The sequence below is a fragment of the Pseudomonas sp. G.S.17 genome (assembly GCF_038096165.1).
In the GTDB taxonomy this organism is placed as follows: domain Bacteria; phylum Pseudomonadota; class Gammaproteobacteria; order Pseudomonadales; family Pseudomonadaceae; genus Aquipseudomonas.
Genome location: NZ_CP151076.1, coordinates 5,134,997 through 5,189,674, shown reverse-complemented (window position 1 = coordinate 5,189,674; position 54,678 = coordinate 5,134,997). Strand labels below are relative to the sequence as shown.

60 protein-coding genes, 1 other RNA gene and 1 pseudogene (2 of these 62 only partly in view) are annotated in these 54,678 nt (G+C 58.4%); 42 read left to right on the top strand and 20 right to left on the bottom strand.

Translation table 11 applies throughout. The features are described 5' to 3' along the window. On the top strand, positions 1-652 hold the final stretch of the coding sequence (gene tldD, locus AABC73_RS24085; RefSeq protein ID WP_341521258.1) for a metalloprotease TldD. 788 nt of this gene lie to the left of the window's left edge; the window shows 652 of its 1,440 coding nt (coding positions 789-1,440); the start codon falls outside the window, past its left edge; its stop codon occupies positions 650-652. 48 nt (positions 653-700) lie between these two features. On the opposite strand, the gene yjgA is transcribed toward tldD, so the two are convergent. Continuing rightward, entirely contained in the window at positions 701-1,222 is a 522-nt protein-coding gene (yjgA, locus tag AABC73_RS24080; protein WP_020292902.1) for a ribosome biogenesis factor YjgA, read from the bottom strand. A 107-nt stretch (positions 1,223-1,329) separates the two neighbouring features. Between yjgA and pmbA the strand changes: the two genes are divergently transcribed. The 8 genes from pmbA to AABC73_RS24040 all read left to right on the top strand — a co-directional run bounded on the left by pmbA (position 1,330) and on the right by AABC73_RS24040 (position 7,752). Continuing rightward, positions 1,330-2,676, top strand: coding sequence for a metalloprotease PmbA (pmbA, locus tag AABC73_RS24075; RefSeq protein ID WP_341521257.1), 1,347 nt, complete (start codon positions 1,330-1,332; stop codon positions 2,674-2,676). Between the two features lie 286 nt (positions 2,677-2,962). Next, complete coding sequence (locus AABC73_RS24070) at positions 2,963-3,361, top strand: FagA protein (protein ID WP_341521256.1); 399 nt, start codon at positions 2,963-2,965, stop codon at positions 3,359-3,361. After that, a complete protein-coding gene (locus AABC73_RS24065) occupies positions 3,354-4,730 on the top strand; it encodes a class II fumarate hydratase (RefSeq protein ID WP_341521255.1) in 1,377 nt (458 codons plus the stop codon). The genes AABC73_RS24070 and AABC73_RS24065 overlap by 8 nt, the downstream gene beginning before the upstream one ends. 32 nt (positions 4,731-4,762) lie before the next feature. Next, positions 4,763-5,224 carry a hypothetical protein gene (locus AABC73_RS24060; protein ID WP_341521254.1) on the top strand — a complete coding sequence of 154 codons (462 nt, stop codon included), beginning with the start codon at positions 4,763-4,765 and terminating at the stop codon, positions 5,222-5,224. A 1-nt stretch (position 5,225) separates the two neighbouring features. Then, positions 5,226-5,837 (top strand): superoxide dismutase, encoded by a 612-nt coding sequence (locus AABC73_RS24055; protein ID WP_341521253.1) that lies wholly within the window; start codon positions 5,226-5,228, stop codon positions 5,835-5,837. A 27-nt stretch (positions 5,838-5,864) separates the two neighbouring features. Continuing rightward, positions 5,865-6,749, top strand: coding sequence for a ZIP family metal transporter (locus tag AABC73_RS24050; protein ID WP_341521252.1), 885 nt, complete (start codon positions 5,865-5,867; stop codon positions 6,747-6,749). A gap of 96 nt (positions 6,750-6,845) precedes the next feature. Continuing rightward, positions 6,846-7,184 (top strand): zinc ribbon domain-containing protein YjdM, encoded by a 339-nt coding sequence (locus tag AABC73_RS24045; protein ID WP_341521251.1) that lies wholly within the window; start codon positions 6,846-6,848, stop codon positions 7,182-7,184. A 163-nt stretch (positions 7,185-7,347) separates the two neighbouring features. Beyond that, positions 7,348-7,752 carry a type II toxin-antitoxin system RelE/ParE family toxin gene (locus AABC73_RS24040; protein ID WP_341521250.1) on the top strand — a complete coding sequence of 135 codons (405 nt, stop codon included), beginning with the start codon at positions 7,348-7,350 and terminating at the stop codon, positions 7,750-7,752. Here the strand turns inward: AABC73_RS24040 and AABC73_RS24035 are convergent. The 11 genes from AABC73_RS24035 to AABC73_RS23985 all read right to left on the bottom strand — a co-directional run bounded on the left by AABC73_RS24035 (position 7,749) and on the right by AABC73_RS23985 (position 15,261). Then, positions 7,749-8,066: an XRE family transcriptional regulator gene (locus AABC73_RS24035; RefSeq protein ID WP_020292911.1), complete on the bottom strand. Its 318-nt coding sequence runs from the start codon at positions 8,064-8,066 to the stop codon at positions 7,749-7,751. The genes AABC73_RS24040 and AABC73_RS24035 overlap by 4 nt on opposite strands. A 97-nt stretch (positions 8,067-8,163) precedes the next feature. Then, a complete protein-coding gene (locus tag AABC73_RS24030) occupies positions 8,164-8,436 on the bottom strand; it encodes an HPr family phosphocarrier protein (RefSeq protein ID WP_331150858.1) in 273 nt (90 codons plus the stop codon). 16 nt (positions 8,437-8,452) lie between these two features. Then, positions 8,453-9,310: an RNase adapter RapZ gene (gene rapZ, locus AABC73_RS24025; RefSeq protein ID WP_020292915.1), complete on the bottom strand. Its 858-nt coding sequence runs from the start codon at positions 9,308-9,310 to the stop codon at positions 8,453-8,455. Between the two features lie 2 nt (positions 9,311-9,312). Further along, a complete protein-coding gene (gene ptsN, locus AABC73_RS24020) occupies positions 9,313-9,777 on the bottom strand; it encodes a PTS IIA-like nitrogen regulatory protein PtsN (protein ID WP_065832887.1) in 465 nt (154 codons plus the stop codon). Between the two features lie 12 nt (positions 9,778-9,789). Beyond that, the gene (gene raiA, locus AABC73_RS24015; RefSeq protein ID WP_065832888.1) at positions 9,790-10,098 is read right to left on the bottom strand and encodes a ribosome-associated translation inhibitor RaiA; all 309 of its coding nucleotides are present in this window, start codon (positions 10,096-10,098) and stop codon (positions 9,790-9,792) included. A gap of 133 nt (positions 10,099-10,231) precedes the next feature. Further along, the gene (locus AABC73_RS24010; RefSeq protein ID WP_341521249.1) at positions 10,232-11,725 is read right to left on the bottom strand and encodes an RNA polymerase factor sigma-54; all 1,494 of its coding nucleotides are present in this window, start codon (positions 11,723-11,725) and stop codon (positions 10,232-10,234) included. 185 nt (positions 11,726-11,910) lie between these two features. After that, positions 11,911-12,636, bottom strand: coding sequence for an LPS export ABC transporter ATP-binding protein (gene lptB / locus AABC73_RS24005; protein WP_341521248.1), 726 nt, complete (start codon positions 12,634-12,636; stop codon positions 11,911-11,913). After that, positions 12,637-13,179 (bottom strand): lipopolysaccharide transport periplasmic protein LptA, encoded by a 543-nt coding sequence (gene lptA, locus AABC73_RS24000; RefSeq protein WP_341521247.1) that lies wholly within the window; start codon positions 13,177-13,179, stop codon positions 12,637-12,639. Beyond that, a complete protein-coding gene (lptC, locus tag AABC73_RS23995) occupies positions 13,166-13,738 on the bottom strand; it encodes an LPS export ABC transporter periplasmic protein LptC (protein WP_341521246.1) in 573 nt (190 codons plus the stop codon). The genes lptA and lptC overlap by 14 nt, the downstream gene beginning before the upstream one ends. A gap of 9 nt (positions 13,739-13,747) precedes the next feature. Beyond that, positions 13,748-14,272 carry a 3-deoxy-manno-octulosonate-8-phosphatase KdsC gene (gene kdsC, locus AABC73_RS23990; protein ID WP_341521245.1) on the bottom strand — a complete coding sequence of 175 codons (525 nt, stop codon included), beginning with the start codon at positions 14,270-14,272 and terminating at the stop codon, positions 13,748-13,750. Positions 14,273-14,286: 14 nt separating this feature from the next. Next, positions 14,287-15,261 carry a KpsF/GutQ family sugar-phosphate isomerase gene (locus AABC73_RS23985; RefSeq protein ID WP_341521244.1) on the bottom strand — a complete coding sequence of 325 codons (975 nt, stop codon included), beginning with the start codon at positions 15,259-15,261 and terminating at the stop codon, positions 14,287-14,289. Between the two features lie 291 nt (positions 15,262-15,552). On the opposite strand from AABC73_RS23985, the gene AABC73_RS23980 reads away from it, so the two are divergent. From AABC73_RS23980 to hisC, 10 genes are all read left to right on the top strand, one after another. After that, positions 15,553-16,362 (top strand): ATP-binding cassette domain-containing protein, encoded by an 810-nt coding sequence (locus tag AABC73_RS23980; RefSeq protein ID WP_341521243.1) that lies wholly within the window; start codon positions 15,553-15,555, stop codon positions 16,360-16,362. Continuing rightward, entirely contained in the window at positions 16,362-17,159 is a 798-nt protein-coding gene (mlaE, locus tag AABC73_RS23975; protein WP_331148769.1) for a lipid asymmetry maintenance ABC transporter permease subunit MlaE, read from the top strand. Before AABC73_RS23980 ends, mlaE begins: the two co-directional genes overlap by 1 nt. Then, positions 17,159-17,626, top strand: coding sequence for an outer membrane lipid asymmetry maintenance protein MlaD (gene mlaD, locus AABC73_RS23970; RefSeq protein WP_341521242.1), 468 nt, complete (start codon positions 17,159-17,161; stop codon positions 17,624-17,626). The genes mlaE and mlaD overlap by 1 nt, the downstream gene beginning before the upstream one ends. An 11-nt stretch (positions 17,627-17,637) precedes the next feature. Continuing rightward, a complete protein-coding gene (locus AABC73_RS23965) occupies positions 17,638-18,291 on the top strand; it encodes an ABC transporter substrate-binding protein (protein ID WP_331149738.1) in 654 nt (217 codons plus the stop codon). Beyond that, positions 18,288-18,593, top strand: a complete 306-nt coding sequence (locus AABC73_RS23960) for an STAS domain-containing protein (protein ID WP_341521241.1) — start codon at positions 18,288-18,290, stop codon at positions 18,591-18,593. The genes AABC73_RS23965 and AABC73_RS23960 overlap by 4 nt, the downstream gene beginning before the upstream one ends. A gap of 115 nt (positions 18,594-18,708) precedes the next feature. After that, a complete protein-coding gene (locus AABC73_RS23955) occupies positions 18,709-18,948 on the top strand; it encodes a BolA family protein (RefSeq protein WP_065832898.1) in 240 nt (79 codons plus the stop codon). Positions 18,949-18,970: 22 nt separating this feature from the next. After that, on the top strand, positions 18,971-20,236 hold the full coding sequence (gene murA, locus AABC73_RS23950; RefSeq protein WP_341521240.1) for a UDP-N-acetylglucosamine 1-carboxyvinyltransferase: 1,266 nt from the start codon (positions 18,971-18,973) through the stop codon (positions 20,234-20,236). Between the two features lie 179 nt (positions 20,237-20,415). Next, the gene (hisG, locus tag AABC73_RS23945) at positions 20,416-21,051 is read left to right on the top strand and encodes an ATP phosphoribosyltransferase (RefSeq protein ID WP_020292931.1); all 636 of its coding nucleotides are present in this window, start codon (positions 20,416-20,418) and stop codon (positions 21,049-21,051) included. Positions 21,052-21,176: 125 nt separating this feature from the next. After that, positions 21,177-22,508: a histidinol dehydrogenase gene (gene hisD, locus AABC73_RS23940; protein WP_341521239.1), complete on the top strand. Its 1,332-nt coding sequence runs from the start codon at positions 21,177-21,179 to the stop codon at positions 22,506-22,508. A gap of 1 nt (position 22,509) precedes the next feature. Next, entirely contained in the window at positions 22,510-23,562 is a 1,053-nt protein-coding gene (gene hisC / locus AABC73_RS23935; protein ID WP_341521238.1) for a histidinol-phosphate transaminase, read from the top strand. 109 nt (positions 23,563-23,671) lie between these two features. Here the strand turns inward: hisC and algW are convergent, their stop codons facing one another. Next, positions 23,672-24,829: a Do family serine endopeptidase AlgW gene (algW, locus tag AABC73_RS23930; RefSeq protein WP_341521237.1), complete on the bottom strand. Its 1,158-nt coding sequence runs from the start codon at positions 24,827-24,829 to the stop codon at positions 23,672-23,674. 170 nt (positions 24,830-24,999) lie between these two features. Here algW and AABC73_RS23925 point away from each other — a divergent pair, with 170 nt between their 5' ends. The 3 genes from AABC73_RS23925 (at position 25,000) to cysN (ending at position 28,741) form a co-directional block, all read left to right on the top strand. Beyond that, positions 25,000-25,758: a Nif3-like dinuclear metal center hexameric protein gene (locus AABC73_RS23925; protein WP_341521236.1), complete on the top strand. Its 759-nt coding sequence runs from the start codon at positions 25,000-25,002 to the stop codon at positions 25,756-25,758. A 154-nt stretch (positions 25,759-25,912) separates the two neighbouring features. After that, positions 25,913-26,830 carry a sulfate adenylyltransferase subunit CysD gene (cysD, locus tag AABC73_RS23920; RefSeq protein WP_331149745.1) on the top strand — a complete coding sequence of 306 codons (918 nt, stop codon included), beginning with the start codon at positions 25,913-25,915 and terminating at the stop codon, positions 26,828-26,830. Positions 26,831-26,842: 12 nt separating this feature from the next. Further along, positions 26,843-28,741: a sulfate adenylyltransferase subunit CysN gene (gene cysN, locus AABC73_RS23915; RefSeq protein WP_341521235.1), complete on the top strand. Its 1,899-nt coding sequence runs from the start codon at positions 26,843-26,845 to the stop codon at positions 28,739-28,741. Between the two features lie 249 nt (positions 28,742-28,990). Here the strand turns inward: cysN and AABC73_RS23910 are convergent, their stop codons facing one another. Further along, a complete protein-coding gene (locus tag AABC73_RS23910) occupies positions 28,991-29,428 on the bottom strand; it encodes a DUF1043 family protein (RefSeq protein WP_341521234.1) in 438 nt (145 codons plus the stop codon). 145 nt (positions 29,429-29,573) lie between these two features. On the opposite strand from AABC73_RS23910, the gene AABC73_RS23905 reads away from it, so the two are divergent. The 3 genes from AABC73_RS23905 (at position 29,574) to zapE (ending at position 32,733) form a co-directional block, all read left to right on the top strand. Continuing rightward, positions 29,574-30,203: an alpha/beta fold hydrolase gene (locus AABC73_RS23905; RefSeq protein ID WP_341521233.1), complete on the top strand. Its 630-nt coding sequence runs from the start codon at positions 29,574-29,576 to the stop codon at positions 30,201-30,203. 24 nt (positions 30,204-30,227) lie between these two features. Next, positions 30,228-31,577: a tryptophan--tRNA ligase gene (locus AABC73_RS23900; protein WP_341521232.1), complete on the top strand. Its 1,350-nt coding sequence runs from the start codon at positions 30,228-30,230 to the stop codon at positions 31,575-31,577. 61 nt (positions 31,578-31,638) lie between these two features. Then, positions 31,639-32,733, top strand: a complete 1,095-nt coding sequence (gene zapE, locus AABC73_RS23895) for a cell division protein ZapE (RefSeq protein ID WP_341521231.1) — start codon at positions 31,639-31,641, stop codon at positions 32,731-32,733. 25 nt (positions 32,734-32,758) lie between these two features. Here the strand turns inward: zapE and AABC73_RS23890 are convergent, their stop codons facing one another. Then, positions 32,759-33,679 carry a GlxA family transcriptional regulator gene (locus AABC73_RS23890; RefSeq protein ID WP_341524320.1) on the bottom strand — a complete coding sequence of 307 codons (921 nt, stop codon included), beginning with the start codon at positions 33,677-33,679 and terminating at the stop codon, positions 32,759-32,761. Positions 33,680-33,896: 217 nt separating this feature from the next. On the opposite strand from AABC73_RS23890, the gene AABC73_RS23885 reads away from it, so the two are divergent. After that, entirely contained in the window at positions 33,897-35,033 is a 1,137-nt protein-coding gene (locus AABC73_RS23885; RefSeq protein WP_341521230.1) for an acyl-CoA dehydrogenase family protein, read from the top strand. A gap of 123 nt (positions 35,034-35,156) precedes the next feature. Here the strand turns inward: AABC73_RS23885 and AABC73_RS23880 are convergent, their stop codons facing one another. Then, complete coding sequence (locus AABC73_RS23880; protein ID WP_341521229.1) at positions 35,157-36,194, bottom strand: NADP(H)-dependent aldo-keto reductase; 1,038 nt, start codon at positions 36,192-36,194, stop codon at positions 35,157-35,159. A 246-nt stretch (positions 36,195-36,440) separates the two neighbouring features. Here AABC73_RS23880 and rplM point away from each other — a divergent pair, with 246 nt between their 5' ends. From rplM to AABC73_RS23840, 8 genes and pseudogenes are all read left to right on the top strand, one after another. Further along, the gene (rplM, locus tag AABC73_RS23875) at positions 36,441-36,869 is read left to right on the top strand and encodes a 50S ribosomal protein L13 (RefSeq protein ID WP_020292945.1); all 429 of its coding nucleotides are present in this window, start codon (positions 36,441-36,443) and stop codon (positions 36,867-36,869) included. 14 nt (positions 36,870-36,883) lie between these two features. Next, complete coding sequence (rpsI, locus tag AABC73_RS23870; RefSeq protein WP_020292946.1) at positions 36,884-37,276, top strand: 30S ribosomal protein S9; 393 nt, start codon at positions 36,884-36,886, stop codon at positions 37,274-37,276. Positions 37,277-37,764: 488 nt separating this feature from the next. Further along, a pseudogene (gene ltrA, locus AABC73_RS23865) lies at positions 37,765-39,187 on the top strand (group II intron reverse transcriptase/maturase). A 281-nt stretch (positions 39,188-39,468) separates the two neighbouring features. After that, a complete protein-coding gene (gene petA / locus AABC73_RS23860; RefSeq protein ID WP_341521228.1) occupies positions 39,469-40,062 on the top strand; it encodes a ubiquinol-cytochrome c reductase iron-sulfur subunit in 594 nt (197 codons plus the stop codon). Then, positions 40,062-41,273: a cytochrome bc complex cytochrome b subunit gene (locus AABC73_RS23855; RefSeq protein ID WP_341521227.1), complete on the top strand. Its 1,212-nt coding sequence runs from the start codon at positions 40,062-40,064 to the stop codon at positions 41,271-41,273. The genes petA and AABC73_RS23855 overlap by 1 nt, the downstream gene beginning before the upstream one ends. After that, positions 41,273-42,055 carry a cytochrome c1 gene (locus tag AABC73_RS23850; RefSeq protein WP_341521226.1) on the top strand — a complete coding sequence of 261 codons (783 nt, stop codon included), beginning with the start codon at positions 41,273-41,275 and terminating at the stop codon, positions 42,053-42,055. Before AABC73_RS23855 ends, AABC73_RS23850 begins: the two co-directional genes overlap by 1 nt. Positions 42,056-42,286: 231 nt before the next feature. Continuing rightward, complete coding sequence (locus AABC73_RS23845) at positions 42,287-42,904, top strand: glutathione S-transferase N-terminal domain-containing protein (RefSeq protein WP_331149998.1); 618 nt, start codon at positions 42,287-42,289, stop codon at positions 42,902-42,904. Positions 42,905-42,921: 17 nt separating this feature from the next. After that, complete coding sequence (locus AABC73_RS23840; protein WP_331149993.1) at positions 42,922-43,335, top strand: ClpXP protease specificity-enhancing factor; 414 nt, start codon at positions 42,922-42,924, stop codon at positions 43,333-43,335. A gap of 140 nt (positions 43,336-43,475) precedes the next feature. Here the strand turns inward: AABC73_RS23840 and AABC73_RS23835 are convergent, their stop codons facing one another. From AABC73_RS23835 to AABC73_RS23820, 4 genes are all read right to left on the bottom strand, one after another. Next, positions 43,476-44,054, bottom strand: a complete 579-nt coding sequence (locus AABC73_RS23835; protein WP_341521225.1) for a BON domain-containing protein — start codon at positions 44,052-44,054, stop codon at positions 43,476-43,478. Next, positions 44,051-44,644 carry a phosphoheptose isomerase gene (locus AABC73_RS23830; RefSeq protein ID WP_020292953.1) on the bottom strand — a complete coding sequence of 198 codons (594 nt, stop codon included), beginning with the start codon at positions 44,642-44,644 and terminating at the stop codon, positions 44,051-44,053. The genes AABC73_RS23835 and AABC73_RS23830 overlap by 4 nt, the downstream gene beginning before the upstream one ends. Positions 44,645-44,804: 160 nt before the next feature. Continuing rightward, positions 44,805-45,176 carry a YraN family protein gene (locus AABC73_RS23825; protein WP_341521224.1) on the bottom strand — a complete coding sequence of 124 codons (372 nt, stop codon included), beginning with the start codon at positions 45,174-45,176 and terminating at the stop codon, positions 44,805-44,807. Then, positions 45,176-46,990 (bottom strand): penicillin-binding protein activator, encoded by a 1,815-nt coding sequence (locus AABC73_RS23820; RefSeq protein WP_341521223.1) that lies wholly within the window; start codon positions 46,988-46,990, stop codon positions 45,176-45,178. The genes AABC73_RS23825 and AABC73_RS23820 overlap by 1 nt, the downstream gene beginning before the upstream one ends. 284 nt (positions 46,991-47,274) lie before the next feature. Here AABC73_RS23820 and rsmI point away from each other — a divergent pair, with 284 nt between their 5' ends. The 8 genes from rsmI to murF all read left to right on the top strand — a co-directional run. Beyond that, entirely contained in the window at positions 47,275-48,147 is an 873-nt protein-coding gene (gene rsmI, locus AABC73_RS23815) for a 16S rRNA (cytidine(1402)-2'-O)-methyltransferase (protein ID WP_020292956.1), read from the top strand. Positions 48,148-48,243: 96 nt separating this feature from the next. Next, positions 48,244-48,601: RNase P RNA component class A (gene rnpB / locus AABC73_RS23810), an RNA gene on the top strand. 307 nt (positions 48,602-48,908) lie between these two features. Beyond that, positions 48,909-49,364: a division/cell wall cluster transcriptional repressor MraZ gene (gene mraZ, locus AABC73_RS23805; protein ID WP_020292957.1), complete on the top strand. Its 456-nt coding sequence runs from the start codon at positions 48,909-48,911 to the stop codon at positions 49,362-49,364. A gap of 2 nt (positions 49,365-49,366) precedes the next feature. Continuing rightward, complete coding sequence (gene rsmH / locus AABC73_RS23800) at positions 49,367-50,308, top strand: 16S rRNA (cytosine(1402)-N(4))-methyltransferase RsmH (RefSeq protein ID WP_331149139.1); 942 nt, start codon at positions 49,367-49,369, stop codon at positions 50,306-50,308. Further along, complete coding sequence (ftsL, locus tag AABC73_RS23795) at positions 50,305-50,598, top strand: cell division protein FtsL (RefSeq protein WP_065832923.1); 294 nt, start codon at positions 50,305-50,307, stop codon at positions 50,596-50,598. The genes rsmH and ftsL overlap by 4 nt, the downstream gene beginning before the upstream one ends. After that, entirely contained in the window at positions 50,598-52,331 is a 1,734-nt protein-coding gene (locus AABC73_RS23790) for a penicillin-binding protein 2 (RefSeq protein WP_341524319.1), read from the top strand. The genes ftsL and AABC73_RS23790 overlap by 1 nt, the downstream gene beginning before the upstream one ends. Continuing rightward, positions 52,331-53,794: a UDP-N-acetylmuramoyl-L-alanyl-D-glutamate--2,6-diaminopimelate ligase gene (locus AABC73_RS23785; protein ID WP_341521222.1), complete on the top strand. Its 1,464-nt coding sequence runs from the start codon at positions 52,331-52,333 to the stop codon at positions 53,792-53,794. Before AABC73_RS23790 ends, AABC73_RS23785 begins: the two co-directional genes overlap by 1 nt. Beyond that, on the top strand, positions 53,787-54,678 hold the 5' portion of the coding sequence (gene murF, locus AABC73_RS23780) for a UDP-N-acetylmuramoyl-tripeptide--D-alanyl-D-alanine ligase (protein WP_341521221.1). 479 nt of this gene lie beyond the right edge of the window; only the first 892 of its 1,371 coding nucleotides appear in the window; its start codon is at positions 53,787-53,789; its stop codon lies beyond the right edge, outside the window. Before AABC73_RS23785 ends, murF begins: the two co-directional genes overlap by 8 nt.

The window sequence follows — 54,678 nt, the reverse complement described above, 5'->3', positions numbered from 1 at the left end:
CCATGGTCTGGAAGGCGATTTCAACCGCAAGGGCAGTTCCGCGTACAGCGGGCGCATGGGTGAAATGGTCGCGTCCAAGCTGTGCACCATCGTTGATGACGGCACGCTGGCCGGTCGTCGTGGTTCGCTGAGCATCGATGACGAAGGTACGCCGACCGAATGCACCACGCTGATCGAAAACGGCGTCCTCAAGGGCTACATGCAAGACAAGCTCAATGCGCGGCTGATGGGCGTGGCGCGGACCGGTAACGGTCGCCGCGAATCCTATGCCCATCTGCCGATGCCACGCATGACCAACACCTACATGCTGGCCGGGCAGAGCGATCCGCAGGAAATCATTGCTTCGGTGAAGCGCGGGATTTATTGCGCCAACCTCGGCGGCGGCCAGGTCGACATCACCAGCGGCAAGTTCGTGTTCTCCACCAGCGAAGCGTATTTGATCGAAGACGGCAAGATCACTGCCCCGGTCAAAGGCGCGACCTTGATTGGTAACGGCCCGGAGGCGATGAGCAAGGTGTCGATGGTGGGTAATGACTTGTCGCTGGACAGCGGCGTCGGCACCTGCGGCAAAGATGGCCAGTCGGTTCCGGTAGGCGTGGGTCAGCCGACCCTGAAGATCGATGCGATCACGGTGGGCGGCACGGGCGGTTAAGGGTGAAGCCGGGGCGGATCGTCAAACAGTCCGCCCCGCGACTTGAAGCTAGCGCAAGCCGCGCAGCGTCTCATCCAGTTCACGAATGTACTTGAAGATTTTACGGCTGGAGGCCGGTGGCTTGTTTTGCGCAAGCTCGTGTTGAGCCTGGCGAATCAAGGAACGCAGTTGTTGGCGATCCGCATCCGGATATTCGCTGACAAACTTCTCCAGCACGGCGTCATCGCCCGCGATCAAGCGATCACGCCAGCGTTCCAGACCATGAAAACGTTCGTTGTATTGGCGAGTGGAGGCATCGAGTTGATCAAGCAACACCAGAATGGCGTCCTGATCCTGATCGCGCATCAGCTTGCCGATGAACATGATGTGCCGTTTTCGCGCAATGTTGGCCGTGTGCTTGGGCGCATCGGCCAGGGCCTTGCGCAAGGCGTCGGTCAACGGCAGCTTGGCCAGCAAGTCAGGCTTGAGCGTCGTCAGGCGTTCGCCGAGATCAACCAGAGCATGCAGCTCGCGTTTGACCTGAGTTTTGCTTTTCTCCCCGTCGAGGGAGTCGTCGTAAGAATCAACCATGGGGGCAGTCCGCAAATAAACGCCGCCATGATAACCAGTCGGGGGCCGCTTGTCCGGCCCGGTCGGTACTCGGCCTGTGCCGAAAGCAGAATTTGATGGAGAAAGTCATGAGTGCATCACAAAGCGTTGGCCCACAGGCCTTGCCCGCACTGCAGGAACAAGTGGAACAAATCATTGCCGAAGCCAAGCGTCAGGGCGCCAGCGCCTGCGAAGTAGCGGTATCGCTGGAGCAGGGCCTGTCGACCTCGGTTCGCCAGCGGGAAGTCGAAACAGTCGAGTTCAATCGCGACCAGGGTTTCGGCATTACCTTGTACGTCGGCCAGCGCAAAGGCTCGGCCAGCACCTCGGCCAGCGGCGCGGACGCCATTCGCGAAACCGTCGCGGCGGCGCTGGCGATTGCCAAGCACACCTCTGAAGATGAAAGCTCGGGCCTGGCTGATGCTGCGTTGATGGCCAAGGAGCAGATGGATTTCGATCTGTATCACGCCTGGGACATCACCCCGGAGCAGGCCATCGAAAAAGCCCTGCTGTGTGAAGCGGCTGCGTTCGATGCCGACAGCCGGATCAGAAATGCCGATGGCACCACGCTCAGCACGCATCAGGGCTGCCGTGTCTACGGCAACAGCCATGGGTTCATCGGTGGTTACGCGTCGACCCGGCACAGCCTGAGCTGCGTGATGATCGCTGAAGGCGAAGGCCAGATGCAGCGTGATTACTGGTACGACGTGAGCCGCCAGGGCGAACTGCTCGCCGACGCCCAAAGCATCGGCCGCAAAGCCGCAGAGCGTGCAGCAAGCCGTCTGGGCGCGCGGCCGGTGCCGACCTGTGAAGTGCCGGTGCTGTTTTCCGCAGAATTGGCCGGTGGTCTGTTCGGCAGTTTCCTCGCGGCAATTTCCGGCGGCAACCTGTACCGCAAGTCTTCCTTCCTCGAAGGCGCCATGGGCCAGCGGTTGTTCCCGGAATGGATGACCATCGATGAGCGTCCGCACTTGATGCGCGCCATGGGCAGTTCGGCCTTTGACGGGGACGGTCTGGCGACGTACGCCAAGCCTTTCGTCGAAGGCGGCGAGCTGGTTTCCTACATCCTCAGCACCTATTCGGGCCGTAAGCTGAACCTGCCAAGCACCGCCAACGCTGGCGGCGTGCACAACCTGTTCGTCACCCACGGCAGCGAAGATCAGGCAGCGCTGGTGCGTCGCATGGGGCGCGGCCTGCTGGTCACTGAGCTGATGGGCAGCGGCTTGAACATGGTTACTGGTGACTATTCTCGTGGCGCGGCGGGTTTCTGGGTCGAGAACGGCGAAATCCAGTTCCCGGTCCAGGAAGTCACGATTGCCGGCAACATGCGCGACATGTTCAAACAGATCGTCGCGGTCGGTAACGACCTGGAGCTGCGCAGCAACATCCGCACCGGTTCGGTATTGATCGAAAAAATGACGGTTGCGGGTAGCTGACCACGATTAGTTCGCACTGTAGGAGCCAACTTTGTTGGCGAGGCAATGTTTGTCTCGTCAACAAGTTGGCTCACATCAAACACACCTAACCATTTGAATTTAAACGCTATTCGTTGGAGCGAGGATTGCCCGCGAAGAACGATAACGCGGTAGGTGTGGCCTACCGAGGCGCCTGATTCGCGGGCAAGCCTCGCTCTAACAGATCTCTATCCACTCCCCCTCAGGGTTGTTTTGATTCTCAATATCATTTAATAATGAATATCATTACGTAAATGAGATGAGTTTCATGCGTCCTGCCTTGCACGCGTTGCCGCCGCACCTGGAAAACTGGCGCGCCTTGAGCCTGAGAGTTCGTTGCGCCCTCGATCCCGACGAGCCGCGATTGATCGACCATTACCTGGCCGAAGGCCGCTATCTGGCGCGTTTCACGGCCACGCCTCGCGCAATGATCGCTGAAACCTCCTTGCGCACCTTGCTGGATACCGCCCGCGACACGGTTCTGCCCTGGCATTGGCGCTGCTTGTGCGTCGATCAGGCCTGGCGCCCGCTGCGCGACCTGCAGGCGCTCGCCAGGTCTTGCGCAGAACAGCAACGCGTCCACGCGCTGGCCCGGCAACTGGCGACCTGCGTACTGCAACCCTCGATTTCTCTTACTGAACTGGTGCAAGGATATTCCGATGAGTAATACCCGTATCGAACGCGACAGCATGGGCGAATTGCAGGTGCCGGCCGAGGCTCTGTATGGCGCGCAGACTCAGCGTGCGGTGAATAACTTCCCCATCAGCAATCTGCGCATGCCGGCTCAATTCGTCCGGGCCTTGTTGCTCGCCAAAGCGGCTGCGGCCCAGGCCAATCTCGAGCTGGAGCAGATTTCCGAAGCGCAGAGCTCGGCCATCGTCACTGCCTGCAAGGATCTGCTGGCGTCGGATTACATGGCGCACTTCCCGGTGGATGTGTTCCAGACCGGATCCGGCACCAGCACCAACATGAACGCCAACGAAGTCATCGCGACCCTGGCGAGCCGTGTTCTGGGTGAAACGGTCAACCCGAACGATCACGTGAATTGCGGGCAAAGCAGCAATGACATCATCCCCACCACGATTCATGTCAGCGCGGCGCTGGCGCTGCACGAGCAATTGCTGCCAGCGCTGAGCCATCTGGTCGACGTGATCGAGCGCAAGGCTGTCGAGGTTCATCCGTTCATCAAGACCGGCCGCACGCACCTGATGGACGCCATGCCAGTGCGCATGAGCCAGGTATTGAACGGCTGGGCGCAGCAGATCCGCGCCAATATCGAACACCTGCAAGCTTTGCTGCCAAGCCTGCAAGCCCTGGCGCAAGGCGGCACGGCGGTGGGCACGGGGATCAACGCGCATCCTGAGTTCGCCAAACGTTTCAGCACGCACCTGAGTCGTCTGAGCAACGTTGAGTTTGTGCCGGGCAAGGATTTGTTCGCGCTGATCGGCTCGCAAGACACCGCCGTCGCGGTATCCGGCCAGCTCAAAGGCACGGCGGTGTCGCTGATGAAAATCGCCAATGACCTGCGCTGGATGAATTCCGGACCACTGGCGGGTTTGGGTGAAATCGAGCTGGAGGCCTTGCAGCCGGGTTCGTCGATCATGCCTGGCAAGGTCAATCCGGTAATCCCGGAAGCCACCGCCATGGTTGCCGCGCAAGTCATCGGCAACGACGCAGCCATCACCGTCGCTGGCCAGTCGGGAAATTTCGAACTGAACGTGATGTTGCCGATCATTGCCCAGAACCTGCTGAGCAGCATCGAGTTGCTGGCCAACTCCAGCCGTCTGCTGGCCGACAAAGCCATCGCCACCTTCAAGGTCAACGAAGCCAAGCTCAAGGAAGCGCTGTCGCGCAATCCGATCCTGGTGACCGCCTTGAATCCGATCATCGGCTACCAAAAGGCCGCCGAGATCGCCAAGACCGCCTACAAGCAGGGGCGGCCGATCATTGATGTCGCGCTTGAACATACCGACTTGCAGCGTAACCAGCTGGAAACGCTGCTCGATCCGGAAAAACTGACCGCTGGCGGGATCTGACGCTTGCCAGCCACCGCTTGAGGAGTCGCGCCATGGAGCACTGGAAACGCACTATCGAACATGCCAATCGCTGTTTCAATCTCGGTGAGCTGGTTGACGCCCGTGAGTTGTATCTGCAGGCGCTGGCGCTGGCTCAAGTGTTGTTCGACCGCTGGCCGAACCCTGACGAAGCCGTGGCGGCGTGCGTCATTTCCCATCACAACCTGGCTGACCTGCACCTGAGCCTGAAACAGCCGGAGGAGAGCGCGGAATACCTCTGCGCGATCCACCAGCGATTACTGCACGTCATGCAGGACGCGCATTTTACGTCTGCGTTGCGCAAAGCGGCCCTGCGCCACAGCAGCAAAACCTACGCCGAACTGCTGAATTTCATCAGTGAACACGGCGAATACCCTCGGACCCATCGGCTGCTGAGCAGCGGCGGCGAGCACGCGCGGGTGTCATTGCAGCGCAACGCCGCCACCACTTTCGGCCATTCCCACGGAGTACATTGATATGCCGTTTACCTTGCCTGCATTGCCTTACGCCTACGACGCCCTGGAACCGCACATCGATGCGCAGACCATGGAAATCCACTACACCAAGCATCACCAGACCTACATCAACAACCTCAATGCTGCCGTCGAAGGCACCGAATGGGCTGAATGGCCAATCGAGAAGTTGGTGGCAGCGGTGCAGCAGTTGCCGGAAAAACTGCGCCCGGCAGTGATCAATCAGGGCGGCGGACACGCCAACCATTCGCTGTTCTGGGCGGTCATGACACCCAAAGGTGGTGGTTTGCCTGAAGGCGATGTTGCCAAGGCCATTGATGAGCAACTGGGTGGTTTCGAGCAGTTCAAGGATGCGTTCACTAAAGCCGCGTTGACCCGCTTCGGCAGCGGCTGGGCCTGGCTGAGTGTCACCCCTGAAAACAAGCTGGTGGTCGAAAGCAGCGGCAATCAGGACAGCCCGTTGATGAACGGCAATACGCCAATCCTGGGCCTGGATGTGTGGGAGCACGCTTACTACCTGCGCTATCAGAACCGCCGCCCGGAATACATCAACGCGTTTTATAACGTCATCAACTGGGCCGAAGTCTCCCGGCGTTACCAGGCCGCTCTGGCCTGATTTTCCACCACCGATCCAAGGCAGTTTATGCGCACGGAAATAGTCACGATCAGCAGCGGGCGCCTGTTTCGCCTTGCATTGGGTTCAATTCTGCTGCTGGCCGGCACGGCGCTGTTGGTCTCGCAAGGTTTGAGCTGGTTGAGCCTGGAGCCGCGTTTGATGCGCGCCCTTGAAGGCGGCGCAATCTGCGCCTTGGGCACTGCGTTGGGCGCGGTGCCTGTGCTGGTTATCCGCAACATGCCGGTGGCGGTTTCCGATGGCCTGTTGGGCTTCGGCGCCGGAGTGATGCTGGCCGCGACGGCGTTTTCGCTGATCGTGCCTGGCCTGAGCGCCGCTGAAAGCCTTGGATATTCTCCTTGGGGCGCGGGCGGCATGGTCAGCCTGGGAATCTTTCTCGGCGCGATTGGCCTGTTCGTGGTCGATCACAGCGTCTCGAAAGGCTCGCCGCTCAGTGGCTCGGAACTGCCGGCCATTGCGCCACGCATCTGGCTGTTCGTCATCGCGATCATTGCCCACAACATTCCGGAAGGCATGGCCATTGGTGTTTCTGCGGGGGGCGGTCTGCCCGATGCCGACAGCGTGGCGATGGGTATCGCCATTCAGGACGTGCCGGAAGGGCTGGTTATCGCATTGGTACTGGCAGGTGCCGGGATGTCACGCTTCAAGGCGTTCCTGATCGGCGCTGCATCCGGGCTGGTGGAGCCGGTGTTCGCCTTGCTGTGTGCCTGGTTGGTAGCCATCGCCGAGTTGTTGCTTCCGCTGGGCCTGGCCTTCGCGGCGGGGGCCATGCTGCTGGTGGTGACCCAGGAAATCATCCCGGAATCCCGCCGCAACGGGCATGACAAGATTGCCAGTCTTGGGCTGATCTCCGGCTTTTGCCTGATGATGGTGATGGATACCGCGTTGGTCTGAACACGTCATCGATGAATGCGTGCGGGGATTCGTCCCCCTGCATCGGGAAAAACCCCTTATAATCCATGGTTTTTATCCTTCGACGCGAGAGTCCCCGTGAGCTTACCTGCCTGCCCGAAATGTAATTCCGAATACACCTACGAAGACGGTGCGATGCTGATCTGCCCGGAATGCGCGCACGAATGGTCCGCCCAAGGAACTGCCGAAGCCGCCGACGACGTGAAGGTCATCAAGGATTCGGTCGGTAATACCCTGCAAGACGGCGATACTGTCACCGTTATCAAGGACCTGAAAGTCAAAGGCTCTTCGTTGGTGGTCAAGGTCGGCACCAAGGTCAAGAACATCCGTCTGGTCGACGGCGATCACGACATCGACTGCAAAATCGACGGCATCGGCGCCATGAAGCTGAAGTCGGAGTTTGTGAAGAAGGGCTAAGCTTCCCCGGCTGTTGACGCTTTACTGAGCTTCAACGCCGTCGCCGATGTGTAATCCGAAGTTCGCGAGGACTTCGGATTTTTCATATCCGGCGTACGGAGTTTGCAGATTTTTCCTTCAAGTGGCGTAAGTACAATACCTATCCGCGCTTTAGCGAGCCCACTTGAGTCGCGCGACGCTGCCTCAAGGAAATCCTGGACAGCCAATAGGGTCATTTTTGAAAAGGTTTGCGTTTGTAAGCGCCGCCGCCGAGCGGGAATACAAGGATCTGCCGGAAAATGTGCAGGATGAATTCGGCAAAGATCTGAGAAGGATTCAGTTTGAACAGGAACCACGACTGGCTATCAAGCAGCTTGTTGATTCCGTTGGCGCTGGCGTGATCGAGCTGATCATTAACGGCAGCCCGGCGTACCGCTGCCTTTATATCGCCAAATATGCCGAAATGGTCGTCGTCCTGCACTCGTTCGTAAAAACGACGAATAACACCGATAGGCATGCGATGACGGTTGCTACGCTCAGGCTTAAGGAACTCAAAAGCGAGTTGCGAGGTATGGGATACCGGCTTTAAGCCTGCCTGGAAATCACAATTTGAGGTGAGGCATCGATATCCGACGCTGACATTGTGAAATTGGCGCGGAAGCCCAACCTGTCGAGCATATCTATCATGGCGTCGATAGTGAATTTTTCGATTTTGCCGTTAGCCAGTTCCGAAACTCGCGACTGAGTCAAACCCAGCCTGACCGCCGCTTCGCTTTGCTTGAGACCCAACTTTTTAATGCAGTTGGTGATGAAGATCGAGAGATCCATCTTGAGTGCCATCTTGCTGGCAGCTTCTTCATCATGGGTCACGTGAAAAGGGCTGTCGTGAAATTGAAGCGCCATAACATGCCTCTACAGAATATCTTAAATTTAAGATAAAATAGTAGCTGCGACGCAATGAGCTGGCAAGGAAAAATATTGTTGACCTTACAGCAGCGATCTATTCACCCTCATCAAACTTGTTGTCAATCAGCTCGACCAGGCCATCCAGCGCAGCGTCTTCCTGTTCGCCTTCGGTAGACAGGTGGATCTCCGTGCCTTTGCCGGCGGCGAGCATCATGACGGCCATGATGCTTTTGCCATCGACCATGCTTTCAGGCGAACGGCCGACTCTGATCTGGCAAGGGAATCTTCCGGCCACGCCGACGAATTTGGCGGCGGCGCGGGCGTGCAGGCCGAGCTTGTTGATGATTGTTATTTGACGAGCGGGCATCGCAGTGAAAGTCCTTTCAGCTTAGGTCGCGGTGACGGACCTGAACGTTCTTGAGGGATTGATGCAGGACCTGGCCGAGGCGCTCGGTCAGGTAAACAGAGCGGTGGTGCCCGCCGGTGCAGCCAATGGCAATGGTGACATAGGAGCGATTGCTGGCAGCGAAGCGGGGTAGCCATTTGTTGAGGTAGGTGAAAATGTCCTGGAACATTTCCTCGACGTCGGGCTGCGCAGCAAGGTAGTCGATAACTGGCTGGTCGAGGCCCGACTGTTCGCGCAGTTCCGGCTTCCAGTAGGGATTGGGCAGGCAGCGGACATCGAAAACCAGATCGGCATCCACCGGCATGCCGCGCTTGAAGCCAAACGACTCGATCAGGAATGCAGTGCCCGGTTCCGGCTTGTTCAGCAGGCGCAGTTTCAGCGTGTCGCGCAGCTGATAGAGATTCAGGTGCGTGGTGTTGATCTTCAGATCGGCCAGATCGATGATCGGGCCCAGCAAGGTGGTTTCGTCCCGGATCGCCTCGGCGAGCGAGCGATTTGCGGTGCTCAGCGGATGGCGGCGACGGGTTTCAGAGAAACGCTTGAAGAGGGTTGCTTCGTCAGCGTCCAGATACAGCACATCGCACTGAATGTTACGCGAGCGTACTTCTTCAAGCATTTGCGGGAAGCGGGTCAGGTGGCTTGGCAGATTGCGCGCGTCGATGGAAACGGCAAGCAGCGGCTCAGCCAGTTCCGTATTGATCAGCGCGCGCTCAGCAAGCTCAGGCAGCAGGCCGGCGGGGAGGTTATCAACGCAGTAGAAGCCGCTGTCCTCCAATACATCCAGGGCCGTACTCTTGCCGGAGCCTGAACGGCCACTGACGATAATCATGCGCATGGTTAATGCCCGTTCTGCTCGTCCAGTACCACCTGATAAAGCGCTTCATTGCTTTCGGCGCTGCGCAGGCGGTCACGCACTTCTTTGCGATCAAGCATGCTGGCGATTTGGCGCAACAGCTCCAGGTGTGCATCGGTGGCAGCTTCCGGGACCAGCAGGACAAACAGCAGGTCCACAGGCGCACCATCAATGGCATCGAAATCAACAGGTGCGTCCAGGTGCAGCAACGCACTGATGGGCGAGTGACAACCCTTCAGGCGACAATGCGGGATGGCGATGCCATTGCCAAAGCCGGTAGAACCGAGTTTTTCTCGGGCAACAAGGCTTTCGAACACGGTTTGCGAATCCAGATCAGGCACTTCTCTGCCGATCAGATTGGCAATCTGTTCAAGTACGCGTTTCTTACTGCCGCCCGGCACGTTCACGAGTGAACGGCCAGGGGTCAGGATGTTTTCGAGTCGGATCATGGGTTGGGAGTGTTAGCGAGCTGTCGCACCTTTAAGGATGTTCTGCTGCTTTTCCTTATGCTTTAGCAATTGTCGGTCCAGCTTGTCAGTGAGCAGATCGATCGCCGCATACATGTCGTCATGTTCTGCGTTAGCTACGACCTCCCCACCGTGGATATGCAGCGTGGCTTCGATCTTCTGTTTCAGTTTCTCGACCGCCATCGTTACCTGCACATTGGTAATCTTGTCAAAATGCCCCTCGAGCTTCTTGAGTTTCAGCTCGATGTATTCGCGCAGGGGCTTGGTCACTTCTAATTGGTGTCCACTGATGTTGACTTGCATACAGCTTCTCCTTCGTTGCCAGTGCATAAAGAGGCAGGTTGAAATACCTGCCACTGGAACGCTATGGCTTCAGGCGGGGCTGCATAAAAACGGGTGCGGGCTTGGCTCGCTACGTTTTACACGGCCTCGATCGTCATATCAGTCGCTTGCGCTCGCTCGATGGCGCGATCCCAAGTGATTCGCGGTATTTAGCAACTGTGCGGCGAGCTACCTGAATGCCTTGTGCCTCCAGTAAACCAGCGATCTTGCTGTCACTCAACGGCTTTTTCTGATTTTCCGCTGCAACCAGTTTTTTGATGATCGCGCGAATCGCTGTGGACGAACACTCACCGCCCTCGGAGGTGCTTACGTGGCTCGAAAAGAAATATTTCAGTTCGTAGATACCACGTGGCGTATGCATGAATTTTTGCGTGGTCACGCGGGAAATCGTCGATTCGTGCATGCCGACCGCTTCAGCGATGTCATGCAGGACCAGCGGCTTCATCGCTTCGTCGCCGTATTCGAGGAAGCCGCGCTGATGCTCGACGATCTGCGTGGCGACCTTCATGAGTGTTTCGTTGCGGCTCTGCAGGCTCTTGATGAACCAGCGGGCCTCCTGCAACTGATTGCGCATGAAGGTGTTGTCGGCGCTGGTATCGGCGCGGCGTACGAACCCGGCGTATTGCGGGTTCACGCGCAGGCGAGGGACCGACTCTTGATTAAGTTCAACCAGCCAGCGCTCGTTATCCTTGCGCACAATGACGTCGGGGACGACATATTCGGCTTCGGCGGATTCGATTTGCGAGCCCGGCCGTGGGTTGAGGCTCTGCACCAGTTCGATGACCTGGCGCAGCTCGTCTTCCTTGAGTTTCATGCGACGCATCAGCTGGCCATAGTCGCGACTGCCCAGCAGGTCGATGAAGTCGCTGACCAGACGCTGGGCTTCGGCGAGCCAGCGGGTCTTGGCAGGCAGTTGGCGCAGTTGCAGCATCAGGCATTCGCTGAGATTGCGCGCGCCGATACCGGCGGGTTCAAACTGCTGGATGCGGTGCAGAACGGCTTCGATCTCATCAAGCTCGATATCGAGTTCGGGATCGAAGGCGTCGAGAATTTCTTCGAGTGTTTCGTCCAGATAACCCTGATTGTTGATGCAGTCGATCAGCGTCACGGCAATCAGGCGATCAGTGTCGGACATCGGCGCCAGGTTCAACTGCCAGAGCAGGTGGCTCTGCAGGCTTTCACCGACGGATGTGCGGGTGGTGAAGTCCCATTCGTCGTCGTCATTGCTGGGCAGGCTGCTGGCGCTGGTCTGATAAACGTCCTCCCAGGCCGTGTCGACCGGCAGTTCGTTGGGAATGCGCTCGTTCCATTCGCCTTCTTCCAGGTTGTCGACCGTCGGGGCGGGTTCCTGATATGTCGGCTCCTGAACATCAGGATTTGGCTTTTGCTCGATACTGTCAGCCAGTGGATCGGCGTTGTCGAAATCGTCGCCTTCTTCCTGGCGTTCCAGCATGGGGTTGGATTCCAGCGCCTCTTGAATCTCCTGTTGGAGATCCAGAGTCGACAGCTGGAGTAAGCGGATGGCCTGTTGCAGCTGCGGTGTCATCGTCAGCTGCTGGCCCATTCTCAAGACTAGCGATGGTTTCATGGCTGGGGCTAACACCTTATTCGCCGGCGCACGTGCGCCATCCACTATCAGGGCGCCGGGGCGCCTACATAAGCAAATTATATGCCTGAAACCGAAGTGTTTGCCTAGAGTGTGATGGCAATTAATGCATCATCATTGAAAGCACTCGGGCATTGCTCGCTTGGGGAAGCGGGACACCGCAGCAATTACAGGCGGAACTCGTGACCGAGGTAAACCTCTTTCACCAGCTGGTTAGCCAGAATGGTTTCCGAATCGCCTTCGGCGATCAGTTGCCCATCGTTGACGATGTAAGCGGTTTCGCAGATATCCAGGGTTTCGCGGACGTTGTGATCGGTGATCAGAACGCCGATACCCTTGGCTTTCAGGTGATGAATGATCTGCTTGATATCCCCTACCGAAATCGGGTCCACGCCGGCGAAGGGTTCGTCGAGCAGGATGAATTTCGGCGAAGTGGCCAGCGCGCGGGCGATTTCCACCCGGCGACGTTCACCACCGGACAGGCTCATGCCCAGGTTGTCGCGGATATGGCTGATGTGGAATTCCTGCAACAGGCTTTCCAGTTCTTTGCGGCGCGCGGTGCCGTCCAGCTCCTTGCGGGTTTCAAGGATCGCCATGATGTTGTCGGCTACCGAAAGCTTGCGAAAGATCGATGCTTCCTGGGGAAGATAACCGATACCTGCGCGCGCGCGGCCGTGCATCGGCTGGTGGCTGACGTCCAGGTCGTCGATCAGGACGCGGCCCTGATCGGCCTGAACCAGGCCAACGATCATGTAGAAGCAGGTTGTCTTGCCGGCACCGTTAGGCCCGAGCAGGCCAACTATTTGCCCACTGTCGATCGACAGGCTCACATCGCGTACGACCTGACGGCCCTTGTAGCTTTTAGCCAAATGCTGGGCTTTCAGCGTCGCCATTTACTGGGCCTTCTGCTGGTCGGTTTTCTTTTTCGGCTGGATAACCATGTCGATACGCGGACGAGGTGCGGTGACCTTGTTGCCATTGGCACGGCCGGCGCTGACGATCTGCTTCACGGTGTCGTAGACGATTTTCTCGCCTTCGGACGTGTTGCCGTCATTGATGACCTTGGCCTTGTCGATCAATACGATGCGATCCTGCGCCGCGTAGTATTGAATGGTGATCGCGTAGGCCTGAACGATTGGCTTGTCCACCGAGGGCTTCTGCTCGTAATAAGCCAGGTTGCCAACGGAGGTGAACACGTCGACTTCGCCCTGAGCGTTACGGGTAATGGTCACGGTGTTGCCGGTGATCTTCATCGAGCCCTGCGTGATGATGACGTTGCCCTTGTAGGTGGCCACGCCTTTTTTGTCATCAAGCTGCGCATCGTCAGACTGAATGTGGATCGGTTGATCGCGGTCAGTCTGCAGGGACCAGGCGCTCGCGCTTCCCAGTGCTGCGCCCAGGCCGAGCAATAAAGGAAGGGTTTTAACGAGCCTCATACTGTCCTCTTACGTTGGACAGCAGGTCCATCCTGCCGTCGTTCAAATACGCTTTCATTCCCTTGGCCGTGGTCACACCGCCCGCGCCGTCGATTCTAACGGCTTGCTCGGTCTGCGCATATTGCTTCTGTGGGAATACGGTCATTCGACTACTGGTGATAATGGTCGTACGGTTTTTATCGTCGGTTCGTGCTACGCGAACCGAATCGATCAATTCGACCTGAGTGCCGCCAGGGGATACTTCACCTTGCTTGCTCTGGATGTGCCACGGATAAAGCGTGCCGCGATACATTTGCAGGTCCGGCGTGGTCAGCAACGTGACATCGGTGGCCTTCAGGTGCTCGACCTTGTCTGCCGTCATCTCGTACTGCAGCTTGCCATCCGGCAGGTACTGAACGCTGTGGGCGTTGATCGCGTAGAAATCGATGGCGCTTTCGTCCACCGCCGTCACGGGCTGATCCATGAAGCTTTCAGGGCTGATATTCCAATAACCGGCAGCGGCGAGCAGTACTGCCAGCACACCGAAGATCAGAAACGAACGAATTTTTTTACTGAACATAAATGGCTTCTATAAGTAGGCGGCGTGGGCTGCTTCAAGGTTGCCCTGGGCGCTGAGAATCAGTTCGCAGAACTCGCGAGCCGCGCCTTCGCCGCCACGTGCCTTGGTAACGCCATGGGCATGTTGCTGTACGAAACCGTTGGCATTGGCAACTGCCATGCCCAGTCCGACACGACGGATGACCGGCAAGTCTGGCAGATCATCCCCCAGATAAGCGACCTGTTCGTAACTCAGATTGAGCTGGCCGAGCAATTCATCCAGCACAACCAGCTTGTCTTCACGACCCTGATACAGGTGCGCGATGCCCAGATTGCTGGCTCGACGCTCTACAATCGGGGTCTTGCGGCCGCTGATGATAGCAGTGGTGACGCCGGAGGCGATGAGCATCTTGATGCCCTGGCCGTCCAGCGTATTGAAAGTCTTGAATTCGCTGCCGTCTTCCAGGAAGTAAAGGCGGCCGTCAGTCAGCACGCCATCGACGTCGAAAATCGCCAGCTTGATGTTCTTGCCGCGTTGCAGCAAATCAGTGGTCATGGTCACGTCTCCCATTACATGACGCCCGCGCGCAGAAGATCCTGCAAGTTGAACGCGCCGACGGGGTGGTCATTTTCGTCGACGACGATCAACGCACCAATCTTGTGGTCTTCCATGATTTTCAAGGCTTCGGCCGCCAGCATCTCGGGGCGCGCAGTCTTGCCATGGAGCGTCATGACTTCATCAATGGTCGTCAGGCGGATGTCGATAGGGCGATCCAGCGTGCGGCGCAAATCGCCATCGGTGAATATCCCCGCCAGTCGTCCATCGGCTTCCAGAATCGCGGTCATGCCCAGGCCCTTGCGGGTCATTTCCATCAATGAGTCACGCAGCAGTGCGCCACGCTGTACCTTGGGCAATTCGTCGCCGGTGTGCATGACATGCTCGACCTTGAGCAGCAGCCGTCGGCCCAGCGCGCCGCCCGGATGGGAGAAGGCAAAATCCTCGGCAGTGAAGCCGCGTGCTTCCAGCAAGGCGACGGCCAGCGCGTCACCCATCACCAATGCCGCCGTCGTCGATGAGGTCGGGGCCAGGTTCAGCGGGCAGGCTTCGTGTTCAACGCGGGCGTTCAGGTTGATGTCGGCGGCCTTGGCCAGCGTCGATGCCGGATTGCCCGTCAGGCTGATCATCTTGATGCCAAGACGCTTGATCAGCGGCAGCAAGGTAACGATTTCGGCGGTGGTGCCGGAATTGGACAGCGCCAGGATGATGTCATCGGCGGTGATCATGCCCATGTCGCCATGGCTGGCTTCAGCCGGATGCACAAAGAACGAGGTGGTGCCGGTACTGGCCAGGGTGGCGGCGATTTTCTTGCCGATGTGCCCGGACTTGCCCATGCCGACCACGACAACCCGCCCTTTACTGGCAAGAATCATCTCGCAAGCGCGAACGAAATCTGCATCAATATGACTGAGCAAGCCTTCTACGGCTTCTAGTTCGAGGCGAATGGTGCGTTGTGCTGACTGGATCAGGTCGCTGGACTGGCTCATGGGGAAAATCGTTCGGCCTTCTAAAAGGCAGCGATTATAACGGTAATGCGTGATTCCCTCACGCTTGATCGTCACACTTTGTTGTCAAACCCGTGAACACATCCGCAACTGCCTACAACTTTGTAGGAAACGGCGCAAATTATTTGTAGTGATATTGATTCCTCCGGTTCTCGCTTGGGCAGCGTGATAGTGCAGTGGTATAGTTCGCGGCCTGTTCGGCCCACCTAGACAGCATGCCTCCCGCCAAGGGATCAGGCAGCTGAGAGTGAGTCTGTAGCGCAAGGAGCTTTGATGAGTGCCGATAACGCCTACGCGATCGAGCTGAAGGGCGTTTCCTTCAAGCGCGGTACGCGCAGCATCTTCGAAAATGTCGATATTAGTATTCCCCGTGGCAAAGTCACCGGCATCATGGGGCCTTCGGGCAGTGGCAAGACAACCCTGCTGCGCCTGATGGGCGCACAACTGCGCCCGTCTGCCGGCGAAATCTGGGTCAACGGCCAGAACCTGCCCAAGCTGTCACGCAGCGATCTGTTTGATGCACGCAAGCACATGGGCGTGCTGTTTCAAAGCGGCGCCTTGTTCACCGACCTCGACGTGTTCGAAAACGTGGCATTTCCCTTGCGTGTTCATACCGAACTGCCGGAAGAAATGATTCGTGACATTGTTTTGCTTAAATTGCAGGCAGTGGGGCTGCGCGGTGCAATCGAATTGATGCCGGACGAGCTTTCCGGTGGCATGAAGCGGCGTGTAGCGCTCGCGCGGGCAATCGCGCTGGATCCGCAGATCCTCATGTACGACGAGCCTTTCGTGGGCCAGGACCCGATTGCGATGGGCGTCCTGGTGCGGCTGATCAAGCTGCTCAACGATGCGCTGGGGATCACCAGCGTTGTCGTTTCCCATGATCTGGCTGAGACCGCCAGCATTGCCGATTACCTTTATGTGGTGGGCGATGGCCAGGTGCTGGGGCAGGGGACTCCGCAAGAGCTGATGGGCTCGGACAACCCTCGTATCCGACAATTCATGACCGGCGATCCAGACGGCCCCGTGCCGTTTCATTATCCGGCGCCGGATTATCGCGAAGATCTTTTGGGGAAGCGCTGATGCGCAGCAAGTCTTTACTAGAGCGGATACGCCTGCTTGGGCGCGCCGCTATCGATATCGTCACTGTATTGGGACGATCAGGGATTTTTCTGGTCCATGCCTTGTTCGGCCGTGGCGGGATCGGTGGCAGCTTTCAATTGCTGGTCAAACAGCTGCATTCGGTCGGCGTCATGTCCCTGGCGATCATTGTCGTCTCTGGCATGTTCATTGGCATGGTGCTGGCACTGCAGGGTTTCAGCATCCTCTCCAGCTATGGCTCGGAACAGGCCGTTGGTCAGATGGTGGCATTGACCTTGCTACGTGAACTGGGGCCGGTAGTGGCTGCGTTGCTGTTCGCCGGGCGTGCGGGTTCCGCGCTGACCGCCGAGATCGGCAACATGAAGTCCACCGAGCAGCTGTCCAGTCTGGAAATGATTGGTGTCGATCCACTCAAGTACATCATTGCACCGCGCTTGTGGGCCGGGTTCATCTCCTTGCCGATCCTGGCCATGATTTTCAGCGTGGTCGGCATCTGGGGCGGCTCCTGGGTTGCCATTGACTGGCTCGGCGTTTATGAAGGTTCGTTCTGGTCGAACATGCAGAACAGCGTTTCTTTCACCGGTGACGTGGTCAACGGTGTCATTAAAAGCATGATTTTTGCGTTTGTGGTGACCTGGATCGCCGTGTTCCAGGGTTACGATTGTGAGCCCACGTCAGAAGGGATCAGTCGCGCCACTACCAAAACCGTCGTATATGCCTCGTTGGCCATACTGGGCCTGGACTTTATCTTGACCGCCTTGATGTTTGGAGATTTCTGATGCAAAACCGCACCATCGAAACCGGTGTCGGCCTGTTCCTGCTGGCCGGGATACTGGCTTTGCTATTGCTGGCCCTGCGCGTCAGTGGCCTGAGCGGCAGCGCCACCAGCGAAACGTATAAACTTTATGCAAATTTCGACAATATTGCCGGTTTGACTGTCAGAGCCAAGGTAAGCATGGCCGGCGTCACGATTGGCAAGGTGACGGCGATCGATCTTGATCGCGATACCTTCACCGGTCGGGTGACCATGGAGCTCCAGAAGAAAGTCGATAACCTTCCTGTGGATTCCACTGCGTCGATCCTGACTGCCGGTTTGCTGGGTGAAAAATATGTGGGTATCAGCGTGGGCGGCGATGAACGTCAGCTCAAGGATGGCGGTACTATCCATGACACGCAGTCGTCGCTGGTGCTGGAAGACCTGATCGGAAAATTCCTGCTCAATACCGTGAGTAAAGACGCCAAATGAGGAGCTTTTACATGATCTCAACCTTGCGCCGTGGCCTGCTGGTATTACTGGCGTTGCTACCGATGCTGGCTAATGCGGCCACTACGCCGTCCGCGCATGACCTGGTGGATCGCACCACCAAGGAATTGCTCGCTGACCTGGCGGCCAACAAAGAACAGTACAAAACCAATCCCAGCGCCTTCTACGATGCACTCAATCGCATTGTCGGGCCTGTGGTGGATGCCGATGGCATTTCCAAAAGCATCATGACCGTCAAGTATTCGCGCAATGCTTCGCCGGCCCAGATGCAGCGCTTCCAGGAAAACTTCAAGCGCAGCCTGATGCAGTTCTATGGCAATGCCTTGCTGGAATACAACAACCAGGGCATCACTGTTTCCCCGGAAAAGCCTGAAGGCGACGACCGCACCAGCGTCGACATGCTGGTCAAGGGCAACAACGGGGCGAACTACCCAGTGTCCTATACTCTCGTCAAGCTTGGCGGCGAGTGGAAAGTGCGTAACGTGATCATCAACGGCATCAACATCGGCAAGCTGTTCCGTGATCAGTTCTCCGACGCCATGCAGCGCAACGGCAACAACCTGGATGCAACCATCAATAATTGGGCTGGCGAAGTGGCCAAGGCCAAGGAAAAGGCGCCTGACGCTGCCGGTCAGGCTGCGCAATGACTGAGTCCGCCATTCGACTTGGCGCACCGGGTGAGTTGCAGTTGACCGGTGTGCTCGACTATCGCTCCGGTCCGGCCCTGCGCAAGCAGGGTTCGGCACTGATCAAGTCGAGCGAGCTGCCAACTGTGGTACTCGATTGCGCCGGTGTCGAGAAGTCCAGCAGTGTCGGCCTCGCTTTGTTGCTCGCATTCATGCGGGACGCCAAGCAAGCAGGCAAGTCGGTCACCGTTCGCGCGATGCCTGAAGACATGCGCAAGATTGCCCAGGTGTCAGAGTTGACCGAGCTGCTCGGCAACCATTGAAAGATGTCCATTGAATGAGCCCCTCGTCCGGGTCCCGCGTTGCGGGGTTCGCATTGAGTGGGCTTTTTTGTATGATGGCCGACCCGCGCGCGTAGGTCGCCAATCGAGGTTAAGCATGCACGCCGTAGAAGTTAAGAGCTTCCTTGAAGGGAAGTTGCCTGAGATCCAGGTCGAAGTTGAAGGCGAAGGCTGCAACTTCCAGCTCAACGTGATCAGTGACGAGATGGCTACACTTAGCCCCGTCAAGCGTCAGCAGCAGATCTATGCTCATTTGAACCCCTGGATCGCCGATGGCAGCATCCACGCGGTCACTATGAAATTTTTCAGCCGCGCTGCATGGGCCGAGCGCACCTGAGCCAATTGGCGTCGAGATTCTTATGGATAAACTGATTATTACTGGCGGCGTTCGTCTTAACGGCGAAATCCGCATCTCCGGGGCGAAGAACTCTGCCCTGCCGATTCTTGCCGCTACCTTGCTGGCCGACGGACCGGTCACCGTGCAGAACCTGCCACACCTGCACGACATCACCACCATGATCGAGCTGTTTGGTCGCATGGGCATCGAGCCTGTGATCGACGAAAAGCTCAGCGTTGAAATTGACGCCCGTACCATCAAGACCCTGATCGCGCCGTACGAACTGGTGAAAACCATGCGTGCCTCGATTCTGGTGCTGGGTCCGATGGTTGCCCGTTTCGGTGAAGCCGAAGTTGCCTTGCCTGGCGGTTGCGCCATTGGCTCGCGTCCGGTTGACCTGCACATCCGTGGTCTTGAAGCCATGGGCGCGATCATTGACGTGGAAGGCGGCTACATCAAGGCCAAGGCGCCTGAAGGCGGCCTGCGCGGAGCCCACTTCTTCTTCGATACCGTCAGTGTGACCGGTACCGAGAACATCATGATGGCTGCCAGCCTGGCTAACGGTCGCAGCGTTCTGCAGAACGCCGCCCGCGAACCTGAAGTGGTCGACCTCGCCAACTTCCTGATTGCCATGGGTGCCAAGATTCACGGCGCCGGCACTGACACCATCACCATCGATGGCGTGAAGCGCCTGGGTTCGGCGACCTACAAGGTCATGCCCGATCGCATCGAAACCGGTACTTACCTGGTTGCTGCTGCGGCCACTGGCGGTCGCGTCAAGCTCAAGGACACCGACCCGACGATCCTCGAAGCGGTGTTGCTCAAGCTTCAGGAAGCGGGTGCCGAAGTCACCACTGGCGTCGACTGGATCGAACTGGACATGCACGGCAAGCGGCCCAAAGCCGTCAACATTCGGACAGCGCCGTATCCTGCGTTCCCGACTGACATGCAGGCACAGTTCATTTCGCTCAATGCCATCGCTGAAGGCACTGGCGCCGTGATCGAAACCATTTTCGAAAACCGCTTCATGCACGTGTACGAAATGCACCGCATGGGCGCGCAGATCCAGGTTGAGGGTAATACCGCAATCGTCACCGGCACCGAGGTGCTCAAAGGCGCGCCAGTGATGGCGACCGACCTGCGTGCCTCGGCCAGTCTGGTGATCTCGGCCCTGGTTGCCCAGGGCGACACCCTGATCGACCGCATCTACCACATAGATCGTGGCTACGAGTGCATTGAAGAGAAGCTGCAAATGCTGGGCGCCAAGATCCGTCGCGTTCCGGGCTAGTAGACTTCAAACATCCCTGATGCCTGGCCGAATCAGTTCGGTCAGGCATCAGGGATTGCACTTCGATACTTGTGTGATTTTTGATTCGTTCCACCTCATGCCTGGTGTTCTTCGCGTGAGGGTTGTTCGGCGCCGATTGCGTCCGGACAAAAGTTTCCTGATAAGGACTGACGTTTCCCATGTTGACCATCGCACTGTCCAAGGGCCGTATCCTTGACGACACATTGCCGCTTCTCGCTGAAGCGGGCATCGTGCCGACCGAGAATCCGGACAAGAGCCGCAAGCTGATCATCCCCACGACCCAGGCCGATGTGCGTCTGTTGATCGTGCGCGCCACCGATGTGCCGACGTATGTCGAGCATGGCGCTGCCGACCTGGGTGTCGCCGGTAAAGATGTGCTGATGGAATACACCGGCCAGGGCCTTTATGAGCCGCTGGACCTGCAGATTGCCAAGTGCAGGCTGATGACCGCCGGTGCCATTGGCGCCGTAGAGCCCAAAGGTCGTCTGCGCGTGGCCACCAAATTCGTCAACGTTGCCAAGCGTTATTACGCCGAGCAGGGCCGTCAGGTTGACATCATCAAGCTGTACGGCTCGATGGAACTGGCGCCGCTGATTGGCCTGGCTGACAAGATCATCGACGTGGTCGACACCGGCAACACGCTGCGCGCCAATGGCCTGGAGCCCCAGGAATTGATCGCCATGATCAGCTCGCGTCTGGTAGTCAACAAGGCTTCGATGAAAATGCAGCACGCCCGCATCCAGGCGCTGATCGACACCCTGCGCAACGCAGTGGAGTCACGACACCGCGGCTGACTTACCCGCGCGACCTTGAGTCGCGCCCGTCTATCCGCCTCATAGCCAGAATTCTCAGGTGCCCAAGCGGATCGACTGCTAGTTTAGGGCGCCTGAGTTTTTGCCATTCCTATGAGGCTCTCGCTATGACCGCACCGACTGCAATTCGCCGACTCAATGCTGCTGACCCTGATTTCGCACATCATCTGGATCATCTGCTGAGCTGGGAAAGTGTGTCTGATGATTCGGTCAACGAGCGCGTGCTGGAAATCATCAAGGCTGTGCGCGAGCGTGGCGATGCCGCGTTGGTCGAGTACACGCAGCGTTTTGATGGTTTGCAGGTCGCTTCGATGGCGGATCTGATCCTGCCGCGCGAGCGTCTGGAACTGGCATTGACGCGCATCACCCCGGCCCAGCGCGAAGCACTGGAAAAGGCCGCGGATCGGGTGCGCATGTACCACGAAAAGCAGAAACAGGATTCCTGGACCTACACCGAGGCTGATGGCACGGTGCTGGGCCAAAAAGTCACGCCGCTGGATCGTGCCGGGCTCTACGTGCCGGGTGGCAAGGCGTCTTACCCTTCATCGGTGCTGATGAACGCCATTCCCGCGAAAGTGGCGGGCGTCACCGAAGTGGTCATGGTGGTGCCGACTCCGCGTGGCGAAATCAACGAACTGGTGCTGGCCGCCGCCTGTATTGCCGGTGTCGACCGGGTGTTCACCATCGGCGGCGCACAAGCGGTTGCCGCATTGGCCTATGGCACGGAAAGCGTGCCCAAGGTCGATAAGGTCGTCGGCCCCGGCAACATCTATGTGGCAACGGCCAAGCGCCACGTATTCGGTCAGGTCGGCATCGACATGATCGCCGGTCCTTCGGAAATTCTCGTGGTCTGCGACGGCCAGACCGATCCGGACTGGATTGCCATGGACCTGTTTTCCCAAGCCGAACACGATGAAGACGCCCAGGCGATTCTGGTCAGCCCGGACGCCGAGTTCCTCGATAAAGTCGCGGCGAGCATCGCTAAATTGCTGCCGACCATGGAGCGTGCCGAGATCATCGACAAGTCGATCAATGGCCGTGGTGCGTTGATCAAAGTGGTGGATATGCAGCAGGCGATTGAAGTCGCCAACCGTATTGCGCCAGAACACCTTGAATTGTCGGTGGCCGATCCGGAAACCTGGTTGCCGCTGATCCGCCACGCGGGCGCGATCTTCATGGGCCGCCACACCTCCGAAGCCTTGGGCGACTATTGCGCGGGACCGAACCACGTATTACCTACGTCGGGCACCGCGCGCTTCTCATCGCCGCTGGGTGTGTACGATTTCCAGAAGCGCTCCTCGATCATTTATTGCTCGGAGCAGGGCGCGTCTGAACTGGGCAAGACCGCTTCAGTGCTGGCCCGAGGCGAGTCTCTGACCGCTCACGCACGTAGCGCCGAATATCGCATCATCGACAGCACTGAAGGGCAGGGGAACTGAGATGAGTAAATTCTGGAGTGCGTTCGTCAATGATCTGGTGCCTTATGTGCCGGGCGAACAGCCGAAGCTGACCAAACTGGTCAAGCTCAACACCAACGAAAACCCTTACGGCCCGTCGCCAAAGGCCCTGTCGGCCATGCGCGCCGAGCTGACCGATGACCTGCGCCTGTATCCGGATCCAAACAGCGATCTGCTCAAGCAGGCAGTGGCCAGTTATTACAGCGTGCCGGCCAGCCATGTCTTTCTCGGTAATGGCTCCGACGAAGTGCTGGCGCACATCTTCAACGCGTTTTTCCGCCACGACAAACCGCTGCTGTTCCCGGACATCAGCTACAGCTTTTATCCGGTGTATTGCGGACTCTACGGCATCGATTTCGACGCCGTGCCGCTGGATGAGCAATTCCAGATTCGCGTCGAGGATTATGCCAAGCCCAACGGCGGCATCATTTTCCCTAACCCGAATGCGCCAACGGGCTGCCTGCTGGCCCTTGAGGCTGTGGAGAAATTGCTCAAATCCAGCCCGGATTCAGTGGTCGTCGTGGACGAGGCGTACATCGACTTTGGCGGTGAAACCGCGATCAGCCTGGTGCAGCGTTATCCAAACCTGCTGGTCACGCAAACCTTGTCCAAGTCGCGCTCGCTGGCGGGCTTGCGCGTTGGTCTGGCGGTTGGCCATCCGGATCTCATCGAAGCACTGGAGCGGGTCAAGAACAGCTTCAACTCCTATCCGCTGGATCGCCTGGCGATTGTCGGCGCGACGGCGGCGTTCGAGGATCGTGAGCACTTCGACGCCACCCGCAATGCAGTGATCGCCAGCCGTGAAGCGCTGATCGTGGCGTTGCAGGGTAAAGGCTTTGAGGTGTTGCCTTCGGCGGCGAACTTCATCTTCGCCCGTCACCCCGGCCACGACGCGGCCGGGCTGGCGGCGCAGTTGCGTGAACAAGGCGTGATCGTGCGGCACTTCAAGCAGGAACGCATCGCGCAATTCCTGCGTATCAGCATTGGCACGCCAGAGCAGAATCAGGCGCTGCTGGATGGGTTGGCGGGGTTGTAGGTTGCAAGCGCAATATCTGTAGGACCGGCTTTAGCCGGGAGGACGCGCTCCCGGCTAAAGCCGGTCCTACCAATGAAGCGCTAATTCGAGAGCGATACGCCAGACGCGCCTATTCTTGCTCAACCGGCGTCACCGCCGGTGGCGGGCGCATGCCGACTTCAGCGCTGAGCTTCATTTCCTTGCCGTTACGCATGACCTGAATGTCGATCTTGTCGCTGGGTTTGGTGCGAGCCACCTGATTCATTGAGCGTCGTCCGTCGCCGGCGGGCTCGCCATTGATGCTCAGGATTACATCACCCAGTTGCAGGCCGGCTTTCTGCGCAGGTCCGTCGCGGAAAATACCCGCGACAACGATGCCCGGACGATCCTTCAAACCGAACGACTCTGCCAGTTCCTGGGTCAAGGGTTGCACTTCAATGCCCAGCCAGCCACGAATCACCTGGCCGTGCTCGATGATCGACTTCATGACGTCCATCGCCAGCTTGGTCGGAATCGCAAAGCCAATGCCCTGTGAGCCGCCGGACTTGGAAAAGATCGCGGTATTGATACCGGTCAGGTTGCCATTGGCATCGACCAGCGCACCGCCTGAGTTACCCGGATTGATGGCGGCGTCGGTCTGGATGAAATCTTCGTACGTGTTCAAGCCAAGCTGATTACGGCCCGTGGCGCTGATAATGCCCATGGTCACGGTCTGGCCGACGCCGAACGGGTTGCCGATAGCCAGCGCGACATCGCCGATGCGGATACTGTCCGAGCGGCCAATGGTGATTGCTGGCACGTTCTTCAGGTCAATCTTGAGCACCGCAAGGTCGGTCTCCGGGTCGCTGCCGATCACCCGGGCGATGGTTTCCCGACCGTCCTTGAGCGCCACGACGATCTGGTCCGCGCCGGTGGTAACGTGGTTGTTGGTCAGGATGTAGCCTTCCGGACTCATCATGACGCCCGAGCCAAGGCTGGATTCCATGCGTTTCTGCTTGGGCAGGTTATCGCCGAAGAAGCGCCGGAACTGCGGGTCTTCAAAGAGTGGATGACTGGTCTTGTTAACCATCTTGGTGGTGTAGAGGTTTACGACTGCAGGCGCAGCCATGCTCACTGCGTCGGCATAGGACACGGGCCCTTGCTGGACTTTAGTGGTCTGTGGAGCCTGTTGCAGATTCACATCGAGGCTGGGCAAACCGACCAATTGCGGGTAGCGCTGAATAATCAGTAGAGCGATGAGCACACCGGCCAGCAACGGCCAGCCGAAAAACCGCAGTGCTTTGAACATTGAACAGTCCTGAAAGTGGTTCGACGCTGCGGCTGGTCGCCCATCTGCGCCATAATGGGCGGCATTATACGAGCAGTTGCTGTCCTGTCTCGGAAATAAGCTGTACGAAAGTGTACGTTTTCCCGAGTCAGGACACTATCCGCTCAGAACCGAATATTCAGGAGTCTTTCATGGCTGTTGCGCTGAGCACCCTAGTAGAAGAAGCCGATCGTTATCTGAACAGCGCCCGCATCCAGGACTACTGCCCGAACGGCCTGCAAGTCGAGGGCCGCCCGCAAGTCATGCGTATCGTCAGCGGCGTCACCGCCAGTCAGGCGTTGCTCGATGCAGCGGTGGATGCCCAGGCCGATCTGATCCTCGTGCACCACGGTTATTTCTGGAAGGGCGAAAATCCCTGCGTGACCGGCATGAAGCAGCGCCGCCTGAAAACGCTGCTCAAGCACGACATAAGCCTGCTGGCGTATCACTTGCCGCTGGATCTGCATCCGGACGTCGGCAATAACGTGCAGTTGGCGCGACAGTTGGATATCACCGTCGAAGGACCGCTGGATCCGGAAAACTCGAAGGTCATTGGTCTGGTCGGTTCCCTGGCCGAACCGATGATGCCTCGGGATTTTGCCCGGCGTGTCCAGGACGCGCTGGGCCGCGAACCCTTGCTGATCGAAGGCAGCGAGATGATTCGACGGGTTGGCTGGTGTACCGGCGGCGGGCAGGGTTACATCGATCAGGCGGTGCTGGCTGGCGTCGATCTGTTCCTCAGTGGCGAAGCCTCGGAGCAGACGTTTCACAGTGCCCAGGAGAACAACATCAGCTTTATTGCTGCCGGGCACCATGCGACCGAGCGCTACGGAGTCCAGGCCCTGGGTGATTATCTGGCCCGGCGCTTTGCGCTGGAACATCTGTTCATCGACTGCCCCAATCCGATCTGATCACCCAAACGAGGCGGTATATCCATAGATCGTTTCGATCTATCCCGTCTCCTGAATAGAAGCAGGCGCTGTGCTAGAGTGCGGCCTCGAACACGGCCCGCTGGCCGTCCCGGGCGTTTGCCCGGTCAATAACGAATGTAATCCGTGAGTAGCCATGGTCGACAAACTGACGCATCTGAAACAGCTGGAGGCGGAAAGCATCCACATCATCCGCGAGGTCGCCGCCGAGTTTGATAATCCGGTGATGCTGTACTCCGTCGGTAAAGACTCTGCCGTCATGCTTCACCTGGCGCGCAAGGCGTTTTTCCCGGGCAAGTTGCCGTTCCCGGTAATGCACGTGGATACCCAGTGGAAATTCCAGGAAATGTATCGTTTCCGCGACCGCATGGTCGAGGAACTGGGCCTGGACCTGATCGTTCACGTCAATCCCGATGGCGTCGCGCAGGGTATCAACCCGCTGACCCACGGCAGCTCCAAGCACACTGACATCATGAAGACCGAAGGTCTCAAGCAGGCCCTGGACAAATACGGCTTTGATGCCGCGTTTGGTGGCGCGCGTCGTGATGAAGAAAAGTCTCGTGCCAAAGAGCGCGTGTACTCGTTCCGCGATACCAAGCATCGCTGGGACCCGAAAAACCAGCGCCCAGAGCTGTGGAATGTGTACAACGGCAACGTCAACAAAGGCGAGTCGATCCGTGTATTCCCGCTGTCCAACTGGACCGAGCTGGATATCTGGCAGTACATCTACCTTGAAGGCATCCCGATTGTGCCGCTGTATTTCGCCGCCGAGCGCGACGTTATCGAGATGAACGGCACCTGGATCATGATCGACGACGAGCGCCTGCTCAATCACCTCAGCGATGAGGACAAGGCACGCATCGTCAAGAAGAAAGTCCGTTTCCGCACACTTGGCGACTACCCGTTGACGGGCGCAGTCGAGTCCGAGGCCATCAGCCTCACCGACATCATTCAGGAAATGCTCCTGACGCGAACTTCCGAACGCCAGGGCCGGGTCATCGATCACGATGGCGCAGGTTCGATGGAAGAAAAAAAACGTCAGGGTTATTTCTAAACGGGGTGTCACATGTCGCATCAATCTGAATTGATCAGCGAGGACATCCTCGCCTATCTGGGCCAGCACGAACGCAAGGAAATGTTGCGCTTTCTTACCTGTGGCAACGTCGATGACGGCAAGAGCACGCTGATCGGGCGTCTGCTGCACGACTCCAAGATGATCTACGAAGATCACCTGGAAGCCATCACCCGCGATTCGAAGAAATCCGGCACCACCGGCGATGACGTGGATCTGGCGCTGCTGGTCGACGGCCTGCAGGCCGAGCGCGAGCAGGGCATCACTATCGATGTGGCTTACCGCTATTTCTCCACCGCCAAGCGCAAGTTCATCATTGCCGATACACCGGGCCACGAGCAGTACACCCGCAACATGGCCACCGGCGCATCGACCTGCGACCTGGCGATCATTCTCGTGGACGCCCGTTACGGCGTGCAGACCCAGACGCGGCGACACAGCTTTATTGCCTCGCTGCTGGGCATCAAGCACATCGTCGTGGCGATCAACAAGATGGACCTCAACGGCTTCGACGAAAGCGTTTTCGAGTCGATCAAGGCTGATTACCTGAAGTTCGCCGAAGGTATCGCCTTCAAACCGACGACCATGGCCTTCGTGCCAATGTCGGCCCTCAAGGGCGACAACGTGGTGAACAAGAGCGAGCGTTCGCCTTGGTACACCGGCCAGTCGCTGATGGAAATCCTCGAAACCGTCGAGATCGCCAACGACCGCAACTACACCGACCTGCGTTTCCCGGTGCAGTACGTCAACCGTCCGAACCTGAACTTCCGTGGTTTCGCCGGCACGCTGGCCAGCGGCATCGTGCACAAGGGCGACGAAGTCGTCGTGCTGCCGTCGGGCAAGAGCAGCCGCGTGAAATCCATCGTCACCTTCGAAGGTGAGCTGGAGCACGCAGGTCCTGGTCAGGCAGTCACCCTGACCATGGAAGACGAGATCGATATTTCCCGTGGCGACCTGTTGGTACACGCCGACAATGTGCCGCAGGTTTCCGACGCGTTCGACGCCATGTTGGTGTGGATGGCCGAAGAGCCGATGTTGCCGGGCAAGAAATACGACATCAAGCGCGCAACCAGTTACGTGCCGGGTTCGATCACCAGCATCGTGCACCGCGTCGATGTGAACACGCTTGAAGAAGGCGCAGCCAGTTCGTTGCAGCTCAATGAGATTGGTCGCGTCAAGGTCAGCCTTGATTCGCCTATCGCGCTGGACGGTTACGACAGCAATCGCACCACCGGTTCGTTCATCGTCATTGATCGCTTGACCAATGGCACCGTCGCGGCGGGCATGATCATCGCCAAAGCGGTGGGCAGCAGCAGCGCCAATCATCATGGCAAGCTAGCCCATGTAGCGACCGAAGAGCGTGCCCAGCGCTTCGGCCAGCAACCAGCCACCGTGCTGTTCAGCGGCCTTTCCGGCGCAGGTAAAAGCACTTTGGCCTATGCGGTCGAGCGCAAGCTGTTCGACATGGGGCGCGCGGTGTTCGTGCTTGACGGCCAGAACCTGCGTCACGACCTGAACAAGGGTCTGCCGCAGGATCGTGCCGGGCGTACCGAGAACTGGCGTCGTGCCGCTCACGTGGCGCGTCAGTTCAACGAAGCGGGCCTGCTGACGCTGGCAGCGTTCGTCGCGCCGGATGCCGAAGGTCGCGAGCAGGCCAGGTCGCTGATTGGTGCTGATCGTCTGCTGACGGTTTACGTCCAGGCGTCGCCGACCGTCTGCCGCGAGCGTGACCCACAAGGCCTGTATGCCGCCGATGGCGACAACATTCCCGGTGAGTCCTTCCCGTACGACGTGCCGCTCAACGCCGATCTGGTCCTCGACACGCAGTCGCTGAACCTTGAAGAAAGCGTCAAGCAAGTGCTGGAACTGCTGCGCAGCCGTGGCGCGATCTGATCCTTGAGCTGACGCCGTAACAAAAAACCCGCCAGATGATGGCGGGTTTTTTGTTGATACACCTCGTAGGACCGGCTTTAGCCGGGAGGGCGGGAGTCGATTCGCAGCAAATGTATCGTCAGAACGAATGAGCTCCCGGCTGAAGCCGGTCCTACGGATCCCATGTGGCGGGAGAAAACGAATCTACGCCCACAAAAAACCCCGCCATTCATCTCAATGGCGGGGTTTTTGTGTGCAGCGTGTCGCGAATTACTTTTTCAGACCGTAATGCTCATCCAGCATGCCTGGAGAATTCGGCATTTTCGGGGCGTAGTCCTTTGGCGGCTCTGCTGCGGTACGTGGCGGCGTCAGACGATCACGCTGGATCGTATTGGCTTCCGGGTGCAGCGCAGCGAGCAGGCGCTGACGGGTCTGTTCATCGAGGGCCAGACGATTGGCGCCCTCGGCGAGGTGTTCCTGGACTTCCTGATAACTCTGGGACAGCTTTTGCACCAGATTAGCCGTACTGTTGAAGTGAGTGACCACCTCGTTCTGATAATTGTCGAAACGCTCCTGAACGTCATCCAGCTGGCGCTGGGTACCGTTGGGGGCGGTGTTGGGCAGCAGACGTGCGACCAGGAAACCGATAACCACACCGGCGACCAGCGCAAGGGTCGGCAACAACCAAACTAAGAGCGAGTGTTCCACGAGTCCTTCCTCTATAAACGGCTTTGCTTTACGTTAACGGCTCGAACCTGCTCTGTATACCGCGACACGCTCACGGATACGTAACCGGCAGACAATCAGCTAGACGAGTCGACCCAATTCGAGGTCACGGAGTTCATTTTTGCTCATGCGCGAAACCCCTGTTTTGATTGATGGCCCAGTGGGCCAGCTCGAAGCGCTTTACCTGGATCTGGCGGATGCCAAAGGCCTGGCGCTGATTTGCCATCCTAACCCGGTACAGGGCGGCACCATGCTCAATAAAGTCGTCTCGACCCTGCAACGCACGGCTCGCGACGCTGGCTTGAGTACCCTGCGCTTCAATTATCGCGGCGTCGGCGCCAGCGCGGGCACCTCCGAAGCCAGTGTCGGCGAAGTCGAAGATGCTGTCGCCGTGGCCCGCTGGTTGCGCGAGCAGCAGCCCGACCTGCCGATCACCTTGTTCGGTTTTTCCTTTGGCGGCTACGTCGCGGCAACCCTGGGAGGGCGGCTTGAGGCCGGTGGCGAGCAACTGAAACATCTGTTCATGATCGCGCCTGCGGTCATGCGCCTGGGCGAACAGGATCAGTTGCCGCAGAACTGCCCGCTGACCCTGATCCAGCCGGAAACCGACGAAGTCATCGATCCGCAAGTGGTGTATGACTGGTCCGCCGCGCTGCCGCGTCCACATGAGCTGCTGAAAGTGGCAGAATGCGGACACTTTTTTCACGGCAAGCTGACTGATCTCAAGGATCTGGTCATGCCGCGCCTTTCGAATTGATGACAGCCCGATAAGCGACCCGCCATGACCACTCGTATCCTGACCGGTATCACCACCACCGGCACACCTCACTTGGGCAACTACGCGGGCGCGATTCGCCCGGCCATCGTTGCCAGCCGCGAGAGCGGTGCCGATTCGTTCTACTTTCTGGCTGACTACCACGCCTTGATCAAATGCGATGACCCGCTGCGCATTCAGCGCTCGCGTCTGGAAATCGCCGCGACCTGGCTGGCTGCTGGCTTGGACGTTGACCGCGTTACGTTTTATCGCCAGTCCGACATCCCGGAAATCCCGGAGCTGACCTGGCTGCTGACCTGCGTGGCGGCCAAGGGCCTGCTCAACCGCGCTCACGCTTACAAGGCGTCGGTGGACAAGAACGTCGAGACCGGCGAAGACCCGGACGCCGGCATCACCATGGGCTTGTACAGCTACCCGGTGCTGATGGCGGCGGACATCCTCATGTTCAACGCCCATAAGGTGCCGGTCGGTCGCGACCAGATCCAGCACGTGGAAATGGCCCGTGATATCGGCCAGCGCTTCAATCACCTGTTCGGCCAGGGCAAGGAATTTTTCGTCATGCCCGAAGCCCTGATCGAGGAAAGCGTTGCCACGCTGCCGGGTCTGGACGGGCGCAAGATGTCGAAAAGCTACGACAACACGATCCCGTTGTTCAGCAATGCCAAAGAGATGAAAGACGCGATTTCGCGCATCGTCACCGACTCCCGTGCGCCGGGCGAAGCCAAGGATCCGGACAACTCGCACCTGTTCACCCTCTATCAGGCCTTCGCAACGCCTGAGCAGAACGCTGAGTTCCGTTCCGAGCTGTTGCAGGGCCTGGGCTGGGGCGAGGCGAAGAATCGCTTGTTCACCCTGCTGGACAGTCAGCTGGGCGAAGCGCGGGAAAACTACCATCGCCTGATCGAACGTCCGGCCGATCTGGAAGACATTCTGCTCGCCGGTGCCGCGAAGGCCCGCAGCGTCGCGACGCCGTTCCTTGGCGAACTGCGCGAAGCCGTCGGCCTGCGCTCGTTCCGCAGCAACGTTCAGGTGGCGACCGCCGGGAAGAAAAAAGCCGCCAAAGGCGCGCGCTTCGTCAGCTTCCGTGAAGACGATGGCAGCTTCCGCTTCCGTCTGCTCGCCGCCGATGGCGAACAGCTGTTGTTGTCGCGCAATTTTGCCGACGGCAAGGCTGCAGGCGCCGCCAGCAAACAGTTGCAGCAGGGCGGCGCACTCGACGTTCGTGCTGAAGGCGATAGCTTCACTTTGTGGCTTGATGGCCAATGTGTGGCCGACAGCCCGGCATTTGCCGACGCCACGGCTCGGGATGCAGCCATCGAAAGCCTGAAAGCGGCGCTGACCCCGCAACAGGATTGATTGCCATTCTGCCGGGCCGTCGCTACAGTGACGGCCCGTTTTTGTTGCCTTGCTAACGAATATGACCCCCCTAGAACGATATCAAGCAGATCTGAAGCGCCCCGACTTTTTCCATGACGCCGCGCAGGAAACCGCCGTGCGCCATTTGCAGCGTTTGTACGACGACCTGATCGCCGCGCACACCAGCAAGCCGGGCATGTTCGGCAAGTTGTTCGGCAAGAAAGAACAGGCTCCGGTCAAGGGTTTGTACTTCTGGGGCGGCGTAGGGCGGGGCAAGACTTATCTGGTCGACACCTTCTTCGAAGCCTTGCCGTTCGACGACAAGGTTCGCACCCACTTCCACCGCTTCATGAAGCGCGTCCACGAAGAAATGCGCACCCTCAAGGGCGAACGGAACCCGCTGACGATCATCGCCAAGCGTTTTTCCGATGAAGCGCGAGTCATCTGTTTCGATGAATTTTTCGTCTCGGATATCACCGACGCCATGATCCTCGGCACGCTGATGGAAGAGCTGTTCAAGAATGGCGTGACTCTGGTTGCCACCTCGAACATCGTCCCGGACGGTCTCTATAAAGACGGCCTGCAACGTGCGCGTTTCCTGCCGGCGATTGCCCTGATCAAGCTGAACACCGAGATCGTCAACGTCGACAGCGGCGTGGATTATCGGTTACGCCATCTTGAGCAAGCCGAGTTGTTCCACTTTCCTCTGGATGAAGCTGCTCAGGAAAGCCTACGCAAAAGCTTCCGCGCCCTGACGCCGGAATGCACCAAAGCCATCGAAAATGATGTGCTGATGATCGAGAACCGCGAAATCCGCGCCGTTCGTACCTGTGACGACGTGGCCTGGTTCGATTTCCGCGAGCTGTGCGACGGACCGCGCAGCCAGAACGACTACATCGAACTGGGCAAGATTTTCCATGCCGTGCTGATCAGTGGCGTTGAGCAGATGAACGTTACCACCGACGACATCGCTCGCCGTTTCATCAACATGGTCGACGAGTTCTACGACCGCAACGTCAAGCTGATCATCTCGGCTGAGGTCGAACTCAAGGACCTGTATACCGGCGGACGCCTGAACTTCGAGTTCCAGCGCACGCTCAGCCGCCTGCTGGAAATGCAGTCCCACGAGTTCCTGTCGCGGGCGCATAAGCCCTGACGGTCCTACAGTTTCAGCAGGCCGCTCAGGCCGCCTGCTGAAACTGCTGCCGATACTGATTCGGTGACAACTCTGTGTGCTGACGAAACAGTCTCGCGAAAAAGCTCGCGTCGTCGTAGCCCACCTCATAACTGATCGTCTTGATGCTTTTGCGGGTTCCGGAGAGCAGGCCCTTGGCAGTTTCGATGCGAAGGCGTTGCAGGTAATGCAGCGGCTTGTCGCCCGTCGCGCTCTGGAAGCGGCGCATGAAGTTGCGAATGCTCATGCCGTGTTCCCGGGCGACATCCTCAAAACGAAACTTGTCGGCGAAGTGCTCTTCCAGCCAATGCTGGATCTGCAGGATCATCACGTCCTGGTGCAGCTTCTGGCCGCCAAATCCCATACGTCCCGGCGAATAATTGCGCTGCACTTCATACAGAATGTCCCTCGCCACGGCCTGGGCGACGTTGGCGCCGCAGAATCGCTCGATCAGGTAAATATAAAGATCACAGGCCGACGTAGTCCCGCCTGCGCAATACAGGTTGTCAGCGTCTGTCAGGTGTTTCTCCTGATTGAGCAAGACATTGGGAAAACGCTGACTGAATTGCTCGAAGAAACGCCAGTAAGTGGTCGCTTCCTTGCCATCCAGCAAGCCCGATTCGGCCAGCCAGAACACGCCACTGGCTTCGCCGCACAAGACCGCACCATTGGCATGTTGCTCACGCAGCCAGGGAAGGATTTGCGGATAACGCTCACGCAACGCATCAAAGTCATCCCAGAACGCCGGGATCACGATCACATCGCTTTGGGCAAGATCGCCGTCGACCGTCAGGATGACGTCGCTGAAGCTGCGCACGGACTTGCCGTCCGGGCTGACCAGGCGGGTTTCGAACGCAGGCGTCCGGCCCTGACCCAGCTGTTTGCTGTAGCGCAGGCTGGCGACATGGAAAAAGTCCTTGGCCTGCATCAGGGTCGAGGCGAACACCCCATCAATGGCCAGAATGCTGATACGCCGCAGCGGGGCGGAGGATTGAGTCGACATATTCTGTTGTTCTTATATGGGAAAGTGGTCAAGCAGTGGCTGGATCGTCTTATTTTTTGTCGGATGTGTCCAGTGTCCTCGCTCGCTTCATGGGCATAGGCTCTGCAAGCCAATCCCGCCTTTCTCATCCTTCAGGTGCCGCATGATTCCCAGAACCCTGTTCAGCTCAGAGCACGAACTTTTTCGCGACAGCGTGCGCAAGTTTCTTGAGCAGGAGGCCGTGCCTTTCCATGCTCAATGGGAGAAGCAGGGCTATATCGATCGCCAGCTCTGGAGCAAGGCGGGCGAGCAGGGGATGCTGTGCTCGCATCTGCCGGAAGAGTACGGCGGCATGGCGGCGGACTTTCTCTACAGTGCCGTGGTGATCGAAGAAATCGGACGCCTGGGTTTGACCGGCATCGGATTTTCCCTGCATTCGGACATCGTCGCGCCTTACATCCTGCATTACGGCAGCGAAGCGCTGAAGCTGAAATATCTGCCGAAACTGGTATCAGGTGAAATGGTCACGGCCATCGCCATGACTGAACCCGGCGCTGGCTCCGACCTGCAAGGCGTGAAAACCACCGCTGTGCTGGACGGCGATGAATACGTGATCAACGGCTCGAAAACCTTCATCACCAACGGTTATCTGGCGGACCTGGTGATCGTCGTCGCCAAGACCGACCCCAAGGCTGGCGCGAAAGGCACCAGTCTGTTTTTGGTTGAGGCGGACACGCCGGGTTTCGCCAAGGGTAAACGTCTTGAGAAAGTCGGAATGAAGGCTCAGGACACGTCGGAGTTGTTCTTTCAGGATGTTCGCGTGCCCAAGGAAAACCTGCTCGGTCAGGCCGGAATGGGCTTCGCCTATTTGATGCAGGAATTGCCGCAGGAGCGTTTGACCGTGGCGGTTGGCGCGTTGGCATCGGCTGAAGCTGCGCTGCAATGGACGCTGGAATACACCCGTGAGCGCAAGGCGTTCGGCAAGGCGATTGCTGATTTCCAGAACACCCGCTTCAAGCTGGCGGAAATCGCCACTGAGGTGCAGATCGGCCGGGTGTTTGTCGATCGCTGTCTGGAGCTGCATCTGGAGGGGAAACTGGATGTGCCAACTGCGGCGATGGCGAAATACTGGACCACCGACCTGCAATGCAAGGTGCTCGACGAATGCGTGCAGCTGCATGGCGGCTACGGTTTCATGTGGGAATACCCGATCGCCAGGGCGTGGGCGGATGCGAGGGTGCAGCGGATTTATGCGGGCACCAACGAAATCATGAAAGAGATTGTGGCGCGCAGTCTGTGATGGGGAGTGTGATGGTGGGAGCGAGCTTGCTCGCGAAGGCTTATTGCCGGACGCTGGATAATTCAGCGAATGGTTCTGCCTCTTCGCGAGCAAGCTCGCTCCCACAGTAATGTCCGAAAATGATTACGGCGCAGGATTCGGATGATCCTTATGGATCGCCTCGATCCCGGCCAGCACTTCTTCGGACAGCTCAAGCTCGAAACTGGCGATGTTGCTGTCCAGTTGCTCAAGCGTGGTGGCGCCGATGATGTTGCTGGTCACGAAAGGCTGGCGGGTAACAAATGCCAGCGCCATCTGTGTCGGCTCCAGGCCGTGCTCACGGGCCAAAGCCACGTAACGACTGCACGCTGCCTCGGATTGCGGGTTGAAATAGCGTGTGAAGCGGCTGTAGAGACTCAGACGACCTTTGGCCGGACGCGCGCCACCTTCGTACTTGCCTGAGAGTATGCCGAACGCCAGTGGCGAATAAGCCAGCAGGCCGCACTGTTCGCGAATCGCGACTTCCGCCAGGCCGACTTCGAAGCTGCGGTTGAGCAGGTTGTACGGGTTCTGGATCGACACCGCACGAGGCCAGCCGCGGCTGTCGGCCAGTTGCAGAAACTTCATGGTGCCCCACGGCGTTTCGTTGGACAGGCCGATGTGGCGAATCTTGCCAGCCTTGACCTGTTCGTCCAGCGCTTCGAGGGTTTCTTCCAGAGGGGTGAAGTCTTCATCGGAATGGGTGTAGCCCAGCTTGCCGAAGAAATTGGTGCTGCGTTCCGGCCAGTGCAGCTGGTACAGATCCAGGTAATCGGTCTGCAGGCGCGCCAGGCTGGCGTCGAGGGCGGCAACAATGTGTTCGCGGTTGTGCTTGAGATTGCCGCCGCGAATATGTTCGATGGCGTTGCCGGGGCCGGCGATCTTGCTGGCCAGGATCCAGTCGGCGCGGTCGCCCTGTTTCTTGAACCAGTTGCCGATGATGCGCTCGGTGCTGGCGTAGGTTTCCGGCTTTGGCGGGACGGGGTACATCTCGGCGGTATCGAGGAAATTGATCCCAGCCGTTTTGGCACGTTCGATCTGGGCAAAGGCTTCAGCTTCGCTGTTTTGCTCGCCCCAGGTCATGGTGCCAAGGCAGATTGCGCTGACGTTGAGATCGGTTCTGCCGAGTTGGCGATAATCCATTTGCGTCTCCTTTGGTGAGGGAAACATAAAAGCAGGTTGAAATTTTTTTCGCAATCGGCATAATTCCGCGGCTCTTTGCAGTGGAAGTGATGCGCCATTTGCCTGAGAAATCTTGCCGTAAACCGAACGTGTCGACCCGAGCCCTCGATAACGGCTGTTTTCGGCTGCCTTTGACCTTGTCAAAGTACGCACTATTCAGTAAGATCCGCCGTCTCAATTTATCAGGGCGGCCCCTGAGGCTAATTAATGAAAACTTATACTGCTAAACCGGAAACAGTTAAGCGCGACTGGTTCGTCGTCGACGCTGCTGGCCAGACCCTCGGTCGTCTGGCTACTGAAATCGCCAGCCGTCTGCGTGGCAAACACAAACCGGAATACACTCCGCACGTTGACACTGGCGACTACATCGTCGTTATCAACGCTGAGCAAATCCGCGTTACCGGTGCTAAAACCACCGACAAGATCTACTACTCACACTCCGGTTTTCCGGGCGGGATCAAGTCGATCAACTTTGAAAAGCTGATCGCCAAAGCTCCTGAGCGCGTGATCGAGACCGCGGTCAAGGGCATGCTGCCTAAGAACCCGCTGGGTCGCGACATGTATCGTAAGCTGAAAGTCTATGCGGGCACTGCACACCCTCATACTGCTCAGCAGCCCCAAGAACTGAAGTTTTAACGGAATAGTTGATTATGTCGGCGACTCAAAATTACGGCACTGGCCGTCGCAAGACCGCAACCGCACGCGTTTTCCTGCGTCCGGGTACTGGCAATATCTCCATCAACAACCGTTCGCTGGAAAATTTCTTCGGCCGTGAAACTGCCCGCATGGTAGTTCGTCAGCCGTTGGAATTGACTGAGACTGTCGAGAAGTTCGACATCTACGTCACCGTGATTGGCGGTGGTGTGAGTGGTCAAGCTGGCGCAATCCGCCACGGTATCACCCGCGCTCTGATGCAGTATGACGAAACCCTGCGTGGCGCTCTGCGCAAAGCTGGCTTCGTTACTCGCGATGCTCGCGAAGTTGAACGTAAGAAAGTCGGTCTGCGTAAAGCGCGTAAGCGTCCGCAGTACTCGAAGCGTTAATTCGCACTTCGTTCAAAAAGAACGCCCAGCCTCCTCACGGAGCTGGGCGTTTTTTTATGGTGCGCCAGGCATGGCGCGTAGCGCCGTGACTGGCGCTGTTTAGCTCACTGTGGTGGTGAGCCAAACGACTTGGAGGTGCAAGTCCTCTACACACCCGGCAAGGGGAAGTGTTAGCCAGAGGCAAGGGTGTCGCGGGTGACTGCGAATCTGAAGGAAGCCCGAGGCAAAATGCTGGCCTGACGAACAGGAAGCGGATGAGGCGGCACAGTGGGGTAAGACGGCCATAATCGTCAAAGCCCAATACTTGCACGGAACGCTGTGACGTATATCCGACGGGCATAAGCAGGAAGGTCGCGCGAATTACCCTGGGAGATCTGCATGCTTGCCACTGTGCTACCGAGCGCCGAGAGGCGACGGGATGAGTGTGCAGAAGTCAGCTGAAGCCGTAGTAATCGCCGTAACCGGGCCGATGAAGGGCCGAACAGGTTATGCCGCCAGTAGACGTCAGAGTCTCGTCGAATGTCCGAAAAGCAGAAATCTCTCGACAAGAGGGCTGTAACCCCAAGTTCTGGACAGAATCCAGGGCTTGCGGCTGGCAGTGCGCAGGCATCGGCGGCGTCTGTGACGTGGACGAACGCGGAGCCGGACACGCTGATGGAGCGGGTGCTTGCACCCGCCAACCTGCGGCGTGCGTATCAACGCGTGGTCAGCAACAAGGGCGCACCGGGTGCCGACGGCATGACGGTGGAGCAACTGGCGGACTACACGAATCAGTATTGGCCGATCCTCAAGGCTCGGTTGCTGGCCGGCGAGTATCACCCGCAAGGTGTGCGCGCCGTCGAAATCCCTAAACCCAAAGGTGGAACACGGCAGCTAGGCATCCCCTGTGTCGTGGACCGTCTGATCCAACAGGCTTTGCTACAGCAGCTCACGCCGATTTTCGATCCTCTGTTCTCGGATTACAGCTACGGTTTTCGTCCGGGTAGAAGCGCTCATCAAGCCATCGAAACAGCCCGTGCCCATGTGGCGGCGGGTCACCGCTGGTGCGTGGAGCTCGATCTGGAGAAGTTCTTTGATCGGGTCAATCACGATGTATTGATGGCCTACGTCGAGCGTCAAGTCGAAGACAAGCAAGTGCTCAGGCTGATCCGCCGCTACCTCGAGGCTGGAGTCATGTCGGGCGGGATCGTCAGCCGACGGCAGGAGGGGACGCCGCAAGGCGGCCCGCTCTCGCCGTTGCTGTCGAACATCCTGCTCAACGAACTTGACCGTGAGCTGGAGCGACGGGGTCATCGCTTCGTGCGGTATGCCGATGATGCGAACATTTATGTGCGTAGCCGTCGTGCTGGCGAACGGGTGTTGGCCGGGGTTGAGCGCTTCCTGAATCAGCGGCTGAAACTAGCGCTGAATCGGAAGAAGAGCCGTGTGGCGCGGCCCTGGGTCTGTGATTACTTGGGTTATGGGATGAGCTGGCATAAACAGCCGAGGCTGAAAGTGGCGTCGATGAGCCTAAATCGCTTGCGCGACCGGCTCAAAGAGCTGCTGCAAGGCGCACAGGGTTGCAAGATGGCTACGATCATCGAGCGAATCAACCCGGTGTTGCGCGGTTGGGCAGGCTATTTCAAGTTCAGCCAGAGCAGGAAACCACTTGAGGAACTGGACGGCTGGGTCCGACGCAGACTTCGATGCGTCCTATGGCGTCAATGGAAGTGGCCCTCAACGAGGGCGCGCAGCCTGATACGCCTGGGACTCAAAGAAGAGCGGGCTTGCAAATCAGCGTTCAATGGCCGTGGCCCATGGTGGAACTCGGGAGCGTCACATATGAATCAGGCGCTGCCGAAGAAACTGTGGGATCAGCTTGGGCTGGTCTCGATACTGGATACGATAAACCGGCTTAGTCGCATAACCTGAACCGCCGTATACGGAACCGTACGTACGGTGGTGTGAGAGGACGGCGGCTGTGAGGCCGCCTCCTACTCGATGGCGTCTATTATGTAGGTGGCTATTAGGTGTGACAACGTGACTCATCCGTGAAAGCCGCGAAATACAAGGGCTGCGGCTTTTTGTCTAAACGCAATTCCCTTGTGTAATGAAGGGTTTTTCATTACCATTCGGCAAAATTTATAACAGCTAAATTTTATTTAAGTAGACGCCTGATTTAACAGGCCACAAAGCTGATGGGAGAGGACGGAATGAGCAATGACGGCGTGAATGCAGGCCGGCGTCGCTTCCTCGTGGCGGCCACATCTGTGGTTGGCGCAGCAGGAGCGGTGGGGGCTGCGGTCCCGTTCGTGGGGTCATGGTTTCCCAGTGCCAAGGCGAAAGCCGCGGGTGCACCGGTCAAGGTGAATATCAGCAAGATCGAAGCAGGACAGCAGATGATTGCTGAATGGCGCGGTCAACCTGTTTTCATCGTCCGTCGCACCCAGGAAATTCTTGGAAATCTTGGCAAAATTACAGGCCAGTTGTCCGACCCCGAATCCAAGAATTCGGTCCAACCCACTTACGTCGATCCTGTTGTGCGATCAATCAAGCCGGAAATCCTGCTGCTGATCGGTATCTGCACGCACCTTGGATGCTCTCCGACTTTCCGCCCTGAAGTTGCTCCTGCCGACCTGGGCAAGGATTGGGTCGGTGGTTATTTCTGTCCTTGCCACGGTTCGCACTATGACCTGGCAGGCCGCGTCTACAAATCGCAACCCGCACCTTTGAATCTGCCAGTGCCGCCGCATGCCTATGAGTCGGACAATATTATTGTCATTGGCGTTGATCAGGAGAAAGCGTGATGAGCAAGTTCATGGATTGGGTAGATGCCCGCTTCCCCGCCACAAAAATGTGGGAAGACCATCTCAGCAAATATTACGCTCCAAAAAACTTCAACTTCTTCTACTTCTTCGGTTCCCTGGCGCTGCTGGTCCTGGTCAATCAGATCGTGACCGGCGTATGGCTGACCATGAGCTACACGCCGTCGGCTGAAGAGGCGTTTGCTTCCGTCGAATACATCATGCGCGACGTCGAGTACGGCTCGATCTTGCGCCTGCTGCACTCGACCGGCGCCTCGGCGTTCTTCATCGTGGTTTATCTGCACATGTTCCGTGGCTTGCTCTACGGTTCCTATCAGAAGCCACGCGAGCTGGTGTGGATCTTCGGCATGTTGATCTACCTCGCGCTGATGGCTGAAGCGTTCATGGGCTATTTGCTGCCGTGGGGCCAGATGTCCTACTGGGGCGCCCAGGTGATCATTTCGCTGTTCGGCGCCATTCCGGTGATCGGCAATGACCTGACGCAGTGGATTCGCGGCGACTACCTGATTTCCGGTATCACCCTTAACCGCTTCTTCGCCCTGCATGTGGTCGCCTTGCCGATTGTGGTGTTGGGCCTGGTGGTTCTGCACATCCTGGCGCTGCACGAGGTGGGCTCGAACAACCCGGACGGGGTCGATATCAAGAAGCACAAGGATGAAAACGGCGTGCCGCTCGATGGCATTCCTTTCCACCCTTACTACACCGTCAAGGATATTGTCGGCGTGGTGGTATTCCTCTTTGTCTTCTGCTCGATTGTGTTCTTCTTCCCCGAAATGGGTGGGTACTTCCTTGAAAAGCCTAACTTCGAGGTGGCGAACGCGTTCAAGACGCCTGAGCACATTGCCCCGGTCTGGTACTTCACGCCGTTCTACGCAATCTTGCGGGCCATTCCTGACAAGCTCCTGGGTGTAATCGCCATGGGTGCGGCGATTGCGGTGCTGTTCGTGCTGCCCTGGCTTGACCGCAGCCCCGTCAAGTCGATGCGCTACAAAGGCTGGCTGAGCAAGATCTGGTTGCTGGTGTTCTGTGTGTCCTTCGTGATCCTGGGTGTATTGGGCGTTCTGGCGCCGACCCCGGCTCGTACGTTGCTGTCGCAGGTGTGTACCTTCCTGTACTTCGCCTACTTCATTCTGATGCCGTTTTATACCCGGCTCGAGAAGACCAAACCGGTTCCAGAAAGGGTGACTGGCTGATGAAAAAGCTATTTGCTGTATTGATTCTTGCTGCTCTGCCAGTGCTTTCGTTTGCTGCCGAACACGGCCCGGAACTGGAAAGCGTCGATATCGACGTGTCTGATAAAGCAGCCATGCAGGACGGTGCGCGAACCTTCGCCAACTATTGCATGGGCTGCCACAGTGCCAAGTTCCAGCGCTATGAGCGCGTTGCGGATGATCTGGGCATTCCTCATGACCTGATGCTGGATAAGCTGGTGCTCACTGGCGCCAAGATCGGCGATCACATGAACATCGGCATGCAGTCCGCCGATGCCAAGGCCTGGTTCGGTGCGGCACCGCCGGACCTGACGCTGGTTGCGCGGGTTCGTGGCACAGACTGGCTCTACGGCTATCTGCGTTCGTTCTATGAAGATCCGGCGCGTCCCTGGGGCGTGAACAACAAGGTCTTCCCGAACGTCGGCATGCCAAACGTGCTGGTCGGTCTGCAGGGTCGTCAGGTTGTCGGCTGCAAGCAAGTGCAGGTCGTGGAAGATGGCAAGAAGCAATACGATCCGCTGACCGGTTCGCCGCTGACTCACGAAGCCTGTGATCAGCTGACCATCTTGCCGAAAACCGGCAGTCTGAACGAAGAGCAGTTTGACGAGAAGGTCAAGAATCTTGTGACCTTCCTGGCTTATTCGGCAAACCCGGTGAAGCTGCAGCATCAGCGGATCGGCACCTACGTGCTGCTCTATCTGGCGTTTTTCTTCGTATTCGCCTACCTGCTCAAACGCGAGTACTGGAAAGATATTCATCACTGATAATTGCCACACCGACAGTCGACGAAACGCGCCCTCGGGCGTCTCTTTCAGGTAGTGAACGCGGGGCGGGTATAGTAGCGGCGGCAAAGATTGCAGAATTTACATTGCGTAAATGAGCTATCTTGTCGCCCGCGACGACCACCAGCTTCAAAAGCGGTCGTTATCGGAGGCGCCTCAGGGCGCGTTCGTTTTTTTTGTATTCGATAAATTCAACAAGCGAGGAGGACCGCCATGGGCGTGACCAACCGGTTGGCCTGTTACTCCGACCCCGCCGACCACTATTCCCATCGCGTGCGCATAGTGCTCGCCGAGAAAGGTGTCAGCGCCGAGATCATTGATGTTGTTGCGGGTCGTCATCCGCCGAAGTTGATCGAGGTGAATCCGTACGGCAGCGTGCCAACCCTGGTTGATCGTGACCTGGCGTTGTACGAGTCGACGGTGGTAATGGAATACCTGGATGAGCGTTATCCGCATCCGCCCCTGTTGCCGGTTTACCCGGTGGCGCGTGCCAACAGTCGGTTGCTGATCCATCGGATCCAGCGTGACTGGTGCGCACTGGTGGATCTGATTCTGGATCCACGCAGCAAAGAAACGGCTCGCGTTCAGGCGCGTAAAGAGCTGCGCGAGAGCCTGACCGGGGTTTCGCCGTTGTTCGCGGAAAAAGCTTTTTTCCTGAGTGACGAGCAAAGTCTGGTTGATTGCTGTCTATTGCCCATACTCTGGCGTTTACCCGTCCTGGGTATCGAGTTGCCGCGGCCTGCCAAGCCGTTGCTTGATTATATGGAGCGCCAGTTTGCGCGTGAGGCATTTCAGGCGAGTCTGTCTGGTGTTGAGCGTGACATGCGCTAAGGCTTAAGGAGCCGTTGATGAACTCCAGTCGCCCTTATCTGATTCGTGCTCTTTATGAGTGGATCGTCGATAACGATTGCACCCCGCATATGCTGGTCAATGCGGAATACCCATCGGTTCAGGTCCCTCAGGGCTTTGCCAACGATGGGCAGATTGTCCTGAACGTTTCACCGTCTGCCGTGCGTCATTTGCACATGGATAACGAAGCGGTCAGCTTTGAGGGTCGCTTCGGCGGCGTGCCGCACACCCTGTACGTCCCTGTGGCGGCGATTCTGGGCATTTACGCTCGGGAGAACGGCCAAGGTATGGTTTTCGATCTGGAGCCTCCCTTCGAGGATGATGAAGAGATCGAGCAGGATGATGACAGTCCGCCACCGGAAACCGAGCCGCCGCGCCCCAGCGGTCGGCCGAGCCTGAAAGTGGTGAAATAAAAAAGGCGATCCCTCGGGATCGCCTTTTTCATGGAGGCCGCCTTCCCGGACAAGTCCGGTCCTACCGGCTCTTTGCAAACCGGTAGGAGGGGACTTGTCCCCGAATGGTCAATTGGCCTCGGCTAAAAATACGGCAAATATCAGTCAATGTATTCAAACAGCTTGACGATCTTCTGCACCCCGGACACGCCCTGAACCAGATTGGTCGCCTGGGTCGCTTCCGCCTGGGTTACCAGACCGAGCAGGTAGACGATACCGTTCTCGGTGATGACCTTGATGCGTGTGGCAGGAATGGCGCTGTCAGTCAGCATCTGGCTTTTGATCTTGGTGGTCAGCCAGGCATCGTTGTTGCGCGCCAGCAATGAGGAGGGGCCCATTACCTGGATTTCGTTGTTGACCTTCTTGACCTTCTGCACAGCGGCAGCGGCCTGCTCGGCCATCTGCTTGAGGTCGGCGCGTGGCGTCTGGCCAGCCAGCAGCACGATGCCATTGAAGCTGGACACGACGATGTGCGAATTCTGGTCCAGATCAGGACTGGCCTTGGCGACGTTGACCGCGACTTTGGTTTCAATCAACGAGTCATCGATCTTGCTGCCGAAGGTGCGAGTGCCACGATCATCTTCGATAGGCTTTTCGCGGCTGGCGTTGATTACCGAGCTGCATCCGCTGAGGCCAAGGCACAGGGTCAGAGCCAGCAGGCTGAGGCGATTAAGGGTCATTCTTCACTCCCGAACAGTTGGCTGTCGATCAGATCGCATAAGCAATGGATCGCCAGCAGGTGGACTTCCTGAATTCGCGCGGTGACTTTTGCCGGTACGCGGATTTCCACGTCTTCCGGCAAGAGCAGCGAGGCCATGCCGCCGCCATCGCGTCCCGTCAATGCTACGACAATCATTTCGCGATCATGTGCGGCCTGGATGGCTTGAATTATGTTCGCCGAATTGCCGCTGGTGGAAATCGCCAGCAATACATCGCCCGGCTGGCCGAGTGCGCGGATCTGTTTGGAGAAGATCTCGTTGTAGCTGTAATCATTGGCAATCGAGGTGATGGTCGAGGTATCGGTGGTCAATGCAATCGCCGGAAGGCTCGGGCGCTCGCGCTCGAATCGATTGAGCAGTTCGGACGAGAAGTGCTGAGCGTCACCCGCCGAGCCGCCATTGCCACATGAAAGCATTTTGCCTTCGTTGAGCAAGGCATTGACCATCACCTGACTGGCTTGCTCGATGTAGGGTGCAAGGACTTCCATCGCCTGTTGCTTGGTATCGATGCTGGCCTGAAAAAGCTGGCGAATTCGGGATTGCATGTCCATCTGGGTGACCTTAATTAGAGCGTATGGCGGCTGGTCGGGCGCTGACCAGAATATTCTGGAGGCTTCCCGGCACACATCTGTGCAGCCCGCAAATCGAAGAGCGAAATCGGTATTGGGTGTGCGGTACGTGATTCAGAGTCGGCATTGCAGGCATTGCAACTCAGCTGTCGAAAGCGCTTTTAAGCCAGTTCAGAGGAGCGCCGGAGCCCGGTTCGCCTTCGATGGCCACTACGTCAAAGCGGCAGGGCGAATCCGCCCAGCGCGTTTGGTGTTGCAAAAACAGCTGTGCCGCCAGAATGACTTTTTGCTGCTTGCGAAAATCCACACTGTGCAACGCTCCGCCCCAGCCGGAATGGCGCCGGTAGCGAACTTCGACGAATACTACTGTATCTCCGTCGAGCATGACCAGATCGAGCTCGCCTCGTTTACATAACCAATTTTGTGCAATCAGCTGCATTCCCTGCTGCTGTAAATACAGCAGGGCGCTGGCCTCAGCCTCGCGCCCTGCTTGCTTGCCGGTGCCGCCTTGCATCAGGGGGCAGTGTCCGGCAGGCGCTGGATTTTGCCATCAACGAATTCGGCCCAAGGCAATTGACGTTCGATACGACGACCCGGGTTCATGCTCAGGCTGCCGGAGAGGCCGTCGATACGGCTTTCTGGCAGGGTCTTGAGTTGGCTCAGGCGTGGCGCCAGACGATAAGCGTCGACACCCATGGCGTAGAGACGGCCCAGGCTGCCGGCAGCCTGCGGCCATTGGGCGATCACTTGCTGGCGCAGCGGGTCATTGGCGTTGAGCAACCAAGGGGTTTCACAGAAACGCACGCCGTTGAGGTCCATGTACTGCGCCTGATCGTTGCTGTTGGTGAACAGGTGCGAAGTGGCATAGACCGGAACGTCGCCAGCGTACTGGAAAACCATGGTTGGCTTGATCTGCTGGGCCTGCTGCGGTGTGGCGGCGAGGAACATGAAATCAATGTCCTGGCGGCGCGACGGTTGCGCAGCGACATCGGTACCTACGGTGCTTTGCAGGCGTTTGGCGCGACCTTCGCTATTGCGCAGCTGGAACAGTTCGGCGACTTGCTGGGCAAGCGCAACCGGCTGATCAACGTGTTCGGCAGCAATCAATGTACCGCCCTTGGCCTGCCAGCTCTGACGGAAAGCTTCCAGTACACGGTCGCCCCATTCGCCTTTGGGTACCATGGCAACAGCGCTGCGCTTGCCGTCAGCCCAGGCACGACGTGCCACTTCACGGGCTTCGTCTTCTGCGGAAAGGCCGAACTGGAACAGTTGCGGCGGGCCTTCAGCACCGGCGTCGCTGTAATTCAGCGCCAGGGTGGTGATTGGCAATTGCTCGCGGCCGTTGAGTTGCTTGACCAGTGGTTTTTCCAGCGGGCCGACCACCAGTTGCACGCCAGCGGCTTTGGCCTGGCGGTAGAACTCGTCCATGGAGGTCAGGCGCGAGCTGTCGAAGACTTGAATCGAAGGCGGGTTCTGACCGGCTTGCTGCGCCTGGTAGTGCGCGGCCATGAAGCCTTCGCGCAGCGCCTTGGCAACTGCCGCCAACGGGCCTTCCTGGGGCAGCAGCAGGGCGATTTTGGTCAGCGGTTCGCTGGTCAATGCGCGCAGTTGCGCCAGTGTGGCGGGCAACTGCACGGCGGCCGGGTGCTTTGGATTCTGTGCTTTCCAGTTGTCGATGGCAGCCTGTTGCTGCTCCAGCGTGCCGGCACCTTTGACGGCGCGCGCCAGGCTCAGCCAGCCACCGACGTCATCGTTGGCAGTGCTTTGCAGTTGCTCAGGCGGCAGCGCGGCAACCAATGCCCAGATGGCATCGTTGTTGGCGCTCAGCTCGGCGCCTTGCAGCAGCGGGCCGACGAAGACACGTTCGCTGATCGCGGCCATGGTCTGGCCGTCAGCTTCCAGTGCTCGCGCCCGAACCGTGTGGGTGCGTACTTGCTGCTCGACAGACAACTCGCCGAGGCGTTGCAGGCTTGGGTGGTTCAGTGCGGTAAGTGCAGCCTTGGGCTGATTACGGCCCATCGCCAGTTCGGCGGCCAATGTGCTGGCATAAACCTGTTGGCCCGGCTTGAGCAGTTCCAGCTTTACCTGCGCGAGAATCTGCGCGGCGCGACCTGGATCATTCTGCCGGCTGGCCAGATCCGCCGCGCTGAGTCTCAGCAAGGCAGCCTGGTCCGGAGTTTTCGCCTGTGCAGCCTGGTCGAGCAATTGCTCGATACTGGCATCAGGGGTACGTGGAAGTTCGCCAAGGCTGGACGAAGGCGAGCTGGCACAAGCCGCCAACAGGGCAGCGAGGCAGAGGGCAGAGAACAGCCGCAGGCAAGCGATCATGTGTATGTTCCTGATACTCGAGCAAATTAGCGGGGAATTGTACCCAAGCGCTGGCAAGGGTGCGACGTCGATGGCGTTAAAGCGGTGATATAGATTGCCGAACGGGCTTTTTAACAGCCAAAGCGGCGGATGTGCGGGTGTTTAAATAGCGAATCGCGATGCATCTCATTAATTTTCCATCCTTTTTCAGGTTCTTCCTTGAGCACGCTACCCATGCAGTGGAGTCGTAGTCTGTACAATGCGGACTCTTCACCCATCAAGGGTAACCAAATGAGGTCTGCGCTTTGACTGCTGACGTTGCTTCGAATTCCGCTGCGGGCTCGCTTTATGTAGTGGCCACGCCTATCGGCAATCTGGATGACATGAGCGTGCGGGCTTTGAAGGTGTTGCGCGACGTCGCCCTGATCGCTGCCGAAGATACGCGTCATTCATTGCGACTGATGCAGCACTTCGGCATTCCGACGCCGCTGGCTGCCTGCCACGAGCATAACGAACGCGATGAAGGCAGTCGCTTCATCGCACGCTTGCTGGCCGGCGATGACGTCGCGCTGATTTCCGATGCCGGTACGCCGCTGATCTCCGATCCGGGATATCACCTGGTTCGTCAGGCGCGAGCGGCTGGCATCAAGGTGGTTCCGGTACCTGGCGCTTGTGCATTGATTGCCGCGCTGTCAGCGGCCGGTTTGCCGTCGGATCGTTTTATCTTCGAGGGATTCCTGCCCGCCAAGGCCGTAGGGCGCAGGGCGCGTCTGGAATTGCTCAAGGAAGAACCGCGCACGCTGATCTTCTATGAAGCGCCGCACCGGATTCTTGAGTGCCTGCAGGATCTTGAGCTGGTATTCGGGCCGGAGCGTCCGGCATTGCTGGCCCGTGAGCTGACGAAAACATTTGAAACCCTCAAAGGCCTGCCCTTGTCGCAATTGAGAGCATTTGTGGAAGGCGACAGCAATCAGCAGCGCGGCGAGTGCGTGGTATTGGTCGCCGGTTGGAGCGAGCCTGAAGGTGAGGACGTGATTGGTACTGAGGCGCGGCGAATTCTGGATCTGTTGCTACAGGAAATGCCCCTCAAGCGGGCGGCCGCACTGGCGGCGGAAATTACCGGGGTACGCAAAAACCTGCTCTATCAGGTGGCGCTGGACAAGCAAAAAGGCGAGTAGGGCGCGTCGCTTTGCCCTGAATGTGCGCTAAGTGATTGAGCTCAGGACTTTTTAAAGCTTGTTCTCAGGCACTCGTGCCGCTAACCTTGGCGGCGGAGAGTCGATTGGACAGTCGCTGCCTCTTATTGTTCGCAATTAAGGGGGGGAGGAAAGTCCGGGCTCCATAGGGCGGAGTGCCAGGTAACACCTGGGAGGCGCGAGCCTACGGAAAGTGCCACAGAAAATAACCGCCTAAGCACTTCGGTGCCGGTAAGGGTGAAAAGGTGCGGTAAGAGCGCACCGCGCGTCTGGCAACAGTTCGTGGCAAGGTAAACCCCACTCGGAGCAAGACCAAATAGGGTTCCTAGGCGTGGCCCGCGCTGGAACCGGGTAGGTTGCTAAAGACGTCCGGTGACGGCCGTCGTAGAGGAATGACTGTCCTCGACAGAACCCGGCTTACAGATCGACTCTCCACCTTTTCCCCCCTTGTGCGTTTCAACCGCACAACACCCCTCGTAATACCGAAAAAATCTTAAACTTAATAAAACACATTAACTTCTGCGCGTAGCTCCCTGAGCTGTGTCGGAAATATCTGAAAGAACCCTCGCAAAATTACCGCTTCTCATCCGAAACCACTCCTAAATCTCAGTAATGTAAGGGTTTTCCTTAGGACCGTGCCTTGACGGTGTGGTGGGCGCGTTCCTATAGTGTGCACAAGTGGCAGAAAGTGGCGTGAAGTGGGTTTTTTCAGCGCAAAAAGTTAGTATTTGGAGAATGCGCCTGTGTTTCGTGGTGCCAATGCGATCAATCTCGATGCAAAAGGCCGTCTCGCTATGCCGAGTCGGTACCGTGACGAGTTGGATTCGCGTAGCGCCGGGCAATTGATCGTAACCATTGACGCTGTTGACCCTTGCTTATGTCTTTACCCGCTTTCTGAATGGGAACTGATTGAAGCCAAGTTGCGAGATCTCGCGACGTTTCGCGAGGAAAACCGGCGTCTTCAAAGGCTTTTGATCGGTAACGCTGTCGATCTGGAACTTGATGGCAGTGGGCGTTTTCTGGTGCCACCGCGTCTTCGCGATTATGCCAAGTTGGATAAGCGCGTGATGTTAGTTGGCCAGCTCAATAAGTTTCAATTGTGGGACGAGGACGCCTGGAACGCTCTTGCTGATGCGGATCTGGCGGCCATTCAAAAACCTGGCGCGATGCCTGATGAATTACGTGACTTGATCCTGTGACTATGACTAGCAGCTTTACCCACATCACCGTACTGCTCGAAGAAGCCGTCGAGGCTCTCGCGGTGCGCGCCGATGGCTGCTATCTGGACGGAACCTTCGGGCGTGGCGGACATAGCCGCCTCATATTGCAGAAGCTGGGGCCTGATGGCCGATTGCTAGGGTTCGACAAAGATCCCCAGGCAATTGCCACCGGGCAATCGCTAGCGGCCGAAGACGGCCGCTTTGTTATTGTGCAGCGCAGCTTTGCCGAACTGGGTTCCGAAGCTCAAAGCCGCGGGATTGAGGGCAAAGTCAGCGGCGTCCTGCTCGACCTGGGCGTGTCTTCGCCGCAGCTGGACGATCCTGAACGCGGCTTCAGTTTCATGAACGACGGTCCGCTGGACATGCGCATGGACCCGACTCGCGGCGTCAGTGCTGCCGAGTTCATCGCCACCGCGCCGGTCGAAGAAATCGCCCGTGTCTTCAAGGAATATGGCGAAGAGCGTTTTTCCAAGCGCATGGCGGCTGCGGTCGTCGCGCGTCGTGAAGTGCAGCCTTTCGAGCGCACCGCCGATCTGGCTGAAGTGCTCAAGGTCGCCAATCCGGCCTGGGAGAAGGGCAAGAATCCTGCGACGCGCGCCTTTCAGGGTTTGCGCATCCATGTAAACAACGAACTGGGCGATCTTGAAGCAGGCCTCGAAGCCGCGCTGGACGTACTCGAAATCGGCGGCCGTCTGGTGGTGATCAGCTTTCACTCCCTGGAAGACCGCATCGTCAAGCTGTTCATGCGCAAGCTCGCCAAGGGCGAAGCTGACAACATGCCCCGTGACCTGCCGATCCAGTTCAAGGCGTTCGATCCGAAAATCAAGATTCACGGCAAGGCGCAGTTCGCCTCCGATGTCGAGACCAAGGCCAATCCGCGCTCGCGCAGCGCCGTCATGCGCGTAGCGGAGAAGCTCAAGTGAGCCGGCTGTTCCTCAAGCCTCTCCCAGGCGGCAGTTTCATCATGCTGCTGCTGTTTATCGCCGTCCTGGTTTCGGCGATTGGCGTGTCGTACAGCGCCCACTGGAATCGCCAGTTGCTCAATTCCCTCTATTCCGAACTCAGCGTGCGCGACAAGGCGCAGGCTGAATGGGGTCGTCTGATCCTTGAACAAAGCACCTGGACCGCCCATAGCCGTATCGAAACCCTGGCGACAGAGCAACTGAAAATGCGCATCCCGAGTGCCGCCGAAGTTCGAATGGTGGCGCCATGATGAAGCTGGAGGGGGCTCTGTATCCGTGGCGTTTCCGCGTGGTGGTGGGTCTGCTCGTTATTCTGGTGCTCGCCATTTGCTGGCGCATCGTCGACCTGCAAGTCGTGGATCACACGTTCCTCAAGGAACAGGGCGATGCACGCAGCGTTCGTCATATCCCGATTCCTGCGCACCGCGGCCTGATTACCGACCGTAACGGCGAGCCTTTGGCCGTCAGTACGCCGGTTACCACGCTGTGGGCCAACCCCAAGGAAATGCAGCTGGACAAGGCCAAGTGGCCAGCTCTGGCCGCCGCGCTGGGCCAGGACGCCAAGGCACTGACCGAACGTCTTGATTCTCAGGCTTCCAAGGAATTCATTTATCTGGTTCGTGGCCTGACCCCGGAGCAGGGCCAGTCGGTTCTGGACCTTAAAGTCCCCGGCGTATACGGCATCGAAGAGTTCCGCCGGTTTTATCCGGCTGGCGACGTGACCGCGCACATGGTTGGCTTCACCGATCTCGACGACCACGGTCGCGAAGGTGTCGAGCTAGCCTATGACGACTGGCTCGCCGGCGTGCCCGGCAAGCGGCAAGTCATCAAGGATCGGCGCGGACGACTGATCAAGGATGTCCAGGTCACCAAAAACGCCAAGGCCGGAAAAACCTTGGCTTTGTCTATTGATCTGCGCCTGCAATATCTGGCGACCCGCGAGCTGCGCAACGCCATCGTCGAGAACGAAGCGAAGGCCGGCAGCATGGTGATCATGGACGTCAAGACCGGCGAAGTGCTGGCTATGGTCAACTCGCCGACCTACAACCCGAACAACCGCCGCACCATGGTGCCTGCCGCCATGCGTAACCGGGCGATCATCGATGTGTTCGAGCCGGGCTCGACCATGAAGCCGATCTCCATGACCGCCGCGCTCGACAGCGGCCGCTGGAAACCAACCGACAAGGTCGAGGTTTATCCCGGCACACTGCAGATCGGCAAATACACCATTCGTGACGTGACCAAGACCGAAGGCCCGATCCTCGACCTGACCGGCATCCTGATCAACTCCAGTAACGTCGGCATGAGTAAAGTGGCGTTCGACGTGGGCGGCGAAGCGATCTTCCGCGCCATGCAGCGCGTTGGTTTCGGCCAATACACCGGCCTGGGTTTCCCCGGCGAGCGCGTCGGCAACCTGCCTAACTATCGCGAATGGCGCAAAGCCGAGACCGCGACCTTGTCCTACGGCTACGGCTTGTCGGTGACTGCATTGCAGCTGGTTCACGCCTACGCCGCATTGGCCAACAATGGCCGCATCGTGCCGCTGACCATTCTAAAAAGCGACGCGGCGCCGACTTCGGTTCAGGCGATCCCCGAAGCAACGGCAAAAACCGTGCAAGGCATGTTGCAACAAGTGATCGAGGACGCGCGTGGCGTGTATCGCGCTCGTGTGCCGTCCTACCACGTTGCAGGCAAGAGCGGTACAGCACGTAAGACGTCGGTGGGCACCAAGGGTTACGCCGAAAACTCCTACCGTTCGCTGTTCGCCGGTTTCGGACCGATGAGCAATCCGCGCTACGCCATCGTTGTGGTCATCGACGAGCCGAGCAAGGGCGGTTATTACGGCGGTCTGGTTTCCGCGCCGGTATTCAGCAAAGTGATGTCCGGCACCTTGCGCCTGATGAACGTCACGCCCGATAACCTCGTTGCCACGCCGCCAGAACAAGTCAATGCAGCACCCGTCGTAAAAGGAGGGCGTGGTTGATGTCTTCCAGCCTGAACAAGATTTTCGCCCACGCCGACCACGATCTGATGATTCGCGAGTTGACCCTCGACAGCCGCAATGTGCGCGGCGGCGACCTGTTTCTCGCCGTGCCGGGTGGCAAGTTCGACGGTCGCGATCACATTGCCGACGCCTTGAAGCGCGGCGCAGCGGCGGTCGCCTATGAAGTTGAAGGCGCTACGGTTCTGCCGATCACCGACGTGCCGCTGATTCCGGTCAAAGGCCTCGCGGCGCAGCTGTCGGATATCGCCGGACGTTTTTATGGCGATCCGAGCCGCAGCCTGAATCTGGTGGGTGTCACCGGCACCAATGGCAAGACCAGCGTTACCCAGCTGGTGGCCCAGGCGCTGGACCTGCTCGGTCAGCATTGCGGCATCGTCGGCACGCTAGGCACTGGTTTCTATGGCGCGCTGCAAAGTGGCCGCCATACCACGCCAGACCCGATTTCCGTGCAGGCGACGCTGACTGACCTGAAAAAAGCCGGTGCGCGCGCGGTGGCCATGGAAGTGTCTTCCCACGGTCTGGATCAGGGTCGTGCCACAGCGCTGGCCTTTGATGTCGCCGTGCTGACCAACCTGTCCCGCGATCATCTGGATTATCACGGCACCATGCAGGCCTATGGCGATGCCAAGGCCAAGCTGTTTGCCTGGGCCGACCTGCGTTGCCGGGTACTGAACCTGGACGACGATTTCGGGCGCAAGCTGGCGGCGGACAAACATGAATCACGCCTGATCACCTACAGCCTCGAAGACTCCGGCGCCTACCTGTTCTGCCGGGAAGCGCGTTTCGACGACGACGGCGTGCGCGCCACACTGGTGACGCCGCAAGGCGAGCATCTGTTGCGCAGCAGCCTGTTGGGCCGTTTCAATCTGAGCAACGTGCTGGCTGCGGTCGGCGCATTGCTGGGTCTGGATTACGCGCTGGACGAAATTCTCAAAGTGTTGCCGCAGCTTGAAGGGCCGATTGGCCGCATGCAGCGTTTGGGTGGCGGCGCCAAGCCGTTGGTGGTGGTCGATTACGCCCATACGCCGGACGCGCTGGAAAAAGTTCTGACTGCATTGCGCCCGCACGCCAAAGGCCGGGTGCTGTGCCTGTTCGGTTGTGGCGGTGATCGTGATCGCGGCAAGCGTCCGTTGATGGCCGAAGTGGTCGAGCGTCTGGCCGACAGCGTGCTGGTCACCGATGACAACCCACGCAGCGAAGCGCCAGAGCAGATCTTCACTGACATCCGCGCGGGCTTCACCGACGCCGACAGCGTGCGCTTCGTTGAAGGTCGCGGCCCGGCGATCAGTGAAATTATCGCCAGCGCCAATGCCGACGATGTGATTGTGCTGGCGGGCAAAGGTCACGAGGACTATCAGGAAATCCACGGCCAGCGCCTGGCGTTCTCCGATCTGGAAGAAGCCGAAAAAGCACTGGCTGTCTGGGAGGTCGCGCATGCTTAAGCCGCTTTCATTTAACGAAGCGATTGCCGCCCTCGACGCCCGTCAGGTTGGCGGCGATTGCACGTTCGACGGCGTCAGCATCGACAGCCGAGCGATTGTGCCGGGTCAGCTGTTCGTGGCTTTGACTGGTCCGCGCTTTGACGGTCACGATTATCTGGACCAAGTCGCTGCCAAGGGTGCCGTTGGCGCCTTGGTCGAGCGCGAAGTTGCCGGTTCGGCCTTGCCGCAACTGGTCGTGCTGGATACCCGCAAGGCACTGGCGCAACTGGGTGCCATGAACCGCAACGCGTTTGTCGACAAGCCAGTGGCTGCGATTACCGGTTCCAGCGGCAAGACCACCGTCAAAGAGATGCTCGCCAGCATCCTGCGCACCCGTGGGCCGGTTCTGGCGACGCGTGGCAATCTGAATAACGAACTGGGCGTGCCGCTGACCCTGCTCGAACTGGCCCCGCAATACGCGGCGGCCGTCATCGAGCTGGGCGCATCGCGTCTGGGCGAAATCGCTTTCACCGTCAGCCTGACCAAGCCGCATGTCGCGCTGATCACCAACGCAGGAACCGCCCATGTCGGTGAGTTCGGCGGGCCGGACAAGATTGTCGAGGCCAAGGGCGAGATTCTCGAAGGGCTCGATAACTTCGGCATTGCGGTGCTGAATAAAGAAGACAAAGCATTCCAGATATGGAGCGCCCGTGCCGGCAAGCGTCAGGTGATCAGCTTTGCTGTCGCTGACGCAACGGCCGACTTCCATGCTCGGGACCTCAAGCTGGACGCTCGCGGCTGCCCGGGTTTCACCCTGCAAAGCCCGTTGGGCTCGGCGCGGGTGCAGCTCAATCTGCTTGGCGTGCACAACGTTGGTAACGCTCTGGCCGCCGCCGCTGCGGCGC

What these genes read in the sequence shown, in the direction of transcription:
- AABC73_RS24050 (WP_341521252.1), top strand. Translation starts at nt 5,865, where the DNA reads ATGCGCACGGAAATAGTCACGATCAGCAGCGGGCGCCTGTTTCGCCTT.
- AABC73_RS23955 (WP_065832898.1), top strand. Translation starts at nt 18,709, where the DNA reads ATGCACGCCGTAGAAGTTAAGAGCTTCCTTGAAGGGAAGTTGCCTGAG.
- lptA (WP_341521247.1), bottom strand. Translation starts at nt 13,179, where the DNA reads ATGAGGCTCGTTAAAACCCTTCCTTTATTGCTCGGCCTGGGCGCAGCA.
- AABC73_RS23850 (WP_341521226.1), top strand. Translation starts at nt 41,273, where the DNA reads ATGAAAAAGCTATTTGCTGTATTGATTCTTGCTGCTCTGCCAGTGCTT.
- pmbA (WP_341521257.1), top strand. Translation starts at nt 1,330, where the DNA reads ATGAGTGCATCACAAAGCGTTGGCCCACAGGCCTTGCCCGCACTGCAG.
- AABC73_RS24065 (WP_341521255.1), top strand. Translation starts at nt 3,354, where the DNA reads ATGAGTAATACCCGTATCGAACGCGACAGCATGGGCGAATTGCAGGTG.
- hisD (WP_341521239.1), top strand. Translation starts at nt 21,177, where the DNA reads ATGACCGCACCGACTGCAATTCGCCGACTCAATGCTGCTGACCCTGAT.
- mlaE (WP_331148769.1), top strand. Translation starts at nt 16,362, where the DNA reads ATGCGCAGCAAGTCTTTACTAGAGCGGATACGCCTGCTTGGGCGCGCC.
- AABC73_RS23900 (WP_341521232.1), top strand. Translation starts at nt 30,228, where the DNA reads ATGACCACTCGTATCCTGACCGGTATCACCACCACCGGCACACCTCAC.
- AABC73_RS23885 (WP_341521230.1), top strand. Translation starts at nt 33,897, where the DNA reads ATGATTCCCAGAACCCTGTTCAGCTCAGAGCACGAACTTTTTCGCGAC.
- AABC73_RS23820 (WP_341521223.1), bottom strand. Translation starts at nt 46,990, where the DNA reads ATGATCGCTTGCCTGCGGCTGTTCTCTGCCCTCTGCCTCGCTGCCCTG.
- hisC (WP_341521238.1), top strand. Translation starts at nt 22,510, where the DNA reads ATGAGTAAATTCTGGAGTGCGTTCGTCAATGATCTGGTGCCTTATGTG.
- AABC73_RS24060 (WP_341521254.1), top strand. Translation starts at nt 4,763, where the DNA reads ATGGAGCACTGGAAACGCACTATCGAACATGCCAATCGCTGTTTCAAT.
- AABC73_RS23880 (WP_341521229.1), bottom strand. Translation starts at nt 36,194, where the DNA reads ATGGATTATCGCCAACTCGGCAGAACCGATCTCAACGTCAGCGCAATC.
- AABC73_RS24010 (WP_341521249.1), bottom strand. Translation starts at nt 11,725, where the DNA reads ATGAAACCATCGCTAGTCTTGAGAATGGGCCAGCAGCTGACGATGACA.
- murA (WP_341521240.1), top strand. Translation starts at nt 18,971, where the DNA reads ATGGATAAACTGATTATTACTGGCGGCGTTCGTCTTAACGGCGAAATC.
- ptsN (WP_065832887.1), bottom strand. Translation starts at nt 9,777, where the DNA reads ATGATCCGACTCGAAAACATCCTGACCCCTGGCCGTTCACTCGTGAAC.
- cysN (WP_341521235.1), top strand. Translation starts at nt 26,843, where the DNA reads ATGTCGCATCAATCTGAATTGATCAGCGAGGACATCCTCGCCTATCTG.
- AABC73_RS23905 (WP_341521233.1), top strand. Translation starts at nt 29,574, where the DNA reads ATGCGCGAAACCCCTGTTTTGATTGATGGCCCAGTGGGCCAGCTCGAA.
- rplM (WP_020292945.1), top strand. Translation starts at nt 36,441, where the DNA reads ATGAAAACTTATACTGCTAAACCGGAAACAGTTAAGCGCGACTGGTTC.
- AABC73_RS23965 (WP_331149738.1), top strand. Translation starts at nt 17,638, where the DNA reads ATGATCTCAACCTTGCGCCGTGGCCTGCTGGTATTACTGGCGTTGCTA.
- AABC73_RS24070 (WP_341521256.1), top strand. Translation starts at nt 2,963, where the DNA reads ATGCGTCCTGCCTTGCACGCGTTGCCGCCGCACCTGGAAAACTGGCGC.
- rpsI (WP_020292946.1), top strand. Translation starts at nt 36,884, where the DNA reads ATGTCGGCGACTCAAAATTACGGCACTGGCCGTCGCAAGACCGCAACC.
- rsmH (WP_331149139.1), top strand. Translation starts at nt 49,367, where the DNA reads ATGACTAGCAGCTTTACCCACATCACCGTACTGCTCGAAGAAGCCGTC.
- AABC73_RS24030 (WP_331150858.1), bottom strand. Translation starts at nt 8,436, where the DNA reads ATGCCCGCTCGTCAAATAACAATCATCAACAAGCTCGGCCTGCACGCC.
- AABC73_RS23980 (WP_341521243.1), top strand. Translation starts at nt 15,553, where the DNA reads ATGAGTGCCGATAACGCCTACGCGATCGAGCTGAAGGGCGTTTCCTTC.
- lptC (WP_341521246.1), bottom strand. Translation starts at nt 13,738, where the DNA reads ATGTTCAGTAAAAAAATTCGTTCGTTTCTGATCTTCGGTGTGCTGGCA.
- kdsC (WP_341521245.1), bottom strand. Translation starts at nt 14,272, where the DNA reads ATGACCACTGATTTGCTGCAACGCGGCAAGAACATCAAGCTGGCGATT.
- yjgA (WP_020292902.1), bottom strand. Translation starts at nt 1,222, where the DNA reads ATGGTTGATTCTTACGACGACTCCCTCGACGGGGAGAAAAGCAAAACT.
- AABC73_RS23835 (WP_341521225.1), bottom strand. Translation starts at nt 44,054, where the DNA reads ATGACCCTTAATCGCCTCAGCCTGCTGGCTCTGACCCTGTGCCTTGGC.
- AABC73_RS23840 (WP_331149993.1), top strand. Translation starts at nt 42,922, where the DNA reads ATGAACTCCAGTCGCCCTTATCTGATTCGTGCTCTTTATGAGTGGATC.
- AABC73_RS23830 (WP_020292953.1), bottom strand. Translation starts at nt 44,644, where the DNA reads ATGGACATGCAATCCCGAATTCGCCAGCTTTTTCAGGCCAGCATCGAT.
- zapE (WP_341521231.1), top strand. Translation starts at nt 31,639, where the DNA reads ATGACCCCCCTAGAACGATATCAAGCAGATCTGAAGCGCCCCGACTTT.
- rapZ (WP_020292915.1), bottom strand. Translation starts at nt 9,310, where the DNA reads ATGCGCATGATTATCGTCAGTGGCCGTTCAGGCTCCGGCAAGAGTACG.
- AABC73_RS23825 (WP_341521224.1), bottom strand. Translation starts at nt 45,176, where the DNA reads ATGCAAGGCGGCACCGGCAAGCAAGCAGGGCGCGAGGCTGAGGCCAGC.
- AABC73_RS23790 (WP_341524319.1), top strand. Translation starts at nt 50,598, where the DNA reads ATGAAGCTGGAGGGGGCTCTGTATCCGTGGCGTTTCCGCGTGGTGGTG.
- AABC73_RS24055 (WP_341521253.1), top strand. Translation starts at nt 5,226, where the DNA reads ATGCCGTTTACCTTGCCTGCATTGCCTTACGCCTACGACGCCCTGGAA.
- raiA (WP_065832888.1), bottom strand. Translation starts at nt 10,098, where the DNA reads ATGCAAGTCAACATCAGTGGACACCAATTAGAAGTGACCAAGCCCCTG.
- AABC73_RS23925 (WP_341521236.1), top strand. Translation starts at nt 25,000, where the DNA reads ATGGCTGTTGCGCTGAGCACCCTAGTAGAAGAAGCCGATCGTTATCTG.
- AABC73_RS23855 (WP_341521227.1), top strand. Translation starts at nt 40,062, where the DNA reads ATGAGCAAGTTCATGGATTGGGTAGATGCCCGCTTCCCCGCCACAAAA.
- petA (WP_341521228.1), top strand. Translation starts at nt 39,469, where the DNA reads ATGAGCAATGACGGCGTGAATGCAGGCCGGCGTCGCTTCCTCGTGGCG.
- AABC73_RS23890 (WP_341524320.1), bottom strand. Translation starts at nt 33,679, where the DNA reads ATGCAGGCCAAGGACTTTTTCCATGTCGCCAGCCTGCGCTACAGCAAA.
- AABC73_RS23960 (WP_341521241.1), top strand. Translation starts at nt 18,288, where the DNA reads ATGACTGAGTCCGCCATTCGACTTGGCGCACCGGGTGAGTTGCAGTTG.
- mlaD (WP_341521242.1), top strand. Translation starts at nt 17,159, where the DNA reads ATGCAAAACCGCACCATCGAAACCGGTGTCGGCCTGTTCCTGCTGGCC.
- AABC73_RS24035 (WP_020292911.1), bottom strand. Translation starts at nt 8,066, where the DNA reads ATGGCGCTTCAATTTCACGACAGCCCTTTTCACGTGACCCATGATGAA.
- lptB (WP_341521248.1), bottom strand. Translation starts at nt 12,636, where the DNA reads ATGGCGACGCTGAAAGCCCAGCATTTGGCTAAAAGCTACAAGGGCCGT.
- algW (WP_341521237.1), bottom strand. Translation starts at nt 24,829, where the DNA reads ATGTTCAAAGCACTGCGGTTTTTCGGCTGGCCGTTGCTGGCCGGTGTG.
- AABC73_RS23985 (WP_341521244.1), bottom strand. Translation starts at nt 15,261, where the DNA reads ATGAGCCAGTCCAGCGACCTGATCCAGTCAGCACAACGCACCATTCGC.
- AABC73_RS23785 (WP_341521222.1), top strand. Translation starts at nt 52,331, where the DNA reads ATGTCTTCCAGCCTGAACAAGATTTTCGCCCACGCCGACCACGATCTG.
- AABC73_RS23845 (WP_331149998.1), top strand. Translation starts at nt 42,287, where the DNA reads ATGGGCGTGACCAACCGGTTGGCCTGTTACTCCGACCCCGCCGACCAC.
- hisG (WP_020292931.1), top strand. Translation starts at nt 20,416, where the DNA reads ATGTTGACCATCGCACTGTCCAAGGGCCGTATCCTTGACGACACATTG.
- cysD (WP_331149745.1), top strand. Translation starts at nt 25,913, where the DNA reads ATGGTCGACAAACTGACGCATCTGAAACAGCTGGAGGCGGAAAGCATC.